The sequence below is a fragment of the Streptomyces sp. HUAS MG56 genome (assembly GCF_058673395.1).
In genome coordinates this window covers 7,287,553-7,344,779 of the sequence record NZ_CM178722.1, presented here as the reverse complement: position 1 = coordinate 7,344,779, position 57,227 = coordinate 7,287,553, and the positions used below count along the sequence as shown (strand labels likewise).

The following is a 57,227-nucleotide window of genomic DNA, read 5'->3' as shown; positions in this document are numbered from 1 at the left end:
GGGGCTCAGGGTGACCGTACGGGCCGGGGCGTCGGGGCGGACACCCGCGAGAGCGGTGAGCACCATGATCGCGGAAGCCGCTGCGGTGGCCGCCGGCCGGCAGGCCGCGGGGTGCGGAAGGGGAGCACTCCCGGCGGCGCGCTGTTCGCCGCCGAACATCTCCGGCAGCCGGTGCCCGAAGTGTTCCGCCGCCTCCAGCAGGCCTCTCAGCAGACCGGCGGCTTCCCTCTCATAGCCGGCGGCAGCCAGTCCGCTGACGGCGACGGCGGTCTCGTGAACCCGGACGGCTCCACTCCGATGGCCGAACGGGTTGTGTCCAATCTCCTTGGCACCGAGACCGCGAAGCCCCCAGCCCGCATCCATGGCGGGAGTGCCGAGCAACCGGGCGAGCTGCTCGGTCTGCACCTGGTCGAGGAGGCCCGGGGCGAGCCGGCCGGAACCGAGCAGGCCGGTGTCGAGCAGGTGGGCGGCGGCCGAGCCCAGGTGCGGTACGGGACGGCCGTCCGGCGCCAGGGCCGCGGCCGGACGTCCACCACCGCGGTCCTCGACCCAGAAGCCGGTCCGGAAGGCTGTCTGCAGAGCCTGCGCCCACTGGCGCAACTCGGCGGCGCCCGGCCGGTCGTAGGCGTCGAGGAGGTCGGCGCCCAGCAGGGCCGCACGGTGCGCGTGGGCCTGCGTTTCACAGCGGACCGGACCCGTGGGCTGCGGATCGGGGAGGTAGGACTGGTCGCGGGTGGTGGTCCGCAGCCAGGTGAGGCAGCGTTCGGCGGCGGGCAGCAGTTCCCTGGCCTCTCTGTCGGGCAGTCCCCAGCGGCGGGCCTCGGCGAGCAGGACGGGGAAGAGCAGCGTGGCCTCCGTTCCCGTGCAGCCCGGCGGGAGGAGAGGGCCGGCGTCGCGTCGCGGCCCGGGGATCATGCCGGCCCGTGCGTCGTCGCCCGGGAGTTGCGTGCGGGCCAGGGCACGCAGTGTTCCCGCAGCGAGCCGGGTGCCGAGAGGCAGGGCCATACGAGCGGCGGCGAGCGCCTCGGCGGGCGCCATCCCGCAGCGCCAGGGCGCGCCCGCCGCGAGATAGGTGTCGGAAGGGTGGGCGGTGTCACGCAAGAGAAGGGCCTGGAGGTCGGCGACGGCCGCGTCGAGCAGCGGGGCCACCCGGGGGTCGTCGCCCGTCGCCCGGGCGCAGGCGATCGGGCTGGTCGTGGTCTGTCCCGCGGCCCTCAAGGGGCCCGCGCCGTCGAGCCGTATCCGCAGTTCCACGGTCGCCGTCCCACCCGGTGGCAGTTGCAGTTCCCAGCGCAGCAGTCCGGCGGACGCCAGGACGTCGGAAGGAGGCGGGTCGGCGGTGACGCTGGCAGCGGCATCGGCCGTGGCCCAGCGCAGCCCTGAGTCGCGGACCGTGGCAGGGAGTTGGGGGCCCGTCCTGCCGGAGGCGATGGCACCGAGTTCGGCGAGATCCGTGCCGAGGGCGATCTCGACGGGGAGCCTCAGCGGTCGCACGCCGGCGTTGCGGACGGTGATCCGTTCTGTTCCCTCGGCGCGGCGTGTTCGTTCGACGACGACATCCGGATCGGGGCCCGCCGCCGGGGAAGCCCGGAGCGTGGCGACGAAACGGGCGCTGTCGGCACCGGTCATCCTGGCCTGCACGGCGAGCGGTTCACGTCCGGCCACGCGGACCTGACACCGCGAGAGCAGCCGCCGCCCGCCTCGGTAGAACCCGTCCAGCCCCCGGCCCGTCAGCTGCCCCAGCTCACCCGAGATGGCGAGGCCAGGCAGGGCGACGCAGATCAACGCGGCGTGGGTGGGCGGCAGTTCGGATATCGGGCGACTGCTCGTCGCCGTGCGGGGCGACGGGAGCGTGACAGGCCGACGAGCCGGGTGTGGAGCGCGGGAGGGTGCGCCTGCGTCAGCTGGAAGGGCCGGCCGGGATTCCAGGGACGGTGGTCGTACGCCAAGGGTCTCCAGCGCCGTCATGACGGCGCTGTCCGGCCGGAACCGTGCGGGCCCGTCCCTCGCCGGTCGCTCGGCGGTGGCGAAGGACGGGGTCGGCTGCTGATGCATGGATTGGCTTCTTCTGCTCTCGGTGCGCCAGGGACGCGCTGGGCGGCCGGTGAGGCGCCCCGGGGGACATCGGTCGTGCGGCGGTGGAGTGCGTTCGGGCGTTCCGCCACTCAGGTGAACGGAGAGCGCCGCTTCCGGGTCACGGCCCGCCCCGGGGAGCCCGGCCGGATCGCGGCGCTGCACGACGGCGAAGGCACCGCTCAACACGGCCGTGACCCTGCGCCGGCATCGGGTGCGCGGTACGCCCGCGTGTGTCCCAGGAGCCCCCGGAGTCCCCGGGCGAGGCCGGTGCACCAGGCCGGCCAGGCGGCACAGCAGGGATGCCGCGCCATGGCGGCGTGCCGGAGACGCCGGGCGGGACACGGCCGGGCCCCGGTGCGGCAGGTTCACGCACGGGTTCCGGGAGCGCACGCTCCATGTCACCGTTGCCACCGGTGCACCGCGAGGTTTCGCCGCGCCGACCCGCGTGGCCGGCGCCGGGGCGTTCATCCGTCCCCCTCGGGCTCGCGGAGGTCGCCCACCGAGGAGGTGGCGCTGGTCGCGCTCTGGTCCGACGCACGCTTGCGCGTGCCGCCGGGACCGCGCGTGGCCGGCCGCGAGGGCTCGGCTGCCGACGGTCCGGAGCGCGAACCGGTCGGGCGCCGTCCTGCACCTGCCGCCCGGGCCGCCCGGCGGCTGTCGCCTCCGTCCAGGGACCGCACACGGCGCCTTCGGCGCGCACCCGTCCCGGACGCCGGTCCCGCCACCTGTCCGTCCGTCTGCGCACATGCTCCGGACGTGCCGCCGTCGACGGCCGGGAGCCTGCCGGTTGCCGAATCCACTGCCTCATGCGGCTGCTGCGCGGCCTCGGCCCGCGCAGGCCCCGAGCGCTCCGTGCGCAGACAGCGGCGGATCGCCTCGGGGTCGAGCCCTTCGTTGCAGGCCTGGTGCAGCAGGCGGGCGAAGAGGTAGTCGGGATCCGCGCCCAGGGCCATGGCGAGGGCCTCGCGGGCCTCCAGTTCGTCGCCCGTCGACCAGGCGACCCAGCCGGCCAGGGTCAGCGGGGCCGCGGCGTGCTCACCGTAGGGGCCGACGCAGCGGCGGGCCAGGGCACGCCAGAGCCGGAGAGCAGGGCCGGCCTCCGCACCCTCCATCCAGGCCGCGGCCCGGTCACGGGTCGTGCGGTCCTGGAGTCCGAGGATGACCGTCGCCGCCTCGTCATGTGCGAGCAGGCCGTCGTCGCGGACGTCCGCCGGATGCGTGCCCGACACGGGCGCCGCCGCGGCGAAGCGGCGCATGATGCGCTCGGCCAGCGCGAGGGTCTCCTCGGCCACCTCCGGACGGGACGCCTCGTCGAGGATGCGGGGCACCAGGATCATGCCCGCCGCGTCCAGCGCGGCCTCCTGCTCCAGGACCGCGGAGGTCTCCCAGGGCTGGAGCCTGGCCCGCAACTCCCTGAGGGTGCCGCGCACTTGGATGCCGGCATAGGTGGCGGCCGCCGCCAGGACCGAGGTGCCGGGCAGGCCCATCGGCGAGCCGTCCTCGGGGCAGCAGCCCTCGACCGGGCAGCAGTACGACCAGTAACGGCCGTCCGCGATGCACAGTGCCTCGACGACCGGCACGTCCAGGTCGCCGCACTGGGTGCGCAGCAACTGGGCCAGCCGTTCGAGCCGGCGCCTGACGTCCCGCCCGGACTCGCCCGGCGCCGGCTCCTGGCAGACGTAGGCCACCATCTGCTCCGGGCGGGAGCCCCGCCGCTCGCTGCCCTTGACCAGGCCCTGGGCCAGCTGCCGGGCGGCCGCCTCCCAGTCCTCCTCGTTCGCGGGAATGCCGAGCCGGGCCCGGCCGCCGAACCGGCCGCCGCCTTCGCGGTCGTGGAGGGCGACCAGCACCATGCTGTCCTCCGGTCGGTATCCGAGCAGGTAGGGCAGGGCGTCGGCCAGCTCGGCCGGGGTGCGCAGAGTGACGTGGGTGTCGGGCGCGGACAGTCCGGAGAACGGATCATGTCCGGAGATGTCATTGTTTTCGAACGGTCCCGTGGTTTCGCCGTGATTCGTCATGCGGAGACGATCTCGCGGATCCCGAAATCCCGCTTGCACCTGTGGATAAGTCGAATCAGGGACACGACAAGTCCATGGCGGTTGTCCACAGGCCCCGACCCGAGCCCGCCCGGTTGTCGGTCCCGTCCTGTTGTATGGAGCCCATGGAGCACACGAGCAACGCGGATCTCCGGGCAGAGGCGGACGCCGTCCTCGCCCGGCTCGTCGGGGATGCCACGGGCGGGGCCCGGCTGCGCGAGGATCAGTGGCGGGCGATCGAGGCGCTGGTCGCAGACCGGCGCCGGGCCCTGGTCGTGCAGCGCACGGGATGGGGCAAGTCCGCGGTGTATTTCGTGGCGACCTCGCTGCTGCGGGCCAGAGGCAGCGGGCCCACGGTGATCGTCTCGCCCTTGCTCGCGCTCATGCGCAATCAGGTGGAGGCCGCGGCCCGGGCCGGTATCCACGCCCGGACGATCAACTCCGCGAACACCGAGGAGTGGGACGCCGTACAGGCCGAGATCGCGGCCGGTGAGGTCGATGTCCTGCTCGTCAGCCCGGAGCGGCTGAACAACCCGGACTTCCGTGACCAGGTCCTGCCCAAGCTGTCCGCGGCGACGGGCCTGCTGGTCGTGGACGAGGCCCACTGCATCTCCGACTGGGGTCACGACTTCCGTCCCGACTACCGCCGGCTGCGCACCATGCTGGGCGAGCTGCCGCCCGGCGTGCCCGTGCTGGCCACCACCGCCACGGCCAACGCGCGGGTGACCGCGGATGTCGCCGACCAGCTCGGCACGGGCGGCACGTCGGACGCCCTGGTGCTGCGTGGCCCGCTGGACCGGGAGAGCCTCAGCCTCGGAGTGCTGCGGCTGCCGGACGCCGCGCACCGGATGGCCTGGCTCGCCGACCATCTCGGCGACCTGCCGGGCTCCGGCATCATCTACACACTCACGGTCGCAGCGGCGGAGGAGGTCACCGCCTTCCTGCGACAGCGCGGTCACACCGTCGCCTCGTACACGGGAAAGACGGAGAACGCCGAACGGCAGCAGGCGGAGGGCGATCTGCTCGCCAACCGGGTCAAGGCGCTCGTCGCCACGTCCGCACTCGGCATGGGCTTCGACAAACCGGACCTCGGCTTCGTGGTTCACCTCGGCTCCCCCTCCTCCCCCATCGCCTACTACCAGCAGGTCGGCCGGGCCGGCCGTGGTGTCGAGCACGCCGAGGTGCTGCTGCTGCCGGGCAAGGAGGACGAGGCGATCTGGCAGTACTTCGCCTCGCTCGCCTTCCCTTCCGAGGAACTGGTCCGGCGCACCTTGGACGTCCTCGCCCGGGCCGACGGACCACTGTCCCTGCCCGCCCTGGAACCGCTGGTCGAACTGCGCCGTTCGAGGCTGGAGACCATGCTGAAGGTCCTCGACGTGGACGGGGCGGTCCACCGTGTCAAGGGCGGCTGGGTCGCGACCGGGCAGCCCTGGTCGTACGACACCGAGCGGTACGACTGGGTGGCCCGGCAGCGCACGGCCGAGCAGCAGGCGATGCGGGCCTACGCGTCCACCTCCGCATGCCGGATGGAGTACTTGCAGCGCCAGCTGGACGACGAGGGCACCAAACCCTGCGGCCGCTGCGACAACTGCGCGGGGCCGCGCTTCACCGCCGACACGTCCACCGCAGCAGTGGACGCCGCCCGGAGCGACCTCGGCCGTGCCGGGGTCGAGGTGGAGCCCCGTCGCATGTGGCCGACAGGCCTGCCGGCCATCGGCATCGCGCTCAAGGGGCGTATTCCGGCCGGTGAACAGGCCTCATCGGGACGCGCGCTGGGCCGATTGTCGGACATCGGCTGGGGCAATCGGCTGCGGCCGCTCCTCGCCCCGCAAACGCCGGACGCCGCTGTGCCGGACGACGTGGCGCGGGCCGTGGTGGACGTCCTGGCGGACTGGGCGAAGGGCCCCGGCGGCTGGGCCCCCGGGGCGGCCGACGCCCAGCCCAGGCCGGTGGGCGTCGTCACCGTGGCCTCGCGGACCCGGCCCCGGCTGGTCCACTCGTTGGGCGCCCGGATCGCCGAGATCGGCCGACTGCCCGTGCTCGGCTCCGTGGCGTACGCCGAGGACGCGCCGCGGGTGCCGCGCAGCAACAGCGCGCAGCGGCTGAAGGCTCTCGACGGCTCGCTGACCGTGCCGCCCGCTCTCGCGTCGGCGCTCGCCGAGGCCGACGGGCCGGTTCTGCTGGTCGACGACTTCACCGAGACGGGCTGGACCCTGGCGGTCGCGGCGCGCCTCCTCAGACAGTCCGGCGCGCGAGGGGTATTGCCGCTGGTCCTGGCCGTTCAGGGCTGATCCCGTGTCCGACCGTGGCGGCCACCGGTGCCCCGGTCGGACACCCCAGGCGTGCGCTGACGAACCTTTGGGTAAGGATATAAGCCACACACCCGTAGATAACCGTCGGTGGCCCCAATTGCTCGTTGCCGCATCCCAGTTCGACAGGAAGAATTGAGGTCCGCTCCCCGCACGGCTCGCCCGTGATCCGGTTGGGCTTTGCTGCGGTGCGCGCTCCCGAATCCGACCTCGCCCGCAGTATGGGCGCGTAGCCGAAGGGAAGAACGTGACCTTCGGATTCGCCTCGTCCTCGGCGGCCTCGTTGTCGACGTCCGCGTCCGCCGCTTCCGCCAGTCGCCTGCTCGAGCCGGCCGAATGGGCTTCCGCCGGAATCCCGCTGCTGCGCGACCCTCGCGAGGTCGTCAGCGGGCTGCATGCCCGCCACCGCCCCAAACCGTCCACGGCGATCGTGGCGGTGCTGGATCCCGAGGAACGGCTGTGCGCCAGCGCGTCGTTCACGCGGCATCCGGCCCCGGCCGACGGCTGGATGTTCCGCAACGCACTGCTCGCCCAGTTGCGCCGGGTCATCCCCCACGACCTGAGACGCCGCACCCCGGTGCGCACCGCCGTACTGCTCTACTGCCGTGAGGGAGACGCGCGCTGGACGGAGGAGGACGGAGCCTGGATGTGGGGTCTGCGCGACGCCTGCACGCTGCACGGCCTGCGCTGCGGGGCGTACATCACGCTGACCCACGACGGCTGGCAGGTGCTCGGCGAGGGGCGCGGTGGTCGCCGCCCCAACGCCGACTCGGTGCCGGAGCCCTTCGGCGCCCTGTCGGAGGCCCCGCCGCTCGCGCCTCGCACCGGCGGACCGGTCTCCGAGGTCCTGCGCCGCGCGGCGGCCCGCTGACGGTCCGGGCGCCGGGCGCCCGAGCCGTACCCTCGGCCGGATGCCAGGCGCCAGCGCCGAACACCTGGGTCGAGGGGGCGGCAGGCCGAGCCCCGGCCGCCCGGTCAGCGCCTGGGCCGCACAGGCAGCGAGGGACACGGAGGACAGGCTGGCCGCCGCTCACACCGTGCCCGATGGCCCTATGGCGTCCGGAATGCGCCGCGCGGCCGTACGGCATCCGGGATGCGCCCTGGATAGGGACGCTCTCCGGGCGGCTCGGCGACCGCGCACCGCACCGCGGTGATGGACGCGCCCCACCAGCACCCGGCGGTCACCGCTTCGCCGCCGAGGCCGGCCGGGAGGCCGCCCGTGCGAACGCGGTGGCCGCCCGGCGTCCGGGCATGCCAAAGGCGACTCCCTGCGATTTCCGCCGGAGCAGCCCCAGCGTCACTCCGGTACCCCGAGGCGCCGGGCGTGGCTCAGACGCCGGCGCCCAGCACCGCGTTGATCTGCTGCGGGTCGCCGCAGACGATCAGCAGGGCATCGGCCCGCGCGTGGGCCAGCGGAAGGACGGAGGCGGAGGAGGCGGGACCTCCGTTGACAGCCACCACCACCACGGGGCGGGACGCTGCACGGGCGGCGCTGGTGACATCCGTGTAGAAGACGTCGTCACCGGCGTCGTGCTGCGCCCAGTAGGCGGCTTCGCCGAAGGACAGCTCGTGCTCCGCCCACGGGTGCTGGGCACCGGTGGTGATCACGAGCACGTCACCGGGGGCACGGCCCGAGTCCAGGAGCAGGTCCACCGCCTCGTCGGCGGCGTCGAGCGCGCCCTCGGCCGAGGCCGGGATCAGCTGGATCTGCGGGGCGGCCGCCGAAGCGGCGGGAGCGGCCGGGCCGGACGGGCTCGGCTTGGCCGGAGCCACATCACGCGGCGTGCGCTGCACCGGCGGCGCGGGCCGCGGAGGGCCGGGACGACCGGGGCGGGACGGAGCCGCGGGACGGGGGCCGGGTACGGGGCGAGGGGTCGGCGCGGTACGGCCGCTGGCCGGAGTAGCGCGGGGACCCTGGGCACTCTCGTGAATCTGAGGCTCCTCGGGAATGAGAGGCATGAGCTGATATTTATCAAACGTTGGTGCGGTACGGGTGACCGGGTGGCACATCAGTGCGATCGGAACCGTCAGAAATCGAAGCCGAGCTGACCCTCGATCTCCGGAACGCTTCCGTCCGCCCAGCTGCGGGCCTTCTTGAGGTGCCGCCACTCGGGCAACGCATCAAGATACGCCCACGACAAGCGGTGGTGCGGGGTGGGCCCCCACTCCTCCAGTGCGGCCTTGTGCACGGGCGACGGATACCCGGCGTTGTCCGCAAATCCGAAGTCTGCATGGTCGACACCCAGTTCGGCCATCATTTTGTCGCGCTGAACCTTGGCGATCACCGACGCCGCGGCGACGGCCACGCACGAGCGATCGCCCTTGATCACCGTACGCACCTGCCAGGGGGCGCCGAGGTAGTCGTGCTTCCCGTCGAGGATGACGGCGTCGGGGTGAACCGGCAGAGCGTCCAGGGCACGGACCGCGGCGAGCCGCAGCGCGGCCGTCATCCCCAGGCCGTCGATCTCCTCGGGGGAAGCATGCCCCAGGGCATAGGCCGTGACCCATGTCCGCAAGATCTCGGCCAATTCCGTACGGCGCTTGACGCTCAGCAGCTTGGAGTCGGTCAGGCCCTCGGGCGGGCGACGCAGTCCGGTGACCGCCGCGCAGACGGTGACCGGTCCGGCCCAGGCTCCGCGCCCCACCTCGTCGACACCGGCGATGACCTTCGCTCCGGTCGTGGCGCGCAGGGAGCGCTCGACAGTGTGAGTGGGTGGTTCGTACGGCATGGCGCCCCTAGCCTACGCCGACGCGATCGCCGTGCGACACCCTGGTCGCCCGGGCACCACAGAGATCACCGGGGCGCGGGATCAGACCCCGTGCGGCCGTAGCAGCGGGAGCATCAACTGGTCGATCATCTCTTCGAGATCATGGTCGCTCCATTCGCTGGCGCACACCTTCGACCGGTACATCATCATGGCCGGGATGGCGTCGAAGACATAGCTGTTGGCCGCATCCGAGCGAACCTCTCCCCGCCCTATTCCACGGGTGATGACCTCACGGAGCAAGGTGACGGTCGGCTCGATGACTCCGCCGACGATCACGTCCTGGAAGCGCTCCGCCTGAACGTCGTCGCACTCGTGAATGACCGCTCGCAGGGCGACGCCAGGGGGCGAGTACATGATCTCCCGCACCTCCCGGCACAGACTGAGCAGATCCTCGCGCACACTTCCGAGGTCCGGAGCGATCTCCACCCGAGGCAGTCCGGCCACCAGCGCATCCGCGACGAGGTCCTCCTTGGAGGGCCAGCGGCGGTACACGGCGGCCTTGCCGGTCTGGGCGCCGGCCGCGACGCCCTCCATGGTGAGGCCCTTCCAGCCGACCGCGCCGAGCTGTTCCAGAGCGGCATCCATGATCGCGCGCTCCAGGACCACGCCGCGCCGACGAGGGGAAGCCGCCCGGGCAGGATCGGCCGTCCAGCGCGAGGTAACCATCTGTGTCTCTCCAACGTGCAAGGGAAGCGGGGGTTCGGGGAAGGGGGAGCGCCGCACCGCAGCAACAGGGGGACGCGGGGCGGCACACCCGATTAAGTGAACGCTTGCGTTCACTCTTGGGGACTCACTACCGTGGAGGCGAAAGTGAACGCGAGCGTTCACTAATTCCTTCGTGGGGGACCCATAGTGACGACCTCTCAGCTGCTCCAGGATCCAAAACCGGGCGTGGCCCGCCGGGAGGGGCATCCCGGCATCGCGCTCGCCGTCATCGCGGCCTGCCAACTCATGGTGGTACTCGACGCGACGATTGTGAACATCGCGCTCCCGCACATTCAAGACGCGCTCAAATTCAGCACCACCGACCTGACTTGGGTGGTCAGCGCCTACACGCTCACGTTCGGCGGTCTGCTGCTGCTCGGTGCGCGGGCCGGTGACATCCTCGGCCGCCGCCGGGTGTTCATGACCGGCATCCTGCTCTTCACCTTCGCCTCGCTGCTGGGCGGTCTCGCCCAGGAACCCTGGCAACTGCTGGCCGCGCGGGCCCTTCAGGGCGTGGGCGGCGCGATAGCCTCGCCCACGTCGCTGGCGCTGATCACCACGACCTTCCCCGAAGGCCCGGAACGCAACCGGGCCTTCGGTGTCTTCGCCGCCGTCTCCGCGGGCGGCGGTGCCATCGGCCTGCTCGCGGGCGGCATGCTCACCGACTGGCTGGACTGGCGGTGGGTGCTGTTCGTCAACGTGCCGATCGGCGTGCTGATCGCGGCGCTCGCGCCGCTGTACATCAGCGAGTCGGCACGGCACCCAGGGCGCTTCGACATCACCGGCGCGCTGACCTCGACGGTGGGCATGGCCTCGTTGGTGTACGGCTTCATCCGTGCCGCGGAGAACGGCTGGCGCGACAAGCTCACCCTCGGCTCGTTCGCCGCGGCCGTGGTGCTGCTGCTCGCCTTCGTCCTCACCGAGACACGGGCGAAGGAGCCGATCACCCCGCTGCGGATGTTCGCGGACCGCAACCGCTGGGGCACGTACGCGATCATGCTCAGCCTGTCCGCGGCGATGTTCGGCATGTTCTTCTACATCGTGCTTTTCGTGCAGGACGTCCTCGGCTATAGCGCCATCAAGGCCGGTCTGGCCTTCCTGCCCGTGACCGTCGCGATCGCGATCAGCGCGGGCGCGTCGCAGGCCCTGCTGCCGAAGTTCGGCCCGAAGCCGTTCATGGCGGTCGGCTCGGCTCTCGTGACGGTCGGGCTGGTCTGGCAGACGTTCATCCGGCCGGACAGCTCGTACCTCGGCGGAGTGCTCGGGCCGATGCTGGTGTTCGGCTTCGGCATGGGGCTGAACTTCGTGACGGCCACCGTGACGGCGGTGTCGGGAGTGGCCCAGCACGAGGCGGGTGCGGCTTCCGGGCTGCTCAACGCGATGCAGCAGGTGGGTGGCTCGCTCGGGCTGTCCATCCTGACGACCGTCTTCGGCTCGGCAAGCAAGGACGAGGCGAAGAAGCAACTGCCCAAGTTCCTCGCCAACAGTTCGCCGGAGCAGAAGGCGCAGTTCGCCAAGACGCACCAACTGCCCGCGCCCTGGGGGCACGACGTGCTCGCCCACGGCATCTCCTTGGCCTTCGTACCGGCCGCCGCGATCGCCGGGCTGGCGTTCCTCACCGCCTGGCTGGTGCTCAAGGTCCGCAAGAGCGATCTCGAGTCCCTCTCCGGCACGGCCGGCCCGGGGATGGGCTGACTCCCTCGGGGCCGCGCGGAGCCACGCCCGGCCGGCCCGCCGTCCGCGGACTGACGGCACAGACGGCGGTCCGGCCGGCCGTGCGGCGGCGGCCGGCATCCGCACAAAGGCCAGGACGGCGACCAGCACGAGCACCGGCTCCCACGACACGAACGCCATCTCACGCCCCCTCCGCCGCGCGCTCTTCGACCTCCCCGCCGCACCGGCTCCCGAGGGCGCGGTGCACGGCGGATACGGGAAGAACGGGCAGCCATCACGGAGAGTTCCCGAAGGACACGGAGAGTTCTCACCCTCGTCTCGCGTCGCTCAAGAAATCCACATTCGGGGGCCGGCAGTCAGCAAGCGGCCGTCGGCCGTGAGCATCCCGGCAGCCGGTTTGCAGGGCCCGGAAAGCGGCCCTCGCGAGCGTCAGAGCCCCGTCGGCACCCAGTCCGGCAGTGCCTCGGCCCGCTCCGCCCACGCGGCGGGCGGTGTCCCTGCCTTGCCGGAGGCGAGTACGCCTCCCACGATCGCGCAGGTCGTGTCCACGTCCCCGCCCGCCTGGGCGGTCGTCCAGAACGCCGTCCCGTAGTCCCCGAGGCAGCGTGCTGCGGACCAGAGCGCGAAGGGGACGGTGTCGTGGGCCGTCCTACGGCGTCCGCAGCCCAGCACCGCCGCGACGGTGCCCGCGTCGGCGTAGTCGAGCATGTCCCGGGCGCGTCGCAGTCCCTGGCCGACCGCGCTCTTCGGCACCAGGGCGACGACGCCGTCGAGCAGCGCCTCGGGGCTCGGGGGCCCGTCCGGCGAGCCGGCCAGCGCGGCCGCGGCTGCCACGGCCATGGCGCCGACCACGGCCTCGCGGTGCTGGTGGGTGGGGTAGGCCGAGATCTCCGCCTGGTGGGTCGCCTGCTCCGGGTCGTCCGCGTACCAGGCCCCCAGCGGGGCGATCCGCATTGCCGCGCCGTTGCCCCAGGACCCCCGCCCGTCGAAGAGCCCGGCCGCCAGCTCCCGCCAGTCCCCGCCCTCCCGCACGAGGCGCAGCAGGCGGTTGACCGCGGGGCCGTAGCCCCGGTCGACGTCGTGGTGCTCGGCGAAGGAGCGGGCCAGCGCGTCCTGGTCGATGCGCCGATGGGCACCGAGGACGGCGACCACGGAACAGGCCATCTCGGTGTCGTCGGTCCATTGCCAGGGACCCGGCGGCAGCTCGCGCCGCTTCAGCAGCGGATAGTGCGCGGGGACGAAGAACTGGGAGCCCAGGGCGTCTCCCACGGCCAGTCCGCGCAGGCTCGCCAGGGCGCGCTCCAGTCGCCCGGCAGAAGAGGAATCAGCGGTCATCGCTCTGCCACTCTATCCGTTCACCCAGTACGGCAGCGGCTTGCGCCAGCGCTCGAAGGGCCGGTCGAGCGCGTACTTGCCGTCGTTCCCCAGAACGAGCATCCGCATCTCCGCGTTCCCGGGGTTCGACAGCGACTCGAATTCCGCGACGGTCCAGTGGAACCAGCGCATGCAGAACAGCCGCATCGCGAGCCCGTGCGTCACGAGGAGCACGTTCGGGGGATGGTCGGGGTCCTCGAAGCTGCGGTACAGACTCTCCAGGAAGCCACCGACCCGGTCGTACACATCGGCGCCGGACTCCCCCTGCGGGAAGCGGAAGAAGAAATGGCCGTAGGCGTCCCGGTAGGCCTTCTGGAGGCGTACGTCGTCGCGGTCCTGCCAGTTGCCCCAGTCCTGTTCGCGCAGGCGTGGCTCCTCCCGGACGCGTATGAGGTCAGGGTCGAGGTGGAAGGCGCGGAGCGTCTCGTGCGTGCGGCGGTACGGGGAGACGTACACGCTCACGCGTTCCCTGCCGAAGAGCTCCCGCAGTTCCTTTCCGGTCGCCTCGGCCTGCCGCCGGCCGCGCTCGGTGAGGGCGAGCGCGTGGTCGGGCTCACGCTCGTACACGGAGTCGTCGACGTTGCCCGTTGACTCGCCGTGCCGGACAAGGACGATGCGCCGTGGTCGTACCATGCCGAAACCCTAGATCGAGTGAGGGTGAGTCGAGGACTCGTACGGGCTCCATACGGCGTAGGTCACACGATATCGGCGTCCGGGACCCTTCCAGCGGTGAGTTTGCTATTCAAACTGACCACGGGACCGATCTCTGCGGTGAAGCCGACGCCGCGGCGCTCAGACCGTCCAGGACGGTTCCAGCTCCACGATGTCGCCGGAGAGCGCCGCGATGTCCGCCTCGGTCTGGGCGCGCAGGGCGAGGCGCTCGACGCGCTCGGTGCGGTACTTGCCGTGCTCGGCCGCGGACCGCCACATCGACAGGACCAGGAACTCCTGCTCGGGCGCCTCGCCGAACATGCCGCGGATCATGCCGGGTGAACCGGCCATGGCGGGGTTCCAGACCTTCTCCTGCATGAGCGTGAAGTGCTCCACCCGCTCCTCGTGGACCTGGCACAGGGCCACCCGGATCAGATCGGTGTCGGTGAACCGCGGCTCGAAGCCCGTCTTCACGTCGAAGCGGTACTCGAAGAGCTTGACCTGGGCGTCCTTGAACGTGCCGACCTGGGTGGAGGCCAGGCGGTCGTGCGAGCGGGCCATGAACGAGTCGTAGAAGGCGCGGCTCTCCCAGAAGGCGAAGATGTGCGCCACACCCGGCCGGTGCCTGCTCCAGCCGCCGCCCTGTCCCCGAAATCCCGGCTCCCCCGGAAGCCCCGCCCATTTCCGCTGCCCCCGCTCGAACCCGCGGCGGTCCACCACGGTGCAGCGAATCCACTTGACCAGCACCGCGCCATCGTAAGGCCAGCGGACGTGGCGCCGGTCACGCTCCGGCGCAGATCGCTCGCGCATATGCTCCGCGCGCGTGGCACGATGGGCAAAGAGCCCTGGCTCCTGGTGAGTTGGGGACCGGAGCAGTCACAGGGGGAAGGGGAGCCAGTTGTCCGGCTTCAGCAAGGGAATCAGCAAGGTCGAGGTCGCGCTCCAGTGGGACCCGAGCCCGGCGGGTCTGCCGCCCACCGATCTCGACATCATCGCCGCGACGTTCACCGCGGACGACCCGCACGGAGAACCGGCCTATGTGGTGCACTTCGACAGCCGGTCACCCGACGGCACGATCTTCCTCAACCGGGACAGCCTCGACGGCAAGGGCTTCGGCTGGGACGAGGTCATGACGCTCGAACTGGACCGGCTGGCCGACCGGTACGCGCGCGTGGTGGTCGGCGTGGTCATCCAACAGCAGCCCGGACACAGGACGTTCGTCGATGTGCTCAATCCGGCCATGCGCGTCCGGGAGGGCTACACCGTGCTCGCCCAGGACGACTTCGGCGCGGTTCCCGGGGCCACGGCGGCCACGATCGCGGAGTTCGTACGGGACGGCTCCGGACACTGGACCTTCCGCCCCGGCGTGCACGGCTTCCAGGAGGACCCTGCGACGTTCACCCACGTCATGGGCAGGGCGCACCAGCTCTGACACACGGTGATGAGTAAGGGGCGCCGGCAATGGCCGGCGCCCCTTACTTCACCTACCGCATGTCATCAGCTGCAGCCGCTGGTCGAGCCGCAGCCCTCGCAGATGTAGCAGGAGCCGGCCCGCTGCATCTTCGTGCCGCAGGAGAAGCAGAGCGGGGCGTCGGCCTGGATGCCCAGCTGCATCTCCACCAGCTCGGCACTGGTGTGCGCCTGCTTCGGGGCGGGCTTGGCCGCCTCGACCTCGGCACGCGGCGCGGCCACGGCCTTCAGCTCCTGGGCGCGCGGCGCCGACTGGGCCAGGCCCTCGACGTCGACCTCGTCGTCTTCGATGGACTGCTCGTAGGAACCGGTCTCCAGGTGCCGCTGGCGCTCCTCGGCGGAGTGGATGCCGAGCGCGGAGCGGGTCTCGAAGGGCAGGAAGTCCAGCGCCAGGCGGCGGAAGATGTAGTCGACGATCGACTGCGCCATCCGCACGTCGGGGTCGTCGGTCATGCCGGCAGGCTCGAAGCGCATGTTGGTGAACTTCGAGACGTACGTCTCCAGCGGCACGCCGTACTGGAGGCCGACGGAGACCGCGATGGAGAACGCGTCCATCATGCCCGCGAGGGTCGAGCCCTGCTTCGACATCTTCAGGAAGACCTCGCCGAGACCGTCGTCCGGGTAGGAGTTGGCGGTCATGTAGCCCTCGGCGCCGCCGACGGTGAAGGACGTGGTGATGCCGGGACGGCCCTTGGGGAGGCGCTTGCGGACCGGGCGGTACTCGACCACCTTCTCGACCGCGGTACGGATCGTGTCCTCGGCCTTCTCGGCGATCTCCGCCTTCTCGGCGTCCTTGTCGTCCTTCTTCTTGGCGGAGAGCGGCTGGCCGACCTTGCAGTTGTCGCGGTAGATCGCGAGCGCCTTGACGCCCAGCTTCCAGGCCTCGTAGTAGATCTCCTCGACCTCCTCGACGGTCGCCGTCTCCGGCATGTTGACCGTCTTGGAGATGGCGCCGGAGATCCACGGCTGGATCGCGGCCATCATGCGGACGTGGCCCATCGGGGAGATGGCGCGCTCGCCCATGGCGCAGTCGAAGACCTCGTAGTGCGCCTGCTTCAGACCGGGGGCGTCGATCACGTTGCCGTTCTCGGCGATGTGGGCGACGATCGCCTCGATCTGCTCCTCCTGGTAGCCCAGGCGGCGCAGGGCCTGCGGGACGGTGCCGTTGACGATCTGCATCGAGCCGCCGCCGACGAGCTTCTTGAACTTGACCAGGGCGAGGTCGGGCTCGACGCCGGTGGTGTCGCAGGACATCGCGAGACCGATGGTGCCGGTCGGGGCGAGCACGGACGCCTGGGAGTTGCGGAAACCGTTCTTCTCGCCAAGACGCACCACGTCCTGCCACGCCTCCGTGGCCGCGGCCCACACCGGGGTGTCCAGGTCGTCCATGCGGACGGCCTTGGTGTTGGCGTCGGCGTGCTGCGCCATGACGCGCTTGTGGGCGTCGGCGTTGCGGGCGTAGCCGTCGTACGGACCGACGACCGCGGCCAGCTCGGCGGAGCGGCGGTAGGCCGTACCCGTCATCAGCGAGGTGATCGCGCCGGCCAGGGCGCGGCCGCCGTCGGAGTCGTAGGCATGGCCGGTGGCCATCAGCAGGGCGCCGAGGTTGGCGTAGCCGATGCCCAGCTGGCGGAACGCGCGCGTGTTCTCGCCGATCTTCTGGGTCGGGAAGTCCGCGAAGCAGATCGAGATGTCCATCGCGGTGATGACCAGCTCGACGACCTTGGCGAAGCGCTCGGCGTCGAAGGACTGCTCGCCCTTGCCGTCGTCCTTCAGGAACTTCATCAGGTTCAGCGAGGCGAGGTTGCAGGACGTGTTGTCCAGATGCATGTACTCGCTGCACGGGTTCGACGCGGTGATCCGGCCGGACTCGGGGCAGGTGTGCCAGGTGTTGATGGTGTCGTCGTACTGGATGCCGGGGTCGGCGCAGGCCCAGGCGGCCTCGGCGATCTTGCGGAAGAGCGCCTTGGCGTCGACCTCCTCGATGACCTCGCCGGTCATCCGGGCGCGCAGGCCGAAGTTCCCGCCGTCCTCGACCGCCTTCATGAACTCGTCGTTCACACGGACCGAGTTGTTGGCGTTCTGGTACTGGACGGAGGCGATGTCGTCGCCGCCCAGGTCCATGTCGAAGCCCGCGTCGCGCAGGACGCGGATCTTCTCCTCTTCCTTGACCTTGGTCTCGATGAAGTCCTCGATGTCGGGGTGGTCGACGTCGAGCACGACCATCTTGGCGGCGCGGCGGGTGGCGCCACCGGACTTGATGGTGCCGGCGGAGGCGTCGGCGCCGCGCATGAAGGAGACCGGGCCGGAGGCGTTGCCGCCGGAGGAGAGCAGCTCCTTGGAGGAGCGGATGCGGGAGAGGTTCAGGCCGGCGCCGGAGCCGCCCTTGAAGATCATGCCCTCTTCCTTGTACCAGTCGAGGATCGACTCCATGGAGTCGTCGACGGACAGGATGAAGCAGGCGGAGACCTGCTGGGGCTGCGGGGTGCCCACGTTGAACCAGACGGGGCTGTTGAAGCTGAAGATCTGGTGCAGGAGGGCGTACGCCAGCTCGTGCTCGAAGATCTCGGCGTCGGCGGGCGAGGCGAAGTACTTGTGGTCCTCACCGGCCTTCCGGTACGTCTTCACGATGCGGTCGATCAGCTGCTTCAGGCTGACCTCGCGCTGCGGGGTGCCCACGGCACCGCGGAAGTACTTGCTGGTGACGATGTTGACCGCGTTCACCGACCAGAAGTCGGGGAACTCGACGCCACGCTGCTCGAAGTTGACCGAGCCGTCGCGCCAGTTGGTCATGACGACGTCACGGCTCACCCACTCGACCTCGTCGTACGGGTGTACTCCGGGGGTGCTGTGGATGCGCTCGATGTGCAGTCCCTTGGTTCCCGCCTTGCCGCCCTTGGCTCGGGAACCTCGTGCCGGACCGCTCGCCGTCTCTGTCATGCCGCCTCCCTCTACGGGCAAAAACGCCCTGAAGTGCCCCGTTTGTTCCCGTGGCACGGTGTTCTGTCTTGTGTTGCGGGCACCCTCAGCTGCCACCCGCAACAGGTCTTGGATCGCCGCCTCACGGCCGGAATCCGGGTCTCCTCCCGCTTTCCGGCCCGCCGGTCAGTCGGCGGCGTGGGCGGGCTCGGGGACCTGAGTGGTCCCGCCGGGCCCGCGATCGTCTTCCTGGCTCCCCGCTCCCGCGTCGCCGTCGCCCGCGGCGGGGCCTCGCGTCGCCTCCCTCAGCTCCGCGATGGCGGCCTCGAAGTCCTCCAGCGAGTCGAACGCCCGGTAGACGGAGGCGAATCGCAGATAGGCGACGAGGTCGAGCTCCTGCAACGGGCCGAGTATGGCCAGCCCCACGTCGTGGGTGGTCAGCTCGGCGCTTCCGGTGGCCCGCACCGCTTCCTCGACCCGTTGGCCGAGCTGGGCGAGCGCGTCCTCGGTGACAGGCCGTCCCTGGCATGCCTTGCGCACACCGTTGATGACCTTGGTACGACTGAAAGGCTCGGTGACTCCGGACCGCTTGACCACCATGAGCGAGCACGTCTCCACGGTCGTGAAACGACGGGAGCAGTCGGGGCACTGGCGGCGCCTGCGGATCGACGTGCCGTCGTCGGTCGTACGACTGTCGACCACACGGCTGTCGGGGTGCCTGCAGAAGGGGCAGTGCATGATCTCCAACCCTCCTCACAGCAGACTCAACAACCTCGCGGAACCCCATGGGCCCCGCGAAGCAGCCCTAAGCATAGGCGATCGCAGAGCCGTCTCAGACCCGGGGGACCACAACTTGTGGGCTGCTGTAGCCATCCAACCACTAGATGTGGGGATCAGCTCATTCATCGAGGCAGAGACGCGTGTCGCGACGGAACGGCCGGTCACACCGGCGTCGGCGGCACGCCCGGGGACACGCGCACGCGCAACCGCACCCGTCGCGGCACTTACGGAGATACCGTGGGCGCCGCACGGAGGACGCGTGGGACTCCGGAGCAGAAGGAGCCCGGAACCCGGGCGGCCGGGTTCCGGATGGCAGACTGAGGACACGATCCACGAGGTCGGCGACCCCGGCGGTGAAGAGTACAACAATGGGCGCTTTTGCCCGACAGGTAGCGCGTCAGCGATACACCCAGACACATGATCACGTCACGCGAATCGCACTTTTTCACTCGAACGTGTGTTTGGCGCAACCTTTCGAAAGCAACTACCGTTGTCCAGCAGGGAGACCATCGAGAGGGGCCGCCGTGACCACCACCGCAGACAGCGCCATCATCACCGCCCAGGACCGCTCCCAGGGCCGAGTCGAGCCAGTACACGCCATGAACGAAGCCACGAATCCCGAGCACAAGCGCTCCTTGCCGGGCCGACCTCCGGGAATCCGGGCGGACAGTTCCGGGCTCACGGACCGGCAACGCCGCGTGATCGAAGTCATCCGGGATTCCGTGCAGCGCCGCGGCTATCCGCCGTCGATGCGCGAGATCGGTCAGGCCGTCGGCCTCTCCAGCACCTCGTCCGTCGCCCATCAGCTGATGGCGCTGGAGCGCAAGGGCTTCCTGCGCCGCGACCCCCACCGCCCCCGCGCGTACGAGGTCCGCGGCTCCGACCAGGCCATGACGGTGCAGCCCACGGACACCGCCGGCAAGCCCGCCGCGTCGTATGTCCCGCTGGTCGGCCGTATCGCCGCCGGTGGGCCCATTCTCGCGGAGGAGTCCGTCGAGGACGTCTTCCCCCTCCCCCGCCAGCTCGTCGGTGACGGTGAGCTGTTCGTCCTCAAGGTCGTCGGCGACTCCATGATCGAGGCCGCGATCTGTGACGGCGACTGGGTCACGGTGCGCCGTCAGCCCGTCGCCGAGAACGGCGACATCGTGGCGGCCATGCTTGAGGGCGAGGCCACCGTCAAGCGCTTCAAGCGCGAGGACGGCCACGTCTGGCTCCTCCCGCACAACGCGGCCTACGAGCCGATCCCCGGCGACGACGCGACCATCCTGGGCAAGGTCGTCGCGGTGCTGCGACGCGTGTGACGTCTGCGGCGGACAGGCCTCTCGGCCGGTTCGCTCCCTGACCGGGCCCCGGAACCCCTGCGCCGGTTCCGGGGCCCTGCTGTGTCCACATGCTCCGGGGTGGCTCCGGCGCCTCGGGATCGCGGGGGTAGCCTGACCGGCGCCGGTCAGGCTACCCCCGCGATCCACTCCCGCCTCTTACGGCTCCTACGCCGTCACGGCTCTTACGACGCCTCGGCCGACTCCATCTGCGCCGCCTCGGTCCGGTTCGCCGCCGCGTCGATCGCCGCGAGGGACTTGCGCACCTGGTTCCGGTCCGTGGTGTACCAGAAGTCCGGCAGTGACGCCTTGAGATAGCCGCCGTAGCGCGCGGTGGCCAGTCGCTGGTCGAGTACGGCGACCACGCCGCGGTCTCCCGACGCACGGACGAGCCGGCCCGCTCCCTGAGCCATGAGCAGGGCCGCATGGGTGGCGGCCACCGCCATGAAGCCGTTTCCGCCCGCGTCCTCGACCGCCTTCTGCCGGGCGCTCATCAGCGGGTCGTCAGGGCGCGGGAACGGGATCTTGTCCATGACGACCAGCTGACAACTGGGGCCCGGGACATCGACGCCCTGCCAGAGCGACAGCGTGCCGAACAGGCATGTCTTCGGGTCGGCCGCGAAGTTCTTGATCAGCTCGCCGAGGGTCTCCTCGCCCTGGAGCAGGATCGGGAACTCCGGAATCCGCGAGCGCAGCTCCTCGGCGGCGAGCTGGGCGGCCCGCATGGACGAGAACAGACCGAGGGTGCGGCCACCGGCCGCCTGGATGAGTTCCGTCAGCTCGTCGAGCATGTCGGAGCGCTCGCCGTCGCGCGCCGGGCGCGACAGGTGTTTGGCGACGTAGAGGATGCCCTGCTTGGGGTAGTCGAAGGGGGAGCCGACGTCGACGCCCTTCCACTTCGGCAGGTCCTCGCCCTCCGTCCCTTCAGGGCCGAGGCCCAGGGAGGCGCCGACCCCGTTGAAGTCCCCGCCCAGCTTGAGGGTCGCGGAGGTGAGGACCACGGAGCGGTCCGTGAAGAGTTTCTCCCGGAGCAGGCCCGAGACGGACATGGGCGCGATCCGCAGCGATGCCCCGAAGCGGTCGTGCCGTTCGTACCAGACGACGTCCCACTCCGAGCCGTTCAGCACGCGCTCCGCCACGTCGTGCACCGCCTCCACCGAGGCCAGCGCCTGCTTGCGGACCGCGTCCTCGTCCTGGACCGACTTGTCGCGCGTCGCGCCGATCGCGGAGATGACCGTGCGGGCGGCGTCCCGCAGCGCCATCAGGGCGTAGCCGAGGTCTTCCGGGATCTCCTCAAGGCGGGCCGGCAGGGCCAGCTCCATCAGCCGCTCGAAACCCTCCGCGGCGGTCTGGAGCTGGTCGGCGGCCTTCTCGTTGACGAGCTTGGCGGCGCGGCGCACCGCGCGGTTGACCTGGCCGGCGGTGAGCTCGCCCGTGGCGACGCCGGTGACACGGGAGACGAGCTCATGGGCCTCGTCCACGATCAGCACCTCGTGCTGGGGCAGCACCGGGGCGCCCTCGATGGCGTCGATGGCGAGCAGGGCGTGGTTCGTGACCACGACCTCGGCGAGCTTGGCGCGCTCACGGGCCATCTCCGCGAAGCACTCGGCGCCGTAGGCGCACTTCGTCGCACCCAGGCACTCCCGGGACGACACCGACACCTGCGCCCAGGCGCGGTCCGAGACACCCGGGGTGAGATCGTCCCGGTCGCCGCTCTCGGTCTCGTCCGCCCAGTCGCGCAACCGCAGCAGGTCCTGGCCCAGCTTGCTCGTGGGCGCGGCGGCCTCGAACTGGTCGAAGAGGCCCTCCTCCTCGTCCTGCGGCATGCCCTCGCGCAGCCGGTGCAGGCACAGGTAGTTCGACCGGCCCTTCAGCATCGCGAACTCCGGGCGGCGGCGCAGCAGCGGGTGCAGGGCGTCGACCGTGCGCGGCAGGTCGCGCTCCACGAGCTGCCGCTGAAGCGCGAGCGTGGCCGTCGCAACGACCACCCGATCCCCGTGCGCGAGCGCGGGCACGAGATAGCCCAGCGACTTTCCGGTGCCGGTGCCGGCCTGGACCAGCAGGTGGGATCCGTCGTCGATCGCCTCGGCGACCGATTCGGCCATGGTCACCTGGCCGGGGCGCTCCGTGCCGCCGACGGCGGTGACAGCGGCATGCAGGAGTTCGGGGAGGGAGGGCTTCGTCATAGCCCGACCACCCTACGGCCCGGCACTGACAAACGGGCGATCACAGCGGGATCGGGGGACGGGGGCACGGCGGGGCTCCTGGGTGCGGTGGGGCAGCGATCGGACACGGATTCCGGGAATCCTCGGCCTGACGGGGCGCCTCGGCCCGACGAGGTTCCTCGCTCCACCGAGGCTCCTCGATTCTGCGAAGCTCCTCGGTGCCTCGTGTTCCTCGGTCTTCTCGGGCTTCACGGCCTTCTCGAAAATTCTCCGGTCGAGCGGGAACCCCGTCGGCCCGGACAGACGTTCCATCTGTGACCGCGCAATCACTCAGCGCTACAGAACATCACGCAGGACCCGGTCCCGGATCATGAGGGCGGCCCGCTTGCCGGGCAGGTCGACCTCGGCCGCGAACCGGAATCCGGCGCTCAGGAACGCTGCGACGGAGGGGGCGTTATGAAGATCGGGTTCCGCTACGACGCGGGCGCATGCCGGGCGCCGGTCGAGGACGAGGTCCGCCACGGCCCGCAGCAGCGTGGAGCCCAACCCCCTCCCCCGATCCGCGGCCCCGCCCACGAGGAGATGGATCCCGGTGTCGTGCGGACGGGCCGGGTAGTGGCGGGCCAGTGGATCCAGGTCCGCCCGATAGATCTCCCAGTAGCTCATCGCCGTGCCGTCCAGCAGACCGAGACAGGGCACGCTCCGTCCGTCGCCGTCGAGCTGGGCCCGCAGGTGCTCCTCGGTCCGGCTCCGGGGCCCGGCCAGCTCCCAGAACCGGGCGATGTCGGGGTCGTTCATCCAGCGGTGCACGAGCGGCAGGTCGTCCTCGACACGGACGGGCACGAGGCGGAAGGAGCCGACGGGGGTGACGACCGGCCCCCACGTGGGGAGTTGGTCGAGGAGGTAGGCCGCCCCTCCGACGAACCGGGCGAGGAAGTCGGCGGGCAGATGGAGGTCCAGCGTGTCCTCGCCGTCCTCGTCGTCGGCCTGGATGGTGAACCCGGCGAACGGTGCGTCCCGGCTGCACGCGCCGTTCGCTCGGGGGCCGTCGGGACCCCGATGGACCGGGCTGGGGCTGCTGCCGGCGTTCGCGTCGGTGGGAGGCACGGTGCGCTCCTCTCAGGAGACGAGGTGGGTCATGTTCCTCGGAAGTGCGGTCGGGCGGTGCGGCGTGCTCGGGTTCGGCGGGTCGGGTCGACTCAGGAATGAAGGGGGTTGGTGAGGGTGACGTAGACGGACTGGGTGTCGACCGGGCCGACGAGTTCGTCCAGGCCGTGCAGCCGGGTCAGCAGGTTGGCCTTGCATCGCAGGACGGGTGAGTCGAGCAAGCGGCGGGGCAGGGAGGTACGCAGGGCGGCGGGACCCGAGGCGAGGTCGGTGAGGAAACGGCGGAAGGCGGCGAGGAGCAGGCGCTCGTCGGCGAGGCGCTGGGAGCCGAACGCTCCGATCAGACCCAGCACGTTGTTGACGGCGAGGTAGTAGACGAAGCGTTCGTCGATGACCTCGTCGGAGACGAAGGTGTCGCTGCGCCTGCCGATGCCGGGCATCCGTGCTTCCAGTTCGGCCCGCCGGGACTCGCGGAAGTAGTAGCCCTGGTTGTCGCGGTAGCGGCCGCCGGCCGGCCAGCCGTCGCCGTCGAGCAGGAGCACGGTGTTCTGCTGGTGGGCCTCAAGGGCGATGCCGGCCTCGCCGTCCAGCCAGAGCACGGGCCGGACGACCTGCTCCAGGTACCGGAGGAACCACTCCGCGGCGACAGCTCCGACGGGACGGCCGGTGCGCGCGGCGAGCTGTGCCACGAGCCGGGCCAGCCGGGACCGCATCGGCCTGGCGGTGCACGGCGCCGGGTCGGTGGCGCCGGGCTCGGTGAGGGGGCGGGGCGAGACGAGTCCGGCGACGCAGCCGACGTCGTCGGCCGGGGCGAACGGGTTGTGCCGGATCATCACGTCGAGTCCGGGCACGGGACGTCCGTCCGGATCGTCGATGCCCAGCCAGGCCGGGTCTCGGACGATGTCGAAGCGGGGGTGGACCGCCTGCCACTGGCGGGCCAGGCCGGTGCGCAGCAGCCGGTGCACCTCGACTCCGCGGTGGAGTTCCTTGCGCAGGTTCTCGCGGCGGGAGTTGGTGATGCGCAGGCCCAGCGACAGCTTGAGCATCGCGGGGGCGCCGGGTTTGTGGACGGTACGCACGGAGGAGGTGGGGTGCCAGGAAGCGCCGAAGGGGCCGAGGTCGCGCAGGAGTCCGGAGTCCAGCAGGGCGGCGACGGGCGCGCGGTGGCGCACCTCGCGAGCCTGCCACGGGTGCATCGGCAGGGCGATGTACGCGTCGGGCAGGGGGAGTTCGGGTCCGGCGAGACGGCGGGTGAGGTGGTCGGCGGGGACGGGGCGGCCGCGCTCGGTCCAGGCTGAGTCGGCTGCGAGGAGAGAGGGGGCGACAGCCATCCAGTGCAGCGGGAAGGAGCCATGCAACTCCGGTGAGTACAGCCGGACTTCGGCCTCTGTCAGGCCTTCACGGCTCTTGGGGGTCGGGTGCAGGGGATGGCCGAGGAGAAGCGCCTGCTCGGCGTCGAGGAAGCGGTCGGGGACTTCGGCGGCGTGCTCGCGCCGGTCTCGGATGAAGGTCGCGGTGTGGCGCAGTGAGTCCGCGACTCTGGCCACGAGGTCGCTGTCGTCGCCCCGGCGGTCCGCGGAAGCGGGGGCGCCGGGCGCCGAGCCCGGGGCGGCGGGCCCCGAGGCCGAGGTACCCGTCCTGGTGGGCGGGGCGCCAGGTGTCGCGGACGGGGTGGTGGGTGTCTCCCGGGTGAGCAGCGCGGCCAGGGTGACGGCGTCGACGGGAGGGGCGGACTCGGGTGCGTGGAGGAAGCGGGGCGGGCCGAAACGGTGCCAGCCCGTCGGGGACCAGTAGCGGACCGGTACGAGAAGGGAGGTGCCGCTGGCGGGGAGTGGAAGGCGAAGGGTGCCGCCGGTGGGCGCCGCGAGGTCGGTCTCGCGTACCCAGCAGCGCAGGAGGTTCTCCGTGGCGGCGCACTGGGCCGCGGTGCGTGGGTCGGGATCCTCCAGCAGGTCGGCGCCGGGTTCTGTCACACGGGTGAGATCCGCGATGCGCCGCTTCTGCTGCGGGACCGACTCGGCGAGCGGGACGGGCGAGGGCGTGGCGCCGGAGTCGCCCTGGTCGTCGGGAGAGCCGGAGCTGCCGTCGGGAGTGGGGGTGGCGTTCATGACGGCTCCTCGGGGCCGGCTGGAGGGGTGCGGGGCTCGTGTGGGCGCTCGGTCGCCGTTCTCCGGTGGCCCGCGGCCGCCTCGGCGGCGCGTGGTCTCGTGACGCCGTGGACTCGCGGCGCTGGGAGGGGAGCGGCCGGGCGGTGCGGGGTCAGCCGACGCGCCGGGCGGGGCCTGGGGGCCGGCCGTGCCGGGAGGGTCTGCGGGGGCCGTACTCCTCGTGTCGGCGGGCCACCGCGGCGACGGCGTCGGCCAGGCGGTCCAGTACGGCCGCCGCCTGCTCGTCACTGATCGTCAGCGGAGGCAGCAGCCGGACCACCGCCGAGTGCCGGCCGCCGAGTTCGACGATCAGTCCGCGCTGGAGGCACTCGCGTTGCACGGCCGCGGCGAGTTCGGGAGCCGCCGGACACGGCGTGGGGGCCGGTCCTGGGCCGACGGGTGCCGGACCGGTGGGCTCCGGACCTCCGGGCACGGGGGCTCGGTCGCCGGGGGCGGATCCGTGGCGTTCCTGCGCGGGTCCGCAGCCGCTGGGCCCGGGAACGCGGCCGCCCGGCGCGGGAACGTGACCGTCCGGTGCGGGAACGTGACCGTCCGGTGCGGGGACGTCGGCGCCAGACACCCGGGCATCGCCGCTCGGCGTGAGGGCATGGCCGGTGTGCGCGGGGGCGGCGCCGTCCGGGTGGACCAGCTCGACCCCGATCATCAGTCCGCGTCCGCGCACCTCGCCGACGCAGGCGAACTGACCGGGGAGTTCCGCGAGTTGGCTCAGCATGCGGGAGCCGAGGTCGGCGGCCCGCGCGGCGAGGCCGTTCTCGCGGACGTGGGCGAGGGTCGCGGTGCCCGCGGCCATGGCGAGCTGGTTGCCGCGGAAGGTGCCCGCGTGGGCGCCGGGTTCCCAGACATCGAGGTCGTCGCGGTAGACGATCACGGCCAGCGGGAGGCTGCCGCCGATGGCCTTGGACAGGACCATGACGTCGGGGGTGATGCCGCTGTGGCCGACGGCCCAGAAGGCGCCCGTGCGGCCGACGCCGGTCTGGATCTCGTCCACGATCAGCGGGACGGAGCGGTCCGCCGTGATCTGCCGCATGCGGCGCAGCCAGGCGTCCGGCGCGGGGATCACGCCGCCCTCGCCCTGGACGGGTTCGAGGATCATGCCGGCGGGCAGCGGTACGCCGGACTTGGGGTCGTCGAGGAGGGACTCGGTCCAGCGGGCGGCGAGCTCGGCGCCGGACGGGCCGCCGACGCCGAAGGGGCAGCGGTAGTCCTGCGGGTAGGGCAGCCGGGCGACCTGGACGTCGCGGGCGCCGCCGGAGGCGGCCAGGGCGCCGGCGGTCATGCCGTGATAGGCGCCGGCGAAGGCGAGGATGCCGGTACGGCCGGTGGCGGCCCGGACCAGTTTCAGCGCGGCCTCGACGGCGTCGGTGCCGGCCGGTCCGCAGAACTGCACGCGGGCCCGGTCGGCGAGGCCGGGCGGGAGGGTGCGGAACAGCTCGGTGATGAAGGCGTCCTTGACGGGGGTCGCCAGGTCGAGGACGGACAGGGGGGCACCGGAGTCGAGGACCTTGCGGATGGCCTCCAGCACGACCGGGTGGTTGTGGCCGAGGGCGAGGGTGCCGGCACCGGAGAGGCAGTCCAGGTAGCGGCGGCCGTCGGCGCCCTCGATGGTGAGCCCGCGCGCCCGGACGGGCACGATGGGCAGGGCCCGGGCATAGGTGCGCGCCGAGGACTCGCGTGCCGACTGGCGTCTGAGGATGCCCTCGTGCACACCACGCGCTTCCTCGTGCGCACCTGAAGCCATCGACTCCGTAACGGCCACGACTGGCTGTCCTCCCCGCTGTTCAGACGCGAGTTGATCCGCGGGGACCGTCACACGGGCAGCAGGCCCCCCACCGCTACAACCCCGGACCGGTCGGCGGGTTACGGGTTACGGGAAGAACATTGCCAAGTGAGCGGGGAGCGAAGGGCGGTGCGGGAGGCGCGCGGGGTGAGTGGACGTCACATCGGTGCGCCCCTGTCGGACCGGCCAGGTCAGACGGCTTGTGGCCGAACCGTTGCCGTTCCGTCGGAACTCCCCCACAGCGACCGCATAGTGTGGGTCGCCGTTCCAAGAACGTCGTGAGACCGGCATGAACTCCTCATGAGTTCGACGTCGGCGGCACGGCGACAGCGCCGAGTTCCTTCACCACACGGGGAGTCAAGAGCATGCGATCCATACGGCCGTCGTTCACCGTTCGGCAGGGGAGGGGTACCCGCCGTACCTCCACCTCGCTCGCGGCGGTCGCCCTCGTCTCGGCGCTGGCGATGACCGCCACCGCCTGCAACGGCGACGACAACGCCGACAGCAAGCCGAGCGCCTCCGCGGCCGCGGCCGGCGACGGCACGATCAAGATCCCGGACGACCTGAAGCAGAAGCTCAAAGAGCACGGGATCGACATCGACAAGTGGAAGAACGGCGCCTGGAAGAACTGGGACAAGAAGGAGTGGCTGCGCGAGGCCAACGACTTCGTCAACCCGATCATCAAGGGCCTGTGGGACCCGAACCGGATGCGGCACGCCAACGACCCCAACAAGGGCGTGAACGACAACGACATCTCCGGTGACCAGGGCGTGACGGACCCGACCCCGCAGCCGGTGAAGGCACAGGCGGTGGCGACGCCGTACCACGTCAACGCGGCCGCCTCGGGCAAGGTGTTCTTCGACTCCCCCGAGGGCCACATGGTGTGCTCGGGCACGGTGGTGGAGGATCCGGCGCACCCGGGCAAGTCCAACCTGGTCTGGACGGCGGGCCACTGTGTGCACGCCGGCAAGAACGGCGGCTGGTACCGCAACATGGCCTTCGTGCCGTCGTACAACAACTCCGGCAAGTCGGTCGACCAGCTGCAGAACGCCAGCCGGTCCGAGATCGCGCCGTACGGCGTCTGGTGGGCCGACGCGGCGCAGACCTCGCAGCAGTGGATCGACGGGGGCGGCGAGACCGGTGGCACCGGTGCCTCGTACGACTACGCGGTGATCCATGTGACGCCGGAGCAGGGCAGCGGCGCCAAGTCGCTGGAGGAGACGGTCGGCGGCGCGCTGCCGGTGAACTTCAACGCCCCGGCGGTGCCGAAGGTCAGCGGCATCACCGCGACGGGCTACCCGGAGGCGGCGCCGTTCGACGGTCAGCTGATGTACCAGTGCAAGGACAAGCCGGGCCGGCTGTCCATCAGCAAGCCGGACCCGACGATGTACCGGATCGGCTGCACGATGACCGCGGGCTCCTCCGGTGGTGGCTGGGTGGAGACCGGCACCGACGGCAAGCCGGCGCTCGTGTCCAACACGTCGATCGGCCCGGTGACGTCGGGGTGGCTGGCCGGGCCGCGCTTCGGTCCGGTGGCCAAGGGCGTGTACGAGTCCGTCAGCAAGAAGTTCGCCGGACAGTAGGCGATCGATCGCAGGGGAGCAGTTCCCCGCGCCCCTGAAGGGGCGGAAAGGCCCGCCCCCTGAAGAGGGAGCGGGCCTTTCGCACAGCCGTCGGTCAGACCGTCGGCACCGGCGCGTACGGCGCCAGGTCCGCCGCCAGTTCCTCGTGGACCCGGACCTTGATCAGGGTGCCCTCCGCGGTGTGTTCCTCGGAGATGACCTCGCCCTCGGTGTGGGCGCGGGCGACGAGCTTGCCGTGGGTGTACGGCACGAGCGCCTCGACCTCGACCGAGGGGCGGGGCAGCTCTTCGTCGATCAGGGCGAGCAGCTGCTCGATGCCCTGGCCGGTGCGGGCCGAGACGGCGATCGAGTGCTTCTCGGTGCGCAGCAGCCGCTGGAGGACCAGCGGGTCGGCCGCGTCCGCCTTGTTGATCACGACGATCTCGGGCACGTCGGTGGCGCCGACGTCCCGGATGACCTCGCGCACGGCGGCGAGCTGCTCCTCCGGTACCGGATGCGAGCCGTCCACCACGTGCAGGATCAGGTCGGAGTCGCCGACCTCCTCCATGGTGGAGCGGAACGCCTCGACCAGGTGGTGCGGCAGGTGGCGCACGAAGCCGACCGTGTCCGCCAGGGTGTACAGGCGGCCGCTCGGGGTCTCCGCGCGCCGGACGGTCGGGTCCAGGGTCGCGAACAGGGCGTTCTCGACCAGGACGCCGGCGCCGGTGAGGCGGTTGAGCAGGGAGGACTTGCCGGCGTTGGTGTAGCCCGCGATGGCGACGGACGGCACCTTGTTGCGCCGGCGCTCCTGGCGCTTGATCTCGCGGCCGGTCTTCATCTCCGCGATCTCCCGGCGCATCTTCGCCATCTTCTCGCGGATCCGCCGCCGGTCCGTCTCGATCTTGGTCTCACCGGGACCACGCGTGGCGAGGCCGCCGCGACCGCCACCCATCTGCCGGGACAGCGACTGACCCCAGCCGCGCAGCCTCGGCAGCATGTACTGCATCTGTGCGAGCGCGACCTGCGCCTTGCCCTCCCGGGACTTGGCGTGCTGGGCGAAGATGTCCAGGATCAGGGCCGTACGGTCGATGACCTTGACCTTGACGACGTCCTCCAGCTGGATCAGCTGGCCGGGGCTCAGCTCACCGTCGCAGATGACCGTGTCCGCGCCCGTTTCGAGGACGATGTCGCGCAGCTCCAGGGCCTTGCCGGAGCCGATGTAGGTGGCCGCGTCGGGCTTGTCGCGGCGCTGGATGACGCCGTCGAGCACGAGCGCGCCCGCGGTCTCGGCGAGCGCCGCCAGCTCCGCGAGGGAGTTGTCGGCGTCCTGGGCGGTGCCGGTGGTCCACACCCCGACGAGCACGACCCGCTCCAGGCGGAGCTGGCGGTACTCGACCTCGGTGACGTCCTCCAGCTCGGTGGAGAGGCCGGCGACGCGCCGCAGGGCCGCGCGCTCGGAGCGGTCGAACTGGTCACCGTCCCGCTCGCCGTCGATCTCGTGGCTCCAGGCGACGTCCTCTTCCATCAGGGCATCGGCCCGAAGGCCCTCGGGGTAGTCGTGCGCGAGGCGCTTGGTGTCCTGGGAAGGGGAAGAAGAGGAGGTCATTGGATCCTTACGTCGATGGTGTTGGCCGATGCGGCGTCGCTGCGGCGGCCGGACCTGCGGGGCCGCTCGTCGTGACAACGTACGAGCGCCCCGGGAGATTCCCGTCCCGCCTCGCGCCGACCCGAAGATGGTCGCACGAGGCGACACGTCTCGTCACCGTGTTATCGCGCGCTTCGCGATCCCCCGGCCCCGGCGGTCCTGGCCGGAGCCGACGGTTTCCCGGCCTGAGCCGAGGGCTTCCCGGCGGCAGCCGAGGGCTTCTTGGCCGGTGCCTGCTGGTCCTTGGCGGGGGCCTGCTGCTTCCAGTCCGGGTGGCCGGGCATCGGCGGGGTCTTCTTGCCGTACAGCCAGGCCTGGAAGAAGCCGCTCAGGTCACGGCCGGAGATCGTCGAGGCCAGCCGGACGAAGTCGGCGGTGGTGGCGCTGGAGTCCCGGTGCGCGCGCACCCAGACCCGCTCCAGCCGTTCGAAGGCGGGGCGGCCGATCTCCTGGCGCAGGGCGTAGAGCACGAGCGCGGCGCCGTCGTAGATGTTGGGCCGGAAGATGCTGATCTTCTGGCCGGGCGCGGGGGCCTTGGGGCGCGCGGGCGGACCGCCGGACTCGCGCCAGCGGTCGGAGGCGCTGTACGCGGCCTTCATCCGCTTCTCCATCGGCTTGTGCGCGGTCTCGTCGGCGTAGAGCGCCTCGTACCAGGTGGCGTGTCCCTCGTTCAGCCACACGTCGGACCAGGTGCGCGGGCTGACGCTGTCGCCGAACCACTGGTGGGACAGCTCGTGCACCATGATCGACTCGATGTACCACTTGGGGTAGGCGGGGTCGGTGAACAGGTTCTTCTCGAAGAGCGAGAGGGTCTGTGTCTCCAGCTCGAACCCGGTGGAGGCCTGCGCCATCAGCACGCCGTAGGTCTCGAACGGGAACCGGCCGACCTTGCCCTCCATCCAGGCGATCTGGTCGGGTGTCTTCGCGAGCCAGGGTTCGAGGGCCTTGCGGTCGGCGGCGGGCACGACGTCGCGCATCGGCAGCCCGTCCGGTCCCTCGCGGCGGACGACGGCGGAGCGGCCGATGGACACCTGGGCGAGCTCGGTGGCCATGGGGTGCCGGGTGCGGTAGGTCCAGGTGGTCGTCTTTCCTGCCTTCTCGGCGCCCTCGGGCAGACCGTTGGCGACGACGGCATAGCCGTTCGGGGCGGTCACGTGGAAGGTGAACATCGCCTTGTCCGACGGGTGATCGTTGCACGGGAAGACCAGGTGGGCGGCGTCGGCCTGGTTCGCCATGGCGAGGCCGTCGACGGTGCGCACCCATCCGCCGTCCTGGCCCTTGGCCGGCACGGGGTCGCTGGTGTGCCGCACCGTGATCCGGGTCCATCTGCCCCGGGACAGGGGATGGTCCGGGGTGACGACCAGGTCCTCGCCTGCCTTGGCGAAGTCCGCGCGGTGCCCGTCGACCTCCACGGAGCGGACGGTGCCGTGCGCGAAGTCGAGGTTGAGGCGCTCCAGGTCGGCGGTGGTCCGGGCGTCGATGGTGGTGACGGCTTCGAGCGGCTTGTCGTTTCTGCCGGAGTAGGTGAAGGAGAGGTCGTACGACGTCACGTCGTAGCCCGGGTTGCCCAGGTACGGGAAGAGCCGGTCGCCGATGCCCAGCGGCTCGGGCGGGGCCGCGGCAGCCAGGAGGCAGACGGAGACGGCGGACGCGAGCAGGGCCGCCGTGCGGTGCCGGGAGCTCGGGGGCGTATGCCGGGAGCGGGGGGTGAGCAGCATGCACCACCGCTACCAGTGCGCCACCGCCCCGCGACGACGACTCGCGCCCGGCCCACCCGAACGGGTTCCGCCCACGTCGCTCTGACAGATCCTTCCGACCGGGATCCGACGGCCTCGTGAGCGAGTGCGCCCGGTACCGATCAGGAGGCCGGTCCCGGGTGTTGGGCGCGGGCCACGTCGTACACCCCCGGCACGTCCCGCATGGCGCGCATCAGGGCCGGGAGGCGGGCGGCGTCGGGGAGTTGGAGCGTGTAGGTGTGCCGGACCCGCTGCTGGGTGGGCGGTTCGACGGTCGCCGAGACGATGTCGGCGCCGGTCGAGGAGATCGCCTCGGTGAGGTCGGCCAGCAGATGCGGGCGGCCGAACGATTCAGCGACGAGCGTGACCCGGATCTCGGTCGTGTCGCCCCAGCGCACACCGATCTCCGCGCGCCCCCGGCTCTTCATCTGCGCCACCGTGGCGCATTCCAGTCGGTGGACGGTCACCACTCCCCCGCGTACGGCGAAGCCGGTGATCTCGTCGGGCGGTACGGGCGTGCAGCAGCCGGCGAGCCGTACGGTGGCTCCGGGCCGGTCGGAGAGGACGTCCGCGCTCCGGGAACGGGCAGCGCTCTCCCGGGCCGTACTCTCCGGCGCCGTGCTCTCGGCGGTTGCCGTGCCGTCGGCCGGATCGGGGCGCGGTGCGGTCGCCTCGTCGGTTCCGGACCCGGTGCCGCCGCCGGGGTGCGCCGCGAGCCAGCGCTGGATGGCGATGCGGGCGGCCGGGGTGTGGGCGTGCTCCAGCCATTCGCGGGAGGGCTCGGAGGCCGGGTCCTGGCCCATGAGGAGCTGGACGGTGTCGCCGTCCTTCAGGACCGTACTGAGCGTGGCCAGGCGGCCGTTGACGCGGGCGCCGATGCAGGCGTGGGCGTCCTCGCCGTACTGCGCGTAGGCCGCGTCGACGCACGAGGCGCCCTCGGGCAGGCCGAGGGTCCCGCCGTCGGGGCGGAAGACGGTGATCTCGCGGTCCTGGGCGAGGTCTTCGCGCAGGGTGGACCAGAAGGTGTCGGGGTCGGGGGCGGCCCGCTGCCAGTCGAGGAGCCGGGAGAGCCAGCCGGGGCGGGTGGGGTCGGCGCGCTCGCCGTCGGCGGGAGCGTCGGCGGCCGGACTGCCGGAGAGGGGGCTGTCGGAGACAGGGGCCTCGGAGGCGGGGGCGTAGGGATTGCCGAGCGCGACGACGCCGGCCTCGGCGACCTTGTGCATCTGGTGGGTGCGGATGAGGACTTCGACGACCTGGCCGTCGGGCCGGGCGACGGCGGTGTGCAGCGACTGGTACAGGTTGAACTTCGGTACGGCGATGAAGTCCTTGAACTCCGAGACGACGGGCGTCATACAGGTGTGCAGTTCGCCGAGGACGCCGTAACAGTCCGCGTCCTCGTGCACGAGCACGAGCAGCCGGCCGAAGTCGGCGCCGCGCAGCCGCCCGCGTTTGCGGGCCACGCGGTGGACGGAGACGAAGTGCCGGGGGCGGATGAGGACTTCGGCCTGGATGTCGGCCTCGCGCAGCACACCGCGGACCTCGTCGGCGACCTCGGCGAGCGGGTCGCCCCGGCGGGCGGCGTTCCCGGCGATGAGCTCGCGGGTGTGCTCGTACTCGTCGGGGTGGAGGATGGCGAAGACCAGGTCCTCCAGCTCGGTCTTCAGGGCCTGCACGCCGAGGCGTTCGGCGAGCGGGATGAGGACGTCGCGGGTGACCTTGGCGATCCGCGCCTGCTTCTCGGGGCGCATCACGCCGAGCGTGCGCATGTTGTGCAGCCGGTCGGCGAGTTTGATCGACATCACGCGCACGTCGCTGCCGGTGGCGACGAGCATCTTGCGGAAGGTCTCCGGCTCGGCGGCGGCTCCGTAGTCGACCTTCTCCAGTTTCGTGACGCCGTCGACCAGATAACGAACCTCCTCACCGAACTGTTCCCGCACCTGGTCGAGGGTCACATCGGTGTCCTCGACGGTGTCGTGGAGCAGCGAGGCGGTCAACGTCGTGGTCTCGGCGCCGAGTTCGGCGAGGATCAGGGTCACGGCGAGGGGATGCGTGATGTACGGCTCGCCGCTCTTGCGCATCTGGCCGCGGTGCGAGGACTCCGCGAGGACGTAGGCGCGGCGCAGCGGGTCGAGGTCCGCGTCGGGGTGGTGGGCGCGGTGCGCCTCCACGACATGGCTGATGGCGTCGGGCAGTTTGCCGCGGACGGCCGGGCCGAGCAGCGCGGCCCGGCCGAGCCTGCGCAGGTCGATCCGGGGCCGGGACTTCCTGCGGTCCGCCCGGGGCACCGCAGGGGTGGTGGCCGCCGCCGCTGTGGGCGCCACCGGGCCAGGGGTCGCAGGGTTCGTGGCCTCCGCACTCATGGGCACCTCCGGCTCGTGGACCGGCGGACGGGGCCTCCAGGGCGCACGCGGCTCAGGGATGGCGACGTTCTCCCCCGTCCGTGCCGGTGCTTGATGCTATCGAGCCCACCACGTGCTCCTGACCGCCTCTCGCCGAGCGTGAAACGGATCACCCATTCGAGCGACGAGAAGAAGGTTTAGGTTTTGCGCCACGCGCTCATGGCGCGCCCGCGGTTCATCCGAGGTCGCGCGCCGCTCCGGGCGCCGGAAACCGCTGTTCCCGGCGCCCGGGGCGGCTGCCGTCGTGGTGACGCCTGGTCAGCCGAGGGCGTTTTCCAGCCATTCGCCGTCGATCTCGCCCTCGGCGACGATCACGGCCGGTCCGGTCATCTCGATCTCGCCGTCGGGCCGCTCGGTGATGACCAGGCGACCGCCGAGCACGTCCACGGTGTACGTCACCGGGGTGCCGGTGACGGCCGGGTCGACGCCGTCGCGCCGCGCGGTGGCCACGGCGACGGCACACGTGCCCGTGCCGCACGAGCGGGTCTCGCCGGAGCCGCGCTCGTGGACGCGCATGGCGACGTGGCGGGGGCCGCGGTCGACCACGAACTCGACGTTCACCCCGTCCGGGTAGGCCTGCGCCGGGCTGACCGGGGGCGCGTCGAGCAGTCGGCCCGCGTGCGCGAGGTCGTCGACGAAGGCGACCGCGTGCGGGTTGCCCATGTTCACGTTGCGCGCGGGCCAGCTGCGCTCGCCGACGGTCACCGTGACCTCGCCCTCGGGGAGGCGGGCCCGGCCCATGCCCACGGTGACGTCGCCGTCCTTCGCGAGGTGGACGGAGCGCACGCCCGCGCGCGTGGCGATCGTGAAGTCGCCTTCGGCCACATGTCCGGCGTGCTGGAGATAGCGGGCGAACACACGGACGCCGTTGCCGCACATCTCGGCGACCGAGCCGTCGGCGTTGCGGTAGTCCATGAACCACTCGGCCTCGTCCGCCATCGCCTTCGCCTCCGGGTGCGCGGCGGACCGCACGACATGCAGCACCCCGTCGCCGCCGAGGCCCGCCCGGCGGTCGCACAGGGCGGCGACGGCGGCCGGGGGCAGGTCGAGGGCGTTCCCGGGGTCCGGGACGATCACGAAGTCGTTCTCGGTGCCGTGCCCCTTGAGGAAGGGGATCCGCGTGCGCGTGCTCATGCCTCGATCGTACGGGGTGGGTACGACATACCGCCCCGGAGCAGGGGCTAGCCGCGCAGGCGGGCGACGCGCCACACCGCGAGGACGGCCACCACGGCCACCAGCAGCATGTACGCGAGGACGACCCGCCAGTCGACCCGGCGGCCGGAGCCGCGCGGGGGCAGGCCGGGCCAGGTGTAGCCCACGCGGCGGGCGGCCGTCATGCCCCAGCCCGCGGCGCAGGAGCAGATCAGCAGGCCGAGCATCGCGATGACGGCGCCGCTGTCGCCGAAGTCGAAGGCGAGCGGGAAGGCGAACATCAGGGAGCCGACGGCGGACAGCCCCACGATGGGCGCGAGCTGCCAGATGCGCAGCCGGCGCTGCGGGCGCAGCTCGACCTCGACCTCGGGCCCGCTCGCGTACATCTCCTCGGGCGCCGGCCCGTCGGCGGTCACGCCGTCCGGGGACTCGTCGGGGCCGTCGTCGGACAGCGGGTCCCCGAGGAGACGGTCGCCCACGGGCCGGTGATCGTCCGGCCGGTCGCCGGGCAGGTCACGGGTGAGGTGCTCGTCGGTCGGGCGGTCGCTGTCCAGGCGGTCCCCGGCCGGCGGGTCGCCAGCCGGGCGGTGCCCGGTCGGTCCGCACTCCGCGGCACGGGCCGCTCCGGCCGGGTCCGGTTCGTCACCGGCTGTGGTGACGTGCTCGGCACCTGGTGCGGTGTCGCGAGGGCCGGCCTCCATCGCCACGCGCCCTCCCAACTAGGCTCCACTTGGTCGATCGAAGCTCGATGATGGCACGGCGCCGAAGGCCTCGATGACCGGCGGCGCATCCCGATGCCATCACGTGATCAGGCTGTGACCGGTCGTTCGACCAACGCCAGGGCCTGGTGCGGAAGTTCCTCGCGGGCGGCCGCGGCCCCACTCAACCAGTGCACCCTCGGGTCGCGCCTGAACCACGAATCCTGCCGGCGCGCGAAGCGCTTGGTCGCGCGCACGGTCTCGGCCCTGGCCTCCGCGTCGGTGCACTCCCCGGCGAGCGCCGCGAGCACCTGCTGGTAGCCGAGCGCGCGCGACGCGGTGCGCCCCTCGCGCAAGCCCTGCGCCTCCAGTGCGCGCACCTCGTCCACCAGACCGGCCTCCCACATCAGGTCGACGCGGCGCGCGATGCGCTCGTCCAGCTCCGGACGCGCGACGTCGACACCGATCTGAACGGTGTCGTAGACCGAGTCGTGGCCGGGAAGGTTGGCGGTGAAGGGCCGGCCGGTGATCTCGATCACCTCCAGCGCCCGGACGATCCGGCGGCCGTTGCTGGGCAGGATCACGCGGGCCGCCTCGGGGTCGGCGGCGGCCAGCCGGGCGTGCAGGGCGCCCGAGCCGCGCAGCGCCAGCTCGTCCTCCAGCCGGGCGCGGACCTCGGGGTCGGTGCCGGGGAACTCGAGGTTGTCCACGGCCCCGCGGACGTACAGGCCGGAGCCGCCGACCAGGATCGGCCAGCGGCCCTCGGCGAGCAGGGCATCGATCCGGGCACGGGCGAGCTTCTGGTACTCGGCGACGGAGGCGGTGACCGTCACGTCCCAGACGTCGAGCAGGTGGTGCGGTATGCCGCCGCGCTCTTCGGGCGTCAGTTTGGCGGTGCCGATGTCCATCCCCCGGTACAGCTGCATGGAGTCGGCGTTGACGACCTCGCCGCCCAGCTGCTGGGCCAGGAAGACGCCGAGATCGGACTTTCCGGCCGCGGTGGGTCCGACGACGGCGATGACGCGGGGGGTGGGGAGTGCACTGCTCACCGCACCAGTTTCGCAAACCTCCGGGTGGGCTCTCGAACGAGTTACGTGACGCATGGGTTTTTGCGTCGTTGCCCGTGGCGAGATACCGCCTCCGAATCACGGAGGCGGTGACCCCGGCGGCGCAACCGTACGCACCGGGTGACGCGGGATTTCGCCCGCACGAGTACCGTATGGAGTGAATATGGGCGTGTTTGCTCGGATCTTCGGCAGGTCGAAGGCGACTCCGGAGACGCCGGACGCCGTGGCGCAGGCCGGTGTGGAGCCGGACGGAGCCGAGGCGGAGGAGGTGGAGTCGGCAGCTGCGGAGGAAACCGCCTCGGCGGAGGCGAAGGGTACGACCGGGGACGGGTGTGAGGACGCCTCGGCACGGTCCGGTGCCGGTGCGGACGAGACGTCCGACGGCTCCGGCATCCCCAAGCAGCAGTCCGCCGAGGAGGCCGCCGACAGCGCGACCGGCGAGGGCGCCCGCAGGTAACTGTCCCGCGAGGGAAGGTGGACCATGGGTCTGTTGGACAACATGAAGGCCAAGCTCGGCCCGGCCAAGGACAAGGTGTCGGACCTCGCGCGACAGCACGGGGACAAGGTCACGCACGGCATCGACAAGGCCGCCAAGGCCGTCGACGAGCGGACCAAGGGCAAGTACAGCGACAAGATCCACGCGGGCACGGGCAAGGCCAAGGAGGCCGTCGACCGCCTCGCGCACAAGGAGGGCACCGGCCCCGAGACGGACGGGACCGACCCGGCGACCCCCAACCGGCCGCAGGAGCCGCCCACGGCTTCCTGAGGCCGCGGACGGCGCCCTTGCGGCACGGGGGGACGGGCATCGGCGGACGGTCGTGGAGCAGCACCAACGGCTCCCGGCCGTCCGCCGTCTCACGGGTTCGGCGGGCCTTCGCACGTGCCGCGGCAGGCCCGGGACCGGATCTGACGTTCTAGGACCAGGTGGCGACGACGTACCCGACGCCGTACGGCGCGTCCTCGTAGAGCAGCGCGCCGGCCAGGTTCGCGCCCTCGGCGGCGCCGGCCAGGACCTGCCAGGGGGCGCGGCCGGAGGCCTTCAGCTCGTGGGCCAGCTCCGGGTCCAGCGCCCGGACGGCCGCCAGGTCCGCCGTGCCCAGCGCCCGCGCGACCCCGGCGTCGAACGGGGCCGCCCGCTCGTCCAGGTACCCCGGCGCCTTCAGCGTGCGGCAGGCGCTGGCGTCTCCCATCACCAGCAGCGCCACCCGCCCGGCCCGGGCACCGATCTCCCGCCCGGTCGCGAGGCACCGCTCGGGCGCCAGCGGCTCCCCGACGCCGAGTCCCTCGATCGGGGCGTCCGCCCAGCCGGTCCGCTCCAGCAGCCATGCGCCGACGGCGAGCGACGGCGGCAGCTCGCGCTCGGGGACGGCGTCCGTGGCCGGGCCCAGGCGTACGGCGGCGTCGACCCCGAAGCCGCGGAAGGAGCCCGGGGTGCCCTGCGCGAACGCACCCCGCCCGCTCCGCTCGGCGGGTCCGACGACCACCAGGAGGTCCGGGCGGGCGGCGGCGAGCACGCCGAGCGCGTCGGCGCAGGCCGAGCGGGCGACGTCCAGCTCGGGCGCGGCACCCGCGGCGACCTCGGGTACGAGCAGCGGCGGGCAGGGACAGGCTGCGGCGGCGACAAGCATGACCGGCAGCGTACGCCGCACGACGGCCGCCCCTTGTCGGGGCAGGCCCTCAGTCGCAGCCGCAGCCGCTTCCCGCCGCGGCCGGCAGCGGCGCGGGGACGCCGATCTTCGGCAGGCCCAGCATGACGCCGGCCGGCTTGGCGGCCTCGGCGGCGTTGCGCTTCTCCCAGGCGTCACCCGCGCGCGTGCGGCGCACGGAGAGGACGGGGCCCTCGGCGAGGAGGTGGTGCGGGGCGGCGTAGGTGATCTCGACCGTGACGACGTCGCCGGGGCGGACCTCCTGGTCCGGCTTGGTGAAGTGGACCAGGCGGTTGTCGGGGGCGCGGCCGGACAGGCGGTGCGTGGCGCCGTCCTTGCGGCCCTCGCCCTCGGCGACCATCAGCTCCAGCGTGCGGCCGACCTGCTTCTTGTTCTCGTCCCAGGAGATCTCCTCCTGGAGGGCGACCAGCCGCTCGTAGCGCGCCTGGACGACCTCCTTGGGGATCTGGTCGTCCATGGTCGCGGCGGGGGTGCCGGGCCGCTTGGAGTACTGGAAGGTGAAGGCCTGCGCGAACCGGGCCTCGCGCACGACGCGCATGGTCTCCTCGAAGTCCGCCTCGGTCTCGCCGGGGAAGCCCACGATGATGTCGGTCGTGATCGCCGCGTGCGGGATGGCGGCCCGCACCTTCTCGATGATCCCGAGGTAGCGCTCCTGGCGGTAGGACCGGCGCATCGCCTTCAGGACCGTGTCCGAGCCGGACTGGAGCGGCATGTGCAGCTGCGGCATCACGTTCGGGGTCTCGGCCATGGCCGCGATCACGTCGTCGGTGAAGTCGCGCGGGTGCGGGGACGTGAAACGGACGCGCTCCAGGCCCTCGATCGTGCCGCAGGCGCGCAGCAGCTTGCTGAAGGCCTCGCGGTCGCCGATGTCGGAGCCGTACGCGTTGACGTTCTGGCCGAGCAGTGTGATCTCAGAGACGCCCTCGGCGACCAGGGCCTCGATCTCGGCGAGGATGTCGCCGGTACGACGGTCCTTCTCCTTGCCGCGCAGGGCCGGGACGATGCAGAAGGTGCAGGTGTTGTTGCAGCCGACGGAGATCGACACCCAGGCCGCGTAGGCGCTCTCGCGCCGGGTCGGCAGCGTCGAGGGGAACGCCTCCAGCGACTCGGCGATCTCGACCTGGGCCTCCTGCTGCACGCGCGCGCGTTCCAGCAGGACCGGCAGCTTGCCGATGTTGTGCGTGCCGAAGACGACGTCCACCCAGGGCGCCTTCTGCACGATGGTGTCCTGGTCCTTCTGCGCGAGGCAGCCGCCGACCGCGATCTGCATGCCGGGCCGCGAGGCCTTCCTCGGCGCGAGCCGGCCGAGGTTGCCGTACAGCCGGTTGTCGGCGTTCTCGCGGACGGCGCACGTGTTGAAGACCACGACGTCGGCGTCGCCGTCCGAGCCCTCCGGGGCCCGCACGTACCCGGCCTCCTCCAGCAGCCCGGACAATCGCTCGGAATCGTGGACGTTCATCTGGCACCCGTAGGTACGTACTTCGTAGGTCTTGGGTCCCTGAACGTCCACTGCCCGGCTCCGGTCGCTGCTGCTGGTCATGGGTCAAGGGTAGGCGCTGGCCGGGGCGACCGGGATCGGCGGGCCGACGGGGTGCGGGCGGGGCCGCGATGCCGGCGCCGTCCCGGCCGGCCGGAGCCGAAACCGGGTGGAGCGGGCGCGTCCGCTGCGCCTAGGGTCGCGGAATGACCACACGTACGTTCCGGATCACCGTCCGCGGCGCCTTCGACGGCCTCACCGACGCGCAGCGGGCCGCCCTGCTGGCCGACGCCGCGGCACACGACGTGCTGCGCGCCGCGTTCACGCCCGAGGGCAGCCTCACCTACGACATCGCCGCCCGCCCCGCCTTCGTCTTCCGCTTCAGTGACACCGGCGAGGAAGAGGAGGACATCCTGGAGGCGACCGAGCGGGCCGAGGAGGCGGCGCGGGCCTGGCTGAGCGAGCGCGGCTACGGCTTCAAGAACCTGCGCTCCAGTGCCGAGGACCTCTCCCAGGCTCCGATGGGCAAGCGCCAGCGGCGCGCGGCGCGTTTCGGCGGAGCATAAACTTGAGTACTCAAGGATCCAGCAATGGCCTGCGGAGGGAGCGGGGCGGCGATGAGTGACACCCTCGACGCGGCCCTGCGCCTGGTCAGGGCGCAGGCGGCGCTCGTACGGCGCTTCGACTCCCGGCTGAGCGGGCTGCACGGGGTGAGCCTCGCCGACTTCACCCTGCTGCTGCGGCTGGGACAGGCGCCCGGCGGACGGATGCGCCGGGTCGATCTCGCCGAGGCCCTGGGCCTGACCGCCTCCGGGGTCACGCGCGGGCTGGCCCCGCTGGAGCGGATCGGACTGGTGACCCGCGAGCCGGACGCCCGCGACGCGCGCGTGGCCTACGCGTCGCTGACCCCGACGGGCCGCAGGCGGCTGGCGGAGATGCGCGCCACGGCCGAGGAGACCGCCGCCGAGGTCTTCGCCGTCCGGGCGTGGAGCGGTGAGGACGTCGCACTGCTGTCGGGGCTGCTGACCGGGCTCGGCGGGGCCGGGCTCGACGGCCGCTGAGCCCCGGCCCGTCACGGAGTCCCCAGGTGGCCGCCGTCCGCCCGGGGACGGCTGCCACCCGCAACACCCGTGCGCACGAGCGCACTTCGGCCAAGGATGGCCCGAACACGCCGTGTCACAGCTCACGTTCAGTTGTGGCCGGACGGTGAGGGAGCGATGGACACGGCGTGGCATGCTCATGGTTCGACATCGAGTTACCGGCCGGTACGACCGCTGGGCAACCCGCCCGCCGGCATCTCTCTGCCACCCCCCACTGCATCCAGGACCGACCTTGCGCAGACGCACGAGGCACAGGCACGCCCTGCTGCCCGCCCTCGCCGTGACCACCCTCTTTCTCGCCACGGCCTGCTCCTCCTCCGCACCGCACGCCGAACCGGCGTCGGCCGCCGGACGCGGACAGCCGTCCACGGCCATCGACCGTGCCGCCGACGGCACGGACCGCTCACTCGCCGTCGCCGCCGCTCCCGCCGCCCCCGCGACCGCCACGGCGGGCCCGCCGGGCAGCGGGCAGCGCGCACACCGGACCACGCTCGCCGTCAGCTCGTACGACAGCCGCACGCGACGGGCCGTACTGTCCGACGAGCAGCCCCGACAAGGGAGTTCGACCGCCACCCCCTCGGCCTCCCCCGCTCCTTCCGGCAGTTCCCCGGGCGTCGCGCACCGGACCGCCGTGGGCGACGTGATCGCCAGCGCGCCCGCGCCCGGGGCGCCGCACGGACTGCTCGCCAAGGTCACCAAGGTGATCGGCGAGACGGACCGGGGCACGCAGGTGCAGACGGAACCGGCCACGCTGAACGCGCTGCTCGGTGACGCCACCGCGAAAGGCGCCGTGCCGGTCGACCCCGCGTCCTTCGCCGTCGAGAAGCTGCTGCCCGGTGTGAAGGTGTCCTGGGCCAAGGCCGGTGACGTGCACGTCGGCCCGAAGGGCGCGACGGTGCCGCTCGGCAGTCTCCGGCTCGACGTGAGCGCCGCGGTGCCGACGGCGAAGGACGCCCCGGTGTCGGCCGGTGCCTCGGTGCACGGCTTCGTCCAGGTCGCCCCGCGGGTCGACTTCGCCTACGGCGGCACCGGCACCGGCGTGACACCCGGGTCGGCGTACCTCGGCGTGTCCGGTCGCTGGACCTCCGGCTGGTCGGTCGGGGGCCGGGCCGCCGCGACGACCGGCGCGCCGCTGCGGATCCCGTTCGCCACGCTGCACGCCGCCCCCGTCCTCCAGGTCGGCCCGGTCCCCGTCGTCGTCAACCTCGACCTGACCTGTTACGTCCAGCTCAGCGGTGACGGACACGTCACCGTCGACGTCGAGCAGAGCCTCAAGGGCGCCTTCACGGCGGGCGGCACCTTCGGCCCCGCCAAGGGCTGGACGCCGGTCAGCTCCTCGGACATGACGAGCACCCCCGTACGCGCGTCCGTCACCACCGCCGGGTCCCTGAAGACGGCGCTCGGCGCCGAGGCCTCCGTCGGCCTCTACGGCGCCGTCGGCGTCACCGCCGACCTGGCCCCCTACCTGCGCGGCGAGGCCTCCGGCACGGCCACCGCCTCATCCCGCGACGGCTCGCCCTCCGCCGGCACGGGCGGGGTGAAGGCCTCGATGGCCTGGCGCGTGTACGGCGGCGTCGACCTGTCCGGGACGCTGCGGCTCCAGCTGTCCGTGTTCGGCACGCCGATCGTCCACCGGGACATCCCGCTGGGCGCGCTGCACCGCGAGTGGAGACTGGCGGGCGGCACCCTGAAGACCCCCTAGGACCCCTGGGCGCCCGGCTCCGCCGGTATCCAGCCCTGGCCGCGCAGTACGGCCGACACGTCCGGGGCGCGGTAGTGCTCACCCTTGAGGACCTTGCCGTCGGCCCGGCGGGCGACCTGCCCGTCCGGGCCGATCTTGCTCATGTTGGCGCGGTGGATCTCGGCGATCACCTGGTCGAGGTCGATGCCGTGGACGAGCGCCGTCCCGTATGCGACGTAGACCACATCGGCCAGTTCGTGCGCGAGCTTGTCCAGCGGGCCGTCGACCGCGACCTCGGCGACCTCCGCGGCCTCCTCGGCGAGCAGTATCCCGCGGTGCGCGGCCAGTTGGGGGTCCACCTCCGCCGGCGTGCTGCGGGCGTCGAGGCCGAAGGCATGGTGGAACTCACGGACGAGGTCGGCGGGCGAAGTGCTCATGCGTCGACTCTAACGGCCGCCACTGACAGCGCCCGTGCCCTCCTCGTCGCCCGGGGAGTGACCCCGGCCCTGGTCATGGGCGCGCCCGGACTGGCAGGATCGCCGCATGTCGAAGGTGTTCCCCCGGCTCGGCAGGCGCCGGGCGCTGCCGGTCGCGGCCACCGGGGCCGTGCTGCTCGGGCTGCTGCTGTGGTGGCTGCTGCCCCTGGGCGAGAGGCCGCCGAGCGGGACGATCGTCTTCAGCACGGGCACGTCCTCGGGGGTCTACCAGGAGTACGGCGAGCGGCTGCGCACCGAGCTGGCCAAGGACATGCCCGGGCTGAAGGTCGAACTGCTCGGCAGCGCCGGTTCGCAGGAGAACGTGCAGCGGGTGGCGACGGGCAAGGCCGACTTCACCATCGCGGCGGCCGACGCGGTGGAGACGTACGAGCTGGCACACGGCAGCGGCGCCGGGCGGCTGCGCGGGGTGGCCCGGCTCTACGACGACTACGTGCACCTCATCGTGCGCAGTGACTCGGACATCCGCAGTGTGGCGGACCTGCGGCACAAGCGGGTGGCGACCGGGCTGCCGCACTCCGGGGTCCGGCTGATCGCCGACCGGGTGCTCAAGGCCGCCGGCATCGACCCGCACCGGGACATCACCCCGGCCGGTGACGGCATCGACACCGGGCCCGAGCGGCTGCGGCAGAACAAGATCGACGCGTTCTTCTGGTCCGGCGGACTGCCCACCAAGGGGCTGGCCGGGCTGGCGAAGGAGGCCGCGTTCACGTTCGTGCCGATCGACGGCGACCTCGTCGCCAAGCTGCACGACGAGGGGCAGGAGAACCGCTACTACCGGGCCACCAGCATCCCCGAGTCGGCCTACCCCGTCGTGCAGCAGGGCAGCGAGGTGCCGACGATCGCCGTCGCCAACCTCCTGATCACCCGCACGGACGTGGACCCCCGGCTGACCGAGTGGCTGACCCGCACGGTCATCAAGAGCCGCGACGGCATCGGTGCCCACGTCCACAGCGCCCAACTGGTCGACCTGCGCACCGCGATCTACACGGACCCGCTGTACCTCCAGGAGGGCGCCCGCCGGTACTACCGCTCGGTGAAGCCGTAAGGCGGCCGGAGCGGGGCGGACACGCCGGAGCCCGTCCCCTCAGTGCTCCCCGTGCCGCGGCACCCGCACCGTCACGCGGAGACCGCCCGGTTCGTGGTGGTCGTAGGTGATCGAGCCGCCGCCCGCCGTGAGCAACGCGCGCGTGATGGACAGGCCGAGGCCCGAGCCCTTGATGTTCTGGTGGCGGCCGCTGCGCCAGAAGCGGTCGCCCACGCGCGCGAGTTCCTCCTCGGTAAGGCCGGGACCGGTGTCGGTCACCACGACCATGGAGGTGTCGCCGTCGACCGCCACGGTGACCGCCACCGTGCCGCCCTCGGGGGTGAACTTCACGGCGTTGTCGATCACCGCGTCCAGGGCGCTGGACAGGGTGATCGGGTCGGCCCAGCCGGTCGTGGGCGGACACTCCCCGGTCAGCCGGACGCCCTTCGCGTCGGCGGCCGGTGACCACGCGGCCATCCGCTCCTCGGCGAGCGCGCCGACGTCGGTCAGGCTCAGGTCCGCCTCGGCGTGCTCGGCCAGCGCGAGGTCGAGCAGGTCGTCCAGCACCTGCGCGAGACGCTTGCCCTCGGTGCGGACCGAGGCGATCTCCTCGTTGCCCTCGGGGAGTTCGAGGGCGAGCAGTTCGATGCGCAGCAGCAGCGCCGAGAGCGGGTTGCGCAGCTGGTGCGAGGCGTCGGCGACGAAGGCGCGCTGCTGCTCCAGCACGTCCTCGACGTTGTCCGCCATCTCGTTGAACGACCGGGCCAGCCTTCTGAGTTCCGGCGGTCCGCCGGCCGCCGCGACCCGGGACTTCAGGCGTCCGGTGGCGATGTCGTGGGTGGTGGCGTCCAGGACGCGGACCGGTCTGAGCACCCAGCCGGTGAGCCGTAGCGCCGCCCCGACGGCCAGCAGCATCGCCGCGCTCTCGCCGGCCGCGATGAGCAGCCAGCTGTGCAGGATCCGTGACCGCATCTGCCCGGTGGGCGAGTCGGTGACCACGACCGCCACGACGTCCCCGTCCCGGATCACCGGCGAGGCGACGACCAGCCGGCTGCGCTGCCAGGGCCACGCCTGCCGCGGGTCGTGGCTGCGCCGGCTGAGCAGCGCCTCCTCGAACGCGTCCCGGACTTCCCCCCTCGGCGGTACGAACCAGTCGTCGGGGGCATTGGCCATGGCGGAGCTGTTGCGGTAGAAGACACCGGCCTTGATGCCGTAGACGCCGTAGTAGCTGTCGAGTTCGCTGCGCAGCGCCTCCAGGCGCTCGTCCGTGCCCGTCCGGCGGGAACCGCTCGGGCCGCCGGTGACGAACTGGGCGAGCGCGGCGAAGCGCGCCGTGTCGTCGATCCGGTCGACGACGACCTTCTGCTGCTCGGCGGCGGCCACGCTGATGGCGAGCGGCAGGCCGAGAGCGAGGAGTACGGCCGCCATCAGGACGATGAGCAGCGGCAGCAGACGTGCGCGCACCCGGCCCCGCTAGGCGGCCGGCGCGACGAGCCGGTAGCCGACGCCGCGTACGGTCTCGATCAGCGCGGGCATGCGCAGTTTGGCGCGCAGGGAGGCGACGTGCACCTCCAGGGTACGGCCGGTGCCCTCCCAACTGGTGCGCCAGACCTCGCTGATGATCTGCTCCCGCCGGAAGACGACGCCCGGACGCTGCGCGAGCAGGGCGAGCAGGTCGAACTCCTTGCGGGTCAGCTGGACGACCGAACCGCCCACGGTGACCTGGCGGGTGGGCAGTTCGATGCGCACGGCACCGAGCAGCAGCGAGCCGTCGCCGCCGGGCCCCGCGTCCTCGTGGGCGGTGCGCCGGCTGACGGCGTGGATCCGGGCGAGCAGTTCCCCGGTGTCGTACGGCTTCACGACGTAGTCGTCGGCGCCGAGGTTGAGCCCGTGGATGCGCGAGCGCACGTCGGAGCGTGCGGTGACCATGATCACCGGGGTGCCGGTGCGCTTGCGGATCTTGCCGCAGACCTCGTATCCGTCCTGGTCGGGCAGGCCGAGGTCGAGCAGGACGACACCGAAACCGTCGCTCTCGGGGACGAGCGCCTGGAGGGCTTCCTCGCCGCTACGCGCGTGCGTGACCTCGAAGCCGTGCCGCGCGAGGACGGCGGACAGGGCCGCGGCGACGTGGTTGTCGTCCTCGACGAGCAGCAGTCTCATCCCGTCCCCCTCCGGTTCAGCGGTCGTACGGTGTCGGTTCTCGTGCGTCTTGTAGCTGCACGCGCGCGTGCACCATGGCAGTGACGCCGATGGACAAGGACGGCGTCAAGAGGGTTCCGGTTGCCTGTCGCTTCCGTTATCCGGCCGATACGCGCGCGGGGAGCATGTGCTACGACACGTGTCCGTTTGCTATCGGATCGTGATGCTCAGATCTCCCTCAGATGTGATGACGCAGGTCACAGCGGCTCATTACTGTCCTCCGAAACCGAGCAGGACGGAGCACGAGAGCGATGACCGAAGCAGCGCTGACCAAGGAAGACACGGTCACGTCCGACGAACTGGTCGTGCTGAAGAGCGTCAACAAGCACTTCGGCGCGTTGCACGTGCTCCAGGACATCGACCTGACGATCGCCCGCGGCGAGGTCGTCGTGGTCATCGGGCCCTCGGGGTCCGGAAAATCGACTCTGTGCCGCACGATCAACCGCCTGGAGACGATCGACTCCGGCACCATCACGATCGACGGAAAGCCCCTGCCCCAGGAGGGCAAGGAGCTGGCCCGGCTGCGGGCGGACGTCGGGATGGTGTTCCAGTCCTTCAACCTCTTCGCGCACAAGACCGTGCTCGAGAACGTGATGCTGGGCCAGCTCAAGGTCCGCAAGGCGGAGAAGCAGCAGGCGGAGGAGAAGGCCCGGGCGCTGCTCGACCGGGTCGGGGTGGGCACCCAGGCCGACAAGTACCCCGCCCAGCTGTCCGGCGGTCAGCAGCAGCGCGTGGCGATCGCGCGGGCGCTGGCGATGGGCCCGAAGGTCATGCTCTTCGACGAGCCGACCTCGGCCCTCGACCCCGAGATGATCAACGAGGTCCTCGAGGTCATGCAGCAGCTCGCCCGTGAGGGCATGACGATGATCGTCGTCACCCACGAGATGGGATTCGCGCGCTCGGCCGCGAACCGCGTCGTCTTCATGGCCGACGGCCGGATCGTCGAACAGGCCACGCCCGAGCAGTTCTTCAGCAACCCGCGCAGCGACCGGGCCAAGGACTTCCTGTCCAAGATCCTGCACCACTGAGGGCGCGCCGCCCGGGCGGTGCCGACCGCCCGCCCGCACGGACCTCGATCTCTCCTCCACGCAAAGGAAGTTCACGATGAAGCTCCGCAAGGTCACCGCCGCTTCGGCCGCCGTTCTCGCCCTCACGGTGGGCGCCACCGCGTGCGGCGGCAAGAACTCGAACAGCGCCTCGGACGGCAACAAGATCAAGATCGGCATCAAGTTCGACCAGCCCGGTCTCGGCCTGAAGCAGCCCGACGGCTCCTTCTCGGGCTTCGACGTGGACGTGGCCACCTACGTGGCCAAGCAGCTCGGTTACAAGCCGGACCAGATCCAGTTCGTGGAGACCAAGAGCGCCGACCGTGAGAACGCGCTCCAGCGCGGCGACGTGAAGTTCATCGCCGCCACCTACTCGATCACCGACGAGCGCAAGCAGAAGGTCGACTTCGCCGGTCCGTACCTGCTGGCCCACCAGGACCTGCTGGTCAAGAAGGACTCGACGATCGCCAAGGGCACGGACCTCAACCAGAAGAAGCTGTGTTCCGTGACCGGCTCCACCCCGGCGCAGCACATCCAGAAGACGATCGCCCCGAAGGCCAACCTGAGGGAGTACAGCTCCTACTCGGAGTGCATGGCGGGCCTGCAGAGCGGCGCGGTGGACGCGGTGACCACCGACGACTCGATCCTCGCGGGCTACGCCGCGCAGGACAAGTACAAGGGCCAGTTCAAGCTCGCCGGTCTGAAGCTGAGCAACGAGAACTACGGCATCGGCGTCAAGAAGGGCGACTCCGCCACCCTCGACAAGATCAACAAGGCGCTGGAGAAGATGGTCAGCGACGGTTCCTGGGACGCCGCGGTGAAGAAGGACTTCGGCCCGGCGAACTACAAGAACGAGCCCGCGCCGAAGATCGGCCAGATCGTCAAGTAACGCGGAACTCCGCCGGCGCTGACTCCGGCGGGTGACGCAGGGTCACCAAGGCGCGCCGCCGCCGCTCTCCCGGCGGCGCGCCCCGCCCTCCACGTACGCCACACACCCGGAAGCGCGGGAGATCGTGTTCGACTTTCTTTCTGGTTACGACGTCCTAGGGGCGTTCTGGATGACGGTGAAACTCACCGTCCTCTCCGCGGTCGGCTCCCTCGTCTGGGGCACCCTGCTGGCCGCGATGCGGGTCAGCCCGGTCCCGGTCATGCGCGGCTTCGGCACCGCCTACGTGAACATCGTCCGCAACATCCCGCTGACGATCATCATCCTGTTCACCTCGCTGGGTCTCGCCGACGTCTTCGGAGTGACGCTGGGCGCCTCCGACTTCAAGATCCAGGGCTTCCGCCTGGCGGTCCTCGGCCTCATCGCCTACACCGCCGCGTTCGTCTGCGAGGCGCTGCGCTCGGGCATCAACACCGTGCCCCTCGGCCAGGCCGAGGCGGCCCGCGCGATCGGGCTGAACTTCGGCCAGACCCTGCGCCTGATCGTGCTGCCGCAGGCGTTCCGCGCGGTCGTCGGTCCGCTCGCCAACGTCCTGATCGCGCTGACCAAGAACACCACCGTCGCGGCCACCATCGGCGTCGCCGAGGCCGCGGCCCTGATGAAGACCATGATCGAGAACGAGGCCCAGACCCTGGCGATCGGCGCCGTCTTCGCCCTCGGCTTCGTGGTCCTGACCCTGCCGGTCGGCCTGCTCCTGGGCTGGCTCGGCAAGCGACTGGCGGTGAAGCGATGAGTTCCGTCCTCTACGACACGCCCGGCCCCCGTGCCAGGCTGCGCAACGCGCTCCTGTCCGTCGTCTTCGTCGTCCTGCTGGCCGCGCTGGCCTGGTGGGTCTGGACGACGATGGACGACAAGCAGCAGCTGAAGTGGGCGCTGTGGCAGCCGTTCACCACGTCCGAGGCCTGGACGACGTACCTGCTGCCCGGACTCGGCAACACCCTCAAGGCCGCGGCGCTGTCCATGGTCATCGCCCTGCCGCTCGGCGCCGTCTTCGGCATAGCCAGGCTGTCGGACCACCGCTGGGTGCGCGCGGTGGCGAGCGTGGTGGTCGAGTTCTTCCGGGCGATCCCGGTGCTGCTGCTGATGCTGTTCGCCAGCGAGTTCTACAACCTCTACACGCAGGTCAGCAGCGACGACCGGCCCCTGTACGCGGTGGTCACCGGCCTGGTGCTCTACAACGCCTCGGTGCTCGCCGAGGTCGTGCGGGCCGGCATCCTGGCCCTGCCCAAGGGCCAGACGGAGGCGGCGTACGCGATCGGTCTGCGCAAGGGGCAGACGATGACCAGCATCCTGCTCCCGCAGGCGGTCACCGTGATGCTGCCGGCCATCGTCAGCCAGCTCGTGGTCATCGTGAAGGACACCGCGCTCGGCGGTGTGATGCTCGGCTTCACCGAGCTGCTCAACAACCGCGGCACGCTCGCGGCCAACTACGCGAACGTCTTCGCCAGCTTCGTCGTCGTCGCCGCCATCTACATCGTGCTCAACTTCGCCCTGACCTCCTTCGCGAGCTGGCTGGAGCGCCGGCTGCGGCGCAGCAAGCGCAGCACGGGCGCGGTGCTCGGCGCGGAGGACCTGGAGGAGCTGAATCCGGCCGCGGTGGGTGGCACCGTCGGTACCGGCAGCGCCGCCTGACACCTCGGCACTCACCCGTACGGGCCCCTGGGGCAGTGGCATGATCGCCACTGCCCCTTGTCGCTTGACGCAAACTCTGCCAATGGGTTGCATACGTTCTGTGATCGTGCACCCCGCTTCACCTTCTTGTTCACCGTCGTCCGTCGAGGCACCGCTGCGGGCAGGGGGCGCCACGCCGTGGACCCGGTGATCGTCGTCGGAGCCGGGCCCGTCGGGCTCACGCTCGCCCTGGCGCTGGCCCGCCAGGAGGTGCCGTCCGTCGTCCTGGACGAGGGCCCCGGCAAGGACGAACCCCGCCCGGCGCGCACCGTCGTGCTGCGCGAGGACACGGCCGCGCTGCTGCAGCGGCTGACGGGAGTGCCGCTCGACACCTACGGCATGCGCTGGGCCGGATGGCGGTCCCTCAGGCGCAAGCAGGTGATGAACGAGGTCGACTTCACCGAGGCGGGCCCCGCCGCCCCGCTGCACATCGCCCAGCACGTCCTCACCGCCGCCCTGCGCACGGCCGTCGCCGACGATCCCCTGGTGAAAATGGCCGTGGACAGCCGCCTGGACGCGATCGAGCAGGACCGTTCCGGCATCACCGCGCACTCCCGCGGCCCCAAGGGCACCTGGTGGCGCGGCAGTTACCTGGTCGGCTGCGACGGACCGCGTTCCACGGTGCGCAAACTCCAGGACATCCGCTTCCCGGGCCGTACGGCGGTGGAGCGGCACGCGGTCGCCGCGCTGCGCGCGGAACTTCCGTGGGAGGGCCGAGCGTTGATCCATCGGACGCCGCCGTGGCGGCAGTCCGGGCCCTCGGCCGTGGAGGTGACCGCCCGCCCCCTCCCGGACGGCGTGTGGCGCCTGGACTGGCTGCTGCCGCCCGGCAGGGACCTGGTCACGCCCGAGACCCTGGTGGCCCGGATCCGCGAGACGCTCGCGGGCTGGACGGACGGCACCACACCGCCGTACGACCTGCTCGACACCGGTGTCCACACCGTGCACCACCGGCTGGCCCGCCGCTGGCGCGCGGGCCGGGTCCTCCTCGCCGGGGACGCCGCGCATCTGCTCGGCGCGCTCGGCACCCAGGGGCTCGACGAGGGCCTGAGGGACGCCGACAACCTCGCCTGGAAGCTGGCGCCTGCCTGGCACCACGGGCACCACGAGGCGCTGCTGGACAGCTACCAGACCGAGCGGCGCGCCGCCGTCTCCGCCCGGCTGCGGGCCGCCGACCAGGTACTGCCGGTGCTGCGTGGCGGAGGCGGGCTGCGCCAGATGGTGCCGGGCACCGCCCGGGGCCACGACGCGCTGCTGGCGGACGGCCACTTGGGGCGCGGGGCGCTCGGCGCACCGGGGACGTACGCCGACTCACCGCTCGCGCCCCCGCCGCTGGACGGCCGGATCCCGGTCGGGACCGCACCCGGCGCGCAGGTCACCGACGTCCGGGTCACCGCGGAGGACGGCTCGTTCGTCCGGCTGCGCGACCGGCTCGGCCGCGGCGCCCTGCTCGTCGTGCTGATCGCGCCGGGCACGGGCGTGTGGGACCGTAAGCACTGGATGTCCGCCGGGGTGATGCCCCGGCTCGCGGCGGCCGTGACCGCGCTGCCGCACCCCGCCGAGCTGCTGGTCGCCGAGGACTACCCGGGTGCGCCGGCGCACAGCGTGCTGCTCGTACGCCCCGACGGCCACCTGGTCACGGCGCTGAGCGGGGTCCGTCCGGCCGCCCTGTACTCGGCGGCGGAAGCGGCGGTGGGCGGCGCGGTGAAGGAGGAGGCGGAGGCCGCCTCCGGCGCGCGCTGACCCGTACACCGATCACGCTCTGTCCACATGGTGACGGTGAGTTGACCGGAGTGCACGCGCATGCTGTACTCCGGACCATGACCGACACCTGTGTGCGCCTGTGGCGGAGGGTCCACATGGACCTCGTCCGCTACGCGGGCTGTGTGTGTCGTCCGTCCTGCTGAATTCGCTCCCCCTCCCTCTCCGGGCGCCGTCGTGCGCCCGTTTCCGCGAACTTCCAGGACGGTGCTCGTGTCTGTCTCCCCTGCTTCCGCGTCCCCTGCCGCTGCTTCCGTGCGTCCTGCCTCGCCCGGTGTCCGTTCGGCGCCCACCCAGGCGGACCTGCTCGCCTTCGCCCGGCGTACGGCCACCGACGCCGCGCTGATCGCCTCCCTTCCGCTCGACCCGGAGGGCCGTACCTGGGTGCGGCTGGAGGGGCCGGGCGGCAGCGAGGCCTGGCTGATCGGCTGGCCGCCCGGCACCGGTACCGGCTGGCACGACCACGCCGAGTCGGTCGGCGCGTTCGTCACGGCCTCGGGCGAGCTCAAGGAGAACTCGCTCGCCGCCCGGCTGCCCACCGACGGCTGGCAGACCCTGGAACTCTCCGAGGGCGTCGACCGCGTACGCCGCCTCCCCGCCGGCGAGGGCCGTGCCTTCGGCCGCCACCACGTCCACGAGGTCCTCAACGCGTCCCGCACCGAGCACGCGATCTCCGTCCACGCCTACCACCCGCCCCTTCCCCGTATCCGCCGCTACAGCCGCACGGGTCAGGTACTGCGCCTGGAGCAGGTGGAGCGGCCGGAGGACTGGCAGTGAGCGGCACGGAGGAGACCCCGGCGGGCGGCACCGGACCGGCGGCGGACGCGGGCGAACGGCCGCTCGGCATCGACGCGTTGCTGGAGCGGGTGCGCGCGGGCTACCGGCGTATCGAGGCACATGAGGCGCACGAGGCGGCGCGCACCGGGGCGGCGCTGCTGGTGGACATCCGGTACGCGGCCCTGCGCGAGCGGGACGGGCTGATCCCCGGCGCTCTCGTCATCGAGCGCAACGAACTGGAGTGGCGCCTCGATCCACTAGGCAGTCACCGCGTTGCCGAGGCCACCGGCCACGATCTGCGCGTCGTGGTCCTCTGCAACGAGGGCTACGCCTCCAGTCTCGCCGCCGCCTCCCTGCACCAACTGGGCCTGCACCGGGCGACCGACCTGGTCGGCGGCTTCCAGGCGTGGCGGGCACAGGGGTTGCCGGTGGAGCCGCCGGCGCGCTGACGACGGCCGCCCCGGCTCCTGGGTGCTACTCCCGGGCGGTGGCCACCGTCACCGCCCGCACCCGCAGCGCCGCCCGCCCCGGGACCGCGCTGCCGACGAGTGCGAGCAGAGCGGCCACCGCGACGACGGTGAGATGGAGCAGGGGCGTGACCGTGGGCGCGGCCCGGCCGGTCATGCCGACGCTGAACGCCGTGAGCACGGCGAGGGCGATCCCGCTGCCGAGCGAGGTGGCGAGGAGCAGCAGGCTCAGCACCTCGGTGCGCAGCATGCGCAGCACCTGGCGGCGGGTCGCCCCGGCGAGCCGGAGCAGGGCGAACTCCCGGACACGCTCCGCCACCGACATGGCGAGCGTGTTGACGACGGCGATGGCGGTGAAGGCCAGCACTAGCCCCATGGCGAGGTAGTTGACCTCGGCGTTCGTCTGTTGCCGGTCGGCCTGGAGGGCGTCGGCGTCGGCCGGGGAGAAAACCCGAAGCCCCGGGAACTCACGGAGGGTAGTCGCGAGTTGTGTCTGTGTACGGGCTGTGCTGACGAGGACGGAGGAGGCGAGCGGGTTGTCGACGTGCCGGGCGAGGAGGTCGTGGGCGAAGGTGAGATCGCCGAAGCCCAGACCCCGGGCATAGACGGCGGCGACGGTGAGCGTGGCGGGCGTGCCGTCGCCGAGGGTGAGTTTCAGGGTGCTGCCGGGCGCCAAGTGGTGCTGATCGGCGGCCAGTCGGCTGACGGCGACCGTGTCCGGGCCGAGCCGGTCGAGGGAGCCGGCGGTGACGTCCGGGTCCCAGGTACGGGTCAGACCGGCCGGGGTGACACCCTGCGCCGGGTACTTGTCGAGACCGATGCGCACGGTCGTGCGGACGACCTCGGTGACGGTGTCGTGCCCCGCGCGCAGCCGCTGGGCGGCCTCGTGGGGGACGCCGGGCCCCTGCGCGGCGACGACCCAGTCGGCCCGGACCCCGTCGCGGACCTGGGCGCGGGCGGCGTCGCCGAGGGTGGACTGGACGAACAGCACGGTGCAGGTCATGCCGACGAGCAGGGTGAGGGGGGTGACGACAGAGGCCATCCGGGCGGCGTTGCCGCGCAGGTTGGCGGTGGCGAGGCGGCCGCCGTGACCGGTGAGCCGGAGCGGGCCGGCGAGCAGCAGGGCGGCCGCCCTGACGAGGAGCGGGCCGAGCAGGGCGACGGAGGTGGACAGGACGACGACGGCGAGGAACGTCACGGGAGTCGAGGCGGGCTCGGTGCGCAGAGAGGTGAGGACGACGACGAGGACGGCAGCGCCGGCGAGAAGCAGCAGCCCGGCCGCGGTCCGGCCCCACGCGGGACGACCGGGTGCGATCCTGGCCTCGGCCAGCGCCTCGGTCGGGCGGATGCGGGTGATCCTGCGGGAGGCGATCCGGGCCGCGGCCCAGGCTCCGAACAGGGTGGCGGCGAGAGCGGCCAGTGGCGGGAAGACACTGACGGTGCGTTCGAGCGTGGCGGGTACGGCGCCCAGGGCGACGAACCTGGCGTACAGCGCGCCGCCGAGCGGCAGCCCGAGCAGCGCGCCCACGGTGCCCGCCGCCGCGCCGACGATCAGCGCCTCCCGGCCGAGCAGGGCGCGGATCTGCCCGGGGGTGGCGGCGATGGCGCGGAGCAGGGCGAGTTCCCGGTGGCGCTGCTGCACGGTGAGTCCGAAGGTGCCGACGACCACGAGCACCGCCACCAGCAGCGCGGTGCCGCCCATGGCACCGCCCATGCTGACCAGCCGGGTGCGGGCGTTCGCCGCGTCCAGGAACTCGGCGGGCCCCCGGGCGTCGCCACCCGCGACCTGGACGGAGGTGCCGTCAAGCACCGCCGCCACGGCCTGTCGCATCCGTCCGGGATCCGTCCCCCGGACCGGCAGCACCCCGAACGCGCTGACCTGCCCCGGACGCCCGGCCAGCCGGCGGGCCTCGGCGGCCGAGAAGAAGAGGGAGGTCTGGTGGCGTACGACGCTGGCGGGGGCGGCGATACCGGTGATCCGGTAGCTGCGCGGGGTCCGGGTGGACTGCACGGTGAGCCGGTCGCCGGGGTGCAACCGGGCGCGTGCGGCGAGGTAGTCGTCGACGACCAGTTCACCGTCGGACCGGGGCGCGCTGCCCGCGGTCAGCCGGTACGGCGTGAGCGCGGCGGAGTCCCAGGCGTGCCCGTAGGCGGTACGTCCGCCGGTCCCGGCCGGGGTCAACGGCTGGGCGAGGAAGGTGAGTTCGGGCACGACCCGGGACACTCCGGGGACGCTGGCGAGTCGGCCGCGCAGTCCCTCGTCGACCCAGGCGCGCTCGGCGATGGGTTTCGCCTTGTGCTTGACCTTGGTCTTGCCCTTTTTGTGCTCGACGGTGGTCTGGTGGACGTACGGGTCTCCGGTGACCACGACGGGGGTGGCAGCGTAGCGCTCGGTGCGGATGGTGCCGCGCAGGCCGGTGTCGAGGAGGGTGCCGCAGGCCGTGATCAGAGCGGCCGCGCACATCAGCGCGAGGAAGGCACCGAGAAAGCCCGCCTTCCGGGCGCGCACTGTCTGGAGGGCGTAACGCAGCATCATCGGGGCGGGCTCTCTTCTGTTGTACGCGTCGGCGGTGTCGTACGCGTCCGGGCCCCGGCCGGTGTGTCCGTGCCGTGGCCCGCAGCGTGCCTCCAGACTCGCCCGGACGGGCCCGGCACAGCACTGCGGCGAACCCGCGTCTTCAACGGGGGCTAACCCCACCGCGGGAGACCCACGAGCCGTCCCGGCGTGCGCTGCCACCGTCGGGCCGGCCGGCCGAGAGAACCCCGCCCCGGGGGGCCTCAGATGTCCGCGTCCCCCAGGAACTCGGTGTCCTCGCCCTCTTCTTCCAGGGCCTGGCGGACGACGCGGAGGGCCATGCCCTCGGGGTAGCCCTTGCGGGCGAGCATGCCGGCGAGGCGGCGGAGCCGCTTGTCGCGGTCGAGGCCGCGGGTGGCACGCAGTTTGCGGTCGACCAGCTCGCGGGCGGTCGCCTCCTCCTGCTCGGTGTCCAACTGACCGACGGCCTCGTCGATCAGCGCCGAGTCCACTCCCTTGGTGCGCAGCTCCCGGGCGAGTGCCCGGCGGGCGAGCCCGCGGCCGTGGTGCCGGGACTCCACCCAGGCGTCCGCGAACGCGCCGTCGTCGATCAGTCCGACCTCCTCGAACCGCGACAGCACCTCCTCGGCCACGTCCTCGGGGATCTCCCGCTTGCGCAGGGCGTCGGCGAGTTGCTTGCGGGTGCGCGGGGTCCCGGTGAGCAGGCGCAGGCAGATCGCCCGTGCCCGCTCAGCCGGGTCCCCTGAAGACTCCCCCCGCTCGGCCCTCGACGAGGAAGGGGTGCCTTCGTCCTCCCCGGGCGCGTCCCCGAAGCCGCGCCG

General features: G+C 72.0%; 46 protein-coding genes and 1 pseudogene (2 of these 47 only partly in view). 20 read left to right on the top strand and 27 right to left on the bottom strand.

Translation table 11 applies throughout. The features are described 5' to 3' along the window. Together AC4OXY_RS34515 and AC4OXY_RS34510 are read right to left on the bottom strand one after the other, a co-directional pair. Window positions 1–1,815, bottom strand: partial view of a glycogen debranching N-terminal domain-containing protein gene (locus AC4OXY_RS34515; protein ID WP_491994680.1) — the 5' portion only. It extends 135 nt beyond the left edge of the window; only the first 1,815 of its 1,950 coding nucleotides appear in the window; the start codon lies at window positions 1,813–1,815; its stop codon lies beyond the left edge, outside the window. A gap of 725 nt (window positions 1,816–2,540) precedes the next feature. After that, on the bottom strand, window positions 2,541–4,094 hold the full coding sequence (locus AC4OXY_RS34510) for a DUF4192 domain-containing protein (protein WP_491991607.1): 1,554 nt from the start codon (window positions 4,092–4,094) through the stop codon (window positions 2,541–2,543). A gap of 143 nt (window positions 4,095–4,237) precedes the next feature. On the opposite strand from AC4OXY_RS34510, the gene AC4OXY_RS34505 reads away from it, so the two are divergent. Further along, window positions 4,238–6,403, top strand: a complete 2,166-nt coding sequence (locus tag AC4OXY_RS34505; RefSeq protein ID WP_491991606.1) for a RecQ family ATP-dependent DNA helicase — start codon at window positions 4,238–4,240, stop codon at window positions 6,401–6,403. Window positions 6,404–6,668: 265 nt separating this feature from the next. Then, a complete protein-coding gene (locus tag AC4OXY_RS34500) occupies window positions 6,669–7,292 on the top strand; it encodes a hypothetical protein (protein ID WP_491991605.1) in 624 nt (207 codons plus the stop codon). A 458-nt stretch (window positions 7,293–7,750) separates the two neighbouring features. On the opposite strand, the gene AC4OXY_RS34495 is transcribed toward AC4OXY_RS34500, so the two are convergent. The 3 genes from AC4OXY_RS34495 to AC4OXY_RS34485 form a co-directional block, all read right to left on the bottom strand. Next, a complete protein-coding gene (locus tag AC4OXY_RS34495; RefSeq protein ID WP_362823554.1) occupies window positions 7,751–8,380 on the bottom strand; it encodes a hypothetical protein in 630 nt (209 codons plus the stop codon). Between the two features lie 68 nt (window positions 8,381–8,448). Beyond that, a complete protein-coding gene (gene rnhB, locus AC4OXY_RS34490) occupies window positions 8,449–9,150 on the bottom strand; it encodes a ribonuclease HII (protein ID WP_356021389.1) in 702 nt (233 codons plus the stop codon). An 81-nt stretch (window positions 9,151–9,231) separates the two neighbouring features. Continuing rightward, window positions 9,232–9,855 (bottom strand): TetR/AcrR family transcriptional regulator, encoded by a 624-nt coding sequence (locus AC4OXY_RS34485; RefSeq protein WP_362823555.1) that lies wholly within the window; start codon window positions 9,853–9,855, stop codon window positions 9,232–9,234. A 186-nt stretch (window positions 9,856–10,041) separates the two neighbouring features. On the opposite strand from AC4OXY_RS34485, the gene AC4OXY_RS34480 reads away from it, so the two are divergent. After that, the gene (locus AC4OXY_RS34480) at window positions 10,042–11,589 is read left to right on the top strand and encodes an MFS transporter (protein ID WP_356021385.1); all 1,548 of its coding nucleotides are present in this window, start codon (window positions 10,042–10,044) and stop codon (window positions 11,587–11,589) included. A gap of 408 nt (window positions 11,590–11,997) precedes the next feature. On the opposite strand, the gene AC4OXY_RS34475 is transcribed toward AC4OXY_RS34480, so the two are convergent. The 3 genes from AC4OXY_RS34475 to AC4OXY_RS34465 all read right to left on the bottom strand — a co-directional run bounded on the left by AC4OXY_RS34475 (window position 11,998) and on the right by AC4OXY_RS34465 (window position 14,340). Further along, window positions 11,998–12,903, bottom strand: a complete 906-nt coding sequence (locus tag AC4OXY_RS34475) for an ADP-ribosylglycohydrolase family protein (protein ID WP_356021383.1) — start codon at window positions 12,901–12,903, stop codon at window positions 11,998–12,000. A gap of 12 nt (window positions 12,904–12,915) precedes the next feature. After that, entirely contained in the window at window positions 12,916–13,575 is a 660-nt protein-coding gene (locus AC4OXY_RS34470; protein WP_356021381.1) for a histidine phosphatase family protein, read from the bottom strand. 159 nt (window positions 13,576–13,734) lie between these two features. After that, window positions 13,735–14,340: a YdbC family protein gene (locus AC4OXY_RS34465; protein ID WP_362823557.1), complete on the bottom strand. Its 606-nt coding sequence runs from the start codon at window positions 14,338–14,340 to the stop codon at window positions 13,735–13,737. Window positions 14,341–14,473: 133 nt separating this feature from the next. Between AC4OXY_RS34465 and AC4OXY_RS34460 the strand changes: the two are divergent. Continuing rightward, window positions 14,474–15,025, top strand: a pseudogene (locus AC4OXY_RS34460) (TerD family protein); the annotation flags it as partial. 65 nt (window positions 15,026–15,090) lie between these two features. On the opposite strand, the gene AC4OXY_RS34455 reads toward AC4OXY_RS34460, so the two are convergent. Beyond that, the gene (locus AC4OXY_RS34455; RefSeq protein WP_362823558.1) at window positions 15,091–18,003 is read right to left on the bottom strand and encodes a vitamin B12-dependent ribonucleotide reductase; all 2,913 of its coding nucleotides are present in this window, start codon (window positions 18,001–18,003) and stop codon (window positions 15,091–15,093) included. 165 nt (window positions 18,004–18,168) lie between these two features. Continuing rightward, a complete protein-coding gene (gene nrdR / locus AC4OXY_RS34450; RefSeq protein ID WP_356021375.1) occupies window positions 18,169–18,720 on the bottom strand; it encodes a transcriptional regulator NrdR in 552 nt (183 codons plus the stop codon). A 566-nt stretch (window positions 18,721–19,286) separates the two neighbouring features. Between nrdR and lexA the strand changes: the two genes are divergently transcribed. Continuing rightward, on the top strand, window positions 19,287–20,063 hold the full coding sequence (gene lexA, locus AC4OXY_RS34445) for a transcriptional repressor LexA (RefSeq protein WP_356021373.1): 777 nt from the start codon (window positions 19,287–19,289) through the stop codon (window positions 20,061–20,063). A 203-nt stretch (window positions 20,064–20,266) separates the two neighbouring features. Here lexA and AC4OXY_RS34440 read toward each other — a convergent pair whose 3' ends face one another. From AC4OXY_RS34440 to AC4OXY_RS34425, 4 genes are all read right to left on the bottom strand, one after another. Continuing rightward, window positions 20,267–22,267, bottom strand: coding sequence for an ATP-dependent DNA helicase (locus AC4OXY_RS34440; RefSeq protein WP_491991604.1), 2,001 nt, complete (start codon window positions 22,265–22,267; stop codon window positions 20,267–20,269). 315 nt (window positions 22,268–22,582) lie between these two features. Further along, window positions 22,583–23,353 carry a GNAT family N-acetyltransferase gene (locus tag AC4OXY_RS34435; RefSeq protein ID WP_491991603.1) on the bottom strand — a complete coding sequence of 257 codons (771 nt, stop codon included), beginning with the start codon at window positions 23,351–23,353 and terminating at the stop codon, window positions 22,583–22,585. Window positions 23,354–23,445: 92 nt separating this feature from the next. After that, entirely contained in the window at window positions 23,446–25,461 is a 2,016-nt protein-coding gene (locus tag AC4OXY_RS34430) for an IucA/IucC family protein (protein WP_491991602.1), read from the bottom strand. Between the two features lie 151 nt (window positions 25,462–25,612). Further along, a complete protein-coding gene (locus AC4OXY_RS34425) occupies window positions 25,613–27,259 on the bottom strand; it encodes a diaminobutyrate--2-oxoglutarate transaminase family protein (protein WP_491991601.1) in 1,647 nt (548 codons plus the stop codon). 404 nt (window positions 27,260–27,663) lie between these two features. Here AC4OXY_RS34425 and AC4OXY_RS34420 point away from each other — a divergent pair, with 404 nt between their 5' ends. Next, on the top strand, window positions 27,664–28,881 hold the full coding sequence (locus AC4OXY_RS34420) for a trypsin-like serine peptidase (RefSeq protein ID WP_356033671.1): 1,218 nt from the start codon (window positions 27,664–27,666) through the stop codon (window positions 28,879–28,881). A 94-nt stretch (window positions 28,882–28,975) separates the two neighbouring features. Here the strand turns inward: AC4OXY_RS34420 and hflX are convergent, their stop codons facing one another. The 6 genes from hflX to miaA all read right to left on the bottom strand — a co-directional run bounded on the left by hflX (window position 28,976) and on the right by miaA (window position 37,539). Beyond that, the gene (hflX, locus tag AC4OXY_RS34415) at window positions 28,976–30,466 is read right to left on the bottom strand and encodes a GTPase HflX (protein WP_356033669.1); all 1,491 of its coding nucleotides are present in this window, start codon (window positions 30,464–30,466) and stop codon (window positions 28,976–28,978) included. 161 nt (window positions 30,467–30,627) lie between these two features. After that, window positions 30,628–32,223: a M1 family metallopeptidase gene (locus AC4OXY_RS34410; RefSeq protein WP_491991600.1), complete on the bottom strand. Its 1,596-nt coding sequence runs from the start codon at window positions 32,221–32,223 to the stop codon at window positions 30,628–30,630. A 140-nt stretch (window positions 32,224–32,363) separates the two neighbouring features. Then, window positions 32,364–34,601 carry a RelA/SpoT family protein gene (locus AC4OXY_RS34405; protein ID WP_376287028.1) on the bottom strand — a complete coding sequence of 746 codons (2,238 nt, stop codon included), beginning with the start codon at window positions 34,599–34,601 and terminating at the stop codon, window positions 32,364–32,366. Between the two features lie 297 nt (window positions 34,602–34,898). Next, a complete protein-coding gene (dapF, locus tag AC4OXY_RS34400; protein WP_362822909.1) occupies window positions 34,899–35,774 on the bottom strand; it encodes a diaminopimelate epimerase in 876 nt (291 codons plus the stop codon). Window positions 35,775–35,821: 47 nt separating this feature from the next. Next, window positions 35,822–36,493: a hypothetical protein gene (locus AC4OXY_RS34395; protein ID WP_376287123.1), complete on the bottom strand. Its 672-nt coding sequence runs from the start codon at window positions 36,491–36,493 to the stop codon at window positions 35,822–35,824. 107 nt (window positions 36,494–36,600) lie between these two features. Next, entirely contained in the window at window positions 36,601–37,539 is a 939-nt protein-coding gene (gene miaA, locus AC4OXY_RS34390) for a tRNA (adenosine(37)-N6)-dimethylallyltransferase MiaA (RefSeq protein ID WP_362822908.1), read from the bottom strand. A 181-nt stretch (window positions 37,540–37,720) separates the two neighbouring features. Here miaA and AC4OXY_RS34385 point away from each other — a divergent pair, with 181 nt between their 5' ends. Together AC4OXY_RS34385 and AC4OXY_RS34380 are read left to right on the top strand one after the other, a co-directional pair. After that, window positions 37,721–38,014, top strand: a complete 294-nt coding sequence (locus AC4OXY_RS34385) for a hypothetical protein (RefSeq protein WP_356033657.1) — start codon at window positions 37,721–37,723, stop codon at window positions 38,012–38,014. A 24-nt stretch (window positions 38,015–38,038) separates the two neighbouring features. Continuing rightward, the gene (locus AC4OXY_RS34380) at window positions 38,039–38,323 is read left to right on the top strand and encodes an antitoxin (RefSeq protein ID WP_491991599.1); all 285 of its coding nucleotides are present in this window, start codon (window positions 38,039–38,041) and stop codon (window positions 38,321–38,323) included. Window positions 38,324–38,471: 148 nt separating this feature from the next. Here AC4OXY_RS34380 and AC4OXY_RS34375 read toward each other — a convergent pair whose 3' ends face one another. After that, window positions 38,472–39,185, bottom strand: a complete 714-nt coding sequence (locus tag AC4OXY_RS34375) for a class III extradiol dioxygenase subunit B-like domain-containing protein (RefSeq protein ID WP_376287032.1) — start codon at window positions 39,183–39,185, stop codon at window positions 38,472–38,474. Between the two features lie 49 nt (window positions 39,186–39,234). After that, window positions 39,235–40,764 carry a tRNA (N6-isopentenyl adenosine(37)-C2)-methylthiotransferase MiaB gene (gene miaB, locus AC4OXY_RS34370; protein ID WP_491991598.1) on the bottom strand — a complete coding sequence of 510 codons (1,530 nt, stop codon included), beginning with the start codon at window positions 40,762–40,764 and terminating at the stop codon, window positions 39,235–39,237. Window positions 40,765–40,907: 143 nt separating this feature from the next. On the opposite strand from miaB, the gene AC4OXY_RS34365 reads away from it, so the two are divergent. From AC4OXY_RS34365 to AC4OXY_RS34355, 3 genes are all read left to right on the top strand, one after another. Beyond that, the gene (locus AC4OXY_RS34365) at window positions 40,908–41,267 is read left to right on the top strand and encodes a DUF6204 family protein (RefSeq protein WP_356033644.1); all 360 of its coding nucleotides are present in this window, start codon (window positions 40,908–40,910) and stop codon (window positions 41,265–41,267) included. 51 nt (window positions 41,268–41,318) lie between these two features. After that, complete coding sequence (locus AC4OXY_RS34360) at window positions 41,319–41,762, top strand: MarR family winged helix-turn-helix transcriptional regulator (protein ID WP_491991597.1); 444 nt, start codon at window positions 41,319–41,321, stop codon at window positions 41,760–41,762. Window positions 41,763–42,033: 271 nt separating this feature from the next. Next, the gene (locus AC4OXY_RS34355; protein ID WP_491991596.1) at window positions 42,034–43,503 is read left to right on the top strand and encodes a hypothetical protein; all 1,470 of its coding nucleotides are present in this window, start codon (window positions 42,034–42,036) and stop codon (window positions 43,501–43,503) included. Here AC4OXY_RS34355 and AC4OXY_RS34350 read toward each other — a convergent pair. After that, on the bottom strand, window positions 43,500–43,919 hold the full coding sequence (locus AC4OXY_RS34350) for a pyrophosphohydrolase domain-containing protein (protein WP_356033636.1): 420 nt from the start codon (window positions 43,917–43,919) through the stop codon (window positions 43,500–43,502). The two genes, AC4OXY_RS34355 and AC4OXY_RS34350, sit on opposite strands and share 4 nt — an antisense overlap. Before the next feature lie 106 nt (window positions 43,920–44,025). Between AC4OXY_RS34350 and AC4OXY_RS34345 the strand changes: the two genes are divergently transcribed. Then, window positions 44,026–45,024, top strand: a complete 999-nt coding sequence (locus AC4OXY_RS34345) for a TAXI family TRAP transporter solute-binding subunit (protein ID WP_356033634.1) — start codon at window positions 44,026–44,028, stop codon at window positions 45,022–45,024. A gap of 39 nt (window positions 45,025–45,063) precedes the next feature. Here the strand turns inward: AC4OXY_RS34345 and AC4OXY_RS34340 are convergent, their stop codons facing one another. Then, entirely contained in the window at window positions 45,064–46,467 is a 1,404-nt protein-coding gene (locus AC4OXY_RS34340; protein WP_356033631.1) for a sensor histidine kinase, read from the bottom strand. Window positions 46,468–46,476: 9 nt separating this feature from the next. Next, window positions 46,477–47,163 (bottom strand): response regulator transcription factor, encoded by a 687-nt coding sequence (locus AC4OXY_RS34335; protein WP_356033628.1) that lies wholly within the window; start codon window positions 47,161–47,163, stop codon window positions 46,477–46,479. A gap of 290 nt (window positions 47,164–47,453) precedes the next feature. Here AC4OXY_RS34335 and AC4OXY_RS34330 point away from each other — a divergent pair, with 290 nt between their 5' ends. The 8 genes from AC4OXY_RS34330 to AC4OXY_RS34295 all read left to right on the top strand — a co-directional run bounded on the left by AC4OXY_RS34330 (window position 47,454) and on the right by AC4OXY_RS34295 (window position 53,852). Beyond that, window positions 47,454–48,230, top strand: coding sequence for an amino acid ABC transporter ATP-binding protein (locus AC4OXY_RS34330; protein ID WP_356033625.1), 777 nt, complete (start codon window positions 47,454–47,456; stop codon window positions 48,228–48,230). A gap of 76 nt (window positions 48,231–48,306) precedes the next feature. Further along, on the top strand, window positions 48,307–49,137 hold the full coding sequence (locus AC4OXY_RS34325; protein WP_362822903.1) for a glutamate ABC transporter substrate-binding protein: 831 nt from the start codon (window positions 48,307–48,309) through the stop codon (window positions 49,135–49,137). A gap of 124 nt (window positions 49,138–49,261) precedes the next feature. Continuing rightward, window positions 49,262–49,927 carry an amino acid ABC transporter permease gene (locus tag AC4OXY_RS34320; RefSeq protein WP_491991595.1) on the top strand — a complete coding sequence of 222 codons (666 nt, stop codon included), beginning with the start codon at window positions 49,262–49,264 and terminating at the stop codon, window positions 49,925–49,927. After that, window positions 49,924–50,826, top strand: a complete 903-nt coding sequence (locus AC4OXY_RS34315; protein WP_362822902.1) for an amino acid ABC transporter permease — start codon at window positions 49,924–49,926, stop codon at window positions 50,824–50,826. The genes AC4OXY_RS34320 and AC4OXY_RS34315 overlap by 4 nt, the downstream gene beginning before the upstream one ends. 177 nt (window positions 50,827–51,003) lie before the next feature. Further along, the gene (locus tag AC4OXY_RS34310) at window positions 51,004–52,608 is read left to right on the top strand and encodes an FAD-dependent monooxygenase (RefSeq protein ID WP_356033615.1); all 1,605 of its coding nucleotides are present in this window, start codon (window positions 51,004–51,006) and stop codon (window positions 52,606–52,608) included. Window positions 52,609–52,685: 77 nt separating this feature from the next. Beyond that, window positions 52,686–52,772 (top strand): putative leader peptide, encoded by an 87-nt coding sequence (locus AC4OXY_RS34305; protein WP_313960178.1) that lies wholly within the window; start codon window positions 52,686–52,688, stop codon window positions 52,770–52,772. Window positions 52,773–52,839: 67 nt separating this feature from the next. After that, window positions 52,840–53,403: a cupin domain-containing protein gene (locus tag AC4OXY_RS34300; RefSeq protein WP_491991594.1), complete on the top strand. Its 564-nt coding sequence runs from the start codon at window positions 52,840–52,842 to the stop codon at window positions 53,401–53,403. Further along, window positions 53,400–53,852, top strand: a complete 453-nt coding sequence (locus AC4OXY_RS34295) for a rhodanese-like domain-containing protein (protein WP_491991593.1) — start codon at window positions 53,400–53,402, stop codon at window positions 53,850–53,852. The genes AC4OXY_RS34300 and AC4OXY_RS34295 overlap by 4 nt, the downstream gene beginning before the upstream one ends. A gap of 25 nt (window positions 53,853–53,877) precedes the next feature. Here AC4OXY_RS34295 and AC4OXY_RS34290 read toward each other — a convergent pair whose 3' ends face one another. Together AC4OXY_RS34290 and recX are read right to left on the bottom strand one after the other, a co-directional pair. Then, window positions 53,878–56,406 carry an ABC transporter permease gene (locus AC4OXY_RS34290; RefSeq protein WP_491991592.1) on the bottom strand — a complete coding sequence of 843 codons (2,529 nt, stop codon included), beginning with the start codon at window positions 56,404–56,406 and terminating at the stop codon, window positions 53,878–53,880. Between the two features lie 242 nt (window positions 56,407–56,648). Beyond that, window positions 56,649–57,227, bottom strand: the 3' portion of a protein-coding gene (gene recX, locus AC4OXY_RS34285; RefSeq protein ID WP_491991591.1) for a recombination regulator RecX. 267 nt of this gene lie beyond the right edge of the window; the window shows 579 of its 846 coding nt (coding positions 268–846); its start codon lies beyond the right edge, outside the window; the stop codon is at window positions 56,649–56,651.

Bases quoted from the DNA above. Each gene is read 5' to 3' on its own strand.
- AC4OXY_RS34330 (WP_356033625.1), top strand. From the start codon at position 47,454: ATGACCGAAGCAGCGCTGACCAAGGAAGACACGGTCACGTCCGACGAA.
- dapF (WP_362822909.1), bottom strand. From the start codon at position 35,774: ATGAGCACGCGCACGCGGATCCCCTTCCTCAAGGGGCACGGCACCGAG.
- AC4OXY_RS34365 (WP_356033644.1), top strand. From the start codon at position 40,908: ATGACCACACGTACGTTCCGGATCACCGTCCGCGGCGCCTTCGACGGC.
- nrdR (WP_356021375.1), bottom strand. From the start codon at position 18,720: ATGCACTGCCCCTTCTGCAGGCACCCCGACAGCCGTGTGGTCGACAGT.
- AC4OXY_RS34495 (WP_362823554.1), bottom strand. From the start codon at position 8,380: ATGCCTCTCATTCCCGAGGAGCCTCAGATTCACGAGAGTGCCCAGGGT.
- AC4OXY_RS34455 (WP_362823558.1), bottom strand. From the start codon at position 18,003: ATGACAGAGACGGCGAGCGGTCCGGCACGAGGTTCCCGAGCCAAGGGC.
- AC4OXY_RS34425 (WP_491991601.1), bottom strand. From the start codon at position 27,259: ATGGCTTCAGGTGCGCACGAGGAAGCGCGTGGTGTGCACGAGGGCATC.
- AC4OXY_RS34375 (WP_376287032.1), bottom strand. From the start codon at position 39,185: ATGCTTGTCGCCGCCGCAGCCTGTCCCTGCCCGCCGCTGCTCGTACCC.
- miaB (WP_491991598.1), bottom strand. From the start codon at position 40,764: ATGACCAGCAGCAGCGACCGGAGCCGGGCAGTGGACGTTCAGGGACCC.
- AC4OXY_RS34305 (WP_313960178.1), top strand. From the start codon at position 52,686: ATGACCGACACCTGTGTGCGCCTGTGGCGGAGGGTCCACATGGACCTC.
- AC4OXY_RS34405 (WP_376287028.1), bottom strand. From the start codon at position 34,601: ATGAGTGCGGAGGCCACGAACCCTGCGACCCCTGGCCCGGTGGCGCCC.
- AC4OXY_RS34485 (WP_362823555.1), bottom strand. From the start codon at position 9,855: ATGGTTACCTCGCGCTGGACGGCCGATCCTGCCCGGGCGGCTTCCCCT.
- AC4OXY_RS34335 (WP_356033628.1), bottom strand. From the start codon at position 47,163: ATGAGACTGCTGCTCGTCGAGGACGACAACCACGTCGCCGCGGCCCTG.
- hflX (WP_356033669.1), bottom strand. From the start codon at position 30,466: ATGACCTCCTCTTCTTCCCCTTCCCAGGACACCAAGCGCCTCGCGCAC.
- AC4OXY_RS34420 (WP_356033671.1), top strand. From the start codon at position 27,664: ATGCGATCCATACGGCCGTCGTTCACCGTTCGGCAGGGGAGGGGTACC.
- AC4OXY_RS34430 (WP_491991602.1), bottom strand. From the start codon at position 25,461: ATGAACGCCACCCCCACTCCCGACGGCAGCTCCGGCTCTCCCGACGAC.
- AC4OXY_RS34395 (WP_376287123.1), bottom strand. From the start codon at position 36,493: ATGGAGGCCGGCCCTCGCGACACCGCACCAGGTGCCGAGCACGTCACC.
- AC4OXY_RS34325 (WP_362822903.1), top strand. From the start codon at position 48,307: ATGAAGCTCCGCAAGGTCACCGCCGCTTCGGCCGCCGTTCTCGCCCTC.
- AC4OXY_RS34380 (WP_491991599.1), top strand. From the start codon at position 38,039: ATGGGTCTGTTGGACAACATGAAGGCCAAGCTCGGCCCGGCCAAGGAC.
- AC4OXY_RS34410 (WP_491991600.1), bottom strand. From the start codon at position 32,223: ATGCTGCTCACCCCCCGCTCCCGGCATACGCCCCCGAGCTCCCGGCAC.
- AC4OXY_RS34360 (WP_491991597.1), top strand. From the start codon at position 41,319: ATGAGTGACACCCTCGACGCGGCCCTGCGCCTGGTCAGGGCGCAGGCG.
- AC4OXY_RS34510 (WP_491991607.1), bottom strand. From the start codon at position 4,094: ATGACGAATCACGGCGAAACCACGGGACCGTTCGAAAACAATGACATC.
- rnhB (WP_356021389.1), bottom strand. From the start codon at position 9,150: ATGCCGTACGAACCACCCACTCACACTGTCGAGCGCTCCCTGCGCGCC.
- AC4OXY_RS34345 (WP_356033634.1), top strand. From the start codon at position 44,026: ATGTCGAAGGTGTTCCCCCGGCTCGGCAGGCGCCGGGCGCTGCCGGTC.
- AC4OXY_RS34385 (WP_356033657.1), top strand. From the start codon at position 37,721: ATGGGCGTGTTTGCTCGGATCTTCGGCAGGTCGAAGGCGACTCCGGAG.
- AC4OXY_RS34475 (WP_356021383.1), bottom strand. From the start codon at position 12,903: ATGACCGCTGATTCCTCTTCTGCCGGGCGACTGGAGCGCGCCCTGGCG.
- AC4OXY_RS34470 (WP_356021381.1), bottom strand. From the start codon at position 13,575: ATGGTACGACCACGGCGCATCGTCCTTGTCCGGCACGGCGAGTCAACG.
- AC4OXY_RS34290 (WP_491991592.1), bottom strand. From the start codon at position 56,406: ATGATGCTGCGTTACGCCCTCCAGACAGTGCGCGCCCGGAAGGCGGGC.
- AC4OXY_RS34350 (WP_356033636.1), bottom strand. From the start codon at position 43,919: ATGAGCACTTCGCCCGCCGACCTCGTCCGTGAGTTCCACCATGCCTTC.
- AC4OXY_RS34440 (WP_491991604.1), bottom strand. From the start codon at position 22,267: ATGACGAAGCCCTCCCTCCCCGAACTCCTGCATGCCGCTGTCACCGCC.
- AC4OXY_RS34315 (WP_362822902.1), top strand. From the start codon at position 49,924: ATGAGTTCCGTCCTCTACGACACGCCCGGCCCCCGTGCCAGGCTGCGC.
- AC4OXY_RS34505 (WP_491991606.1), top strand. From the start codon at position 4,238: ATGGAGCACACGAGCAACGCGGATCTCCGGGCAGAGGCGGACGCCGTC.